Annotated in this window: 54 protein-coding genes and 1 riboswitch (1 of these 55 only partly in view); of the genes, 26 read left to right on the top strand and 28 right to left on the bottom strand. The window is 74.0% G+C overall.

The window, feature by feature from the left end; genetic code table 11:
- The 9 genes from ABZ493_RS15895 to ABZ493_RS15855 form a co-directional block, all read right to left on the bottom strand.
- Window positions 1-163, bottom strand: the start of a protein-coding gene (locus ABZ493_RS15895; protein ID WP_430583115.1) for a nucleobase:cation symporter-2 family protein. 1,175 nt of this gene lie to the left of the window's left edge; the window shows 163 of its 1,338 coding nt (coding positions 1-163); it begins with the start codon at window positions 161-163; its stop codon lies beyond the left edge, outside the window.
- Window positions 164-342: 179 nt separating this feature from the next.
- Complete coding sequence (locus ABZ493_RS15890; RefSeq protein WP_430583114.1) at window positions 343-2,415, bottom strand: beta-galactosidase; 2,073 nt, start codon at window positions 2,413-2,415, stop codon at window positions 343-345.
- A 122-nt stretch (window positions 2,416-2,537) separates the two neighbouring features.
- Window positions 2,538-3,455 (bottom strand): oxygenase MpaB family protein, encoded by a 918-nt coding sequence (locus ABZ493_RS15885; RefSeq protein WP_430583113.1) that lies wholly within the window; start codon window positions 3,453-3,455, stop codon window positions 2,538-2,540.
- A gap of 15 nt (window positions 3,456-3,470) precedes the next feature.
- Window positions 3,471-3,854, bottom strand: coding sequence for a DUF4440 domain-containing protein (locus ABZ493_RS15880; protein ID WP_430583112.1), 384 nt, complete (start codon window positions 3,852-3,854; stop codon window positions 3,471-3,473).
- Between the two features lie 71 nt (window positions 3,855-3,925).
- Window positions 3,926-5,137, bottom strand: a complete 1,212-nt coding sequence (locus ABZ493_RS15875; protein ID WP_430583111.1) for an acyl-CoA dehydrogenase family protein — start codon at window positions 5,135-5,137, stop codon at window positions 3,926-3,928.
- Entirely contained in the window at window positions 5,130-5,582 is a 453-nt protein-coding gene (locus tag ABZ493_RS15870) for a MaoC family dehydratase (protein WP_430583110.1), read from the bottom strand. Before ABZ493_RS15870 ends, ABZ493_RS15875 begins: the two co-directional genes overlap by 8 nt.
- On the bottom strand, window positions 5,579-7,114 hold the full coding sequence (locus ABZ493_RS15865; RefSeq protein WP_430583109.1) for a long-chain fatty acid--CoA ligase: 1,536 nt from the start codon (window positions 7,112-7,114) through the stop codon (window positions 5,579-5,581). Before ABZ493_RS15865 ends, ABZ493_RS15870 begins: the two co-directional genes overlap by 4 nt.
- On the bottom strand, window positions 7,107-8,039 hold the full coding sequence (locus ABZ493_RS15860) for an amidohydrolase family protein (protein WP_430583108.1): 933 nt from the start codon (window positions 8,037-8,039) through the stop codon (window positions 7,107-7,109). The genes ABZ493_RS15865 and ABZ493_RS15860 overlap by 8 nt, the downstream gene beginning before the upstream one ends.
- 2 nt (window positions 8,040-8,041) lie before the next feature.
- Window positions 8,042-8,974, bottom strand: coding sequence for an SDR family oxidoreductase (locus tag ABZ493_RS15855; RefSeq protein ID WP_430583107.1), 933 nt, complete (start codon window positions 8,972-8,974; stop codon window positions 8,042-8,044).
- Window positions 8,975-9,069: 95 nt separating this feature from the next.
- Between ABZ493_RS15855 and ABZ493_RS15850 the strand changes: the two genes are divergently transcribed.
- From ABZ493_RS15850 to ABZ493_RS15830, 5 genes are all read left to right on the top strand, one after another.
- A complete protein-coding gene (locus tag ABZ493_RS15850; RefSeq protein ID WP_430583106.1) occupies window positions 9,070-9,540 on the top strand; it encodes a MarR family winged helix-turn-helix transcriptional regulator in 471 nt (156 codons plus the stop codon).
- A gap of 55 nt (window positions 9,541-9,595) precedes the next feature.
- Window positions 9,596-10,546, top strand: coding sequence for an ABC transporter substrate-binding protein (locus ABZ493_RS15845; RefSeq protein WP_430583105.1), 951 nt, complete (start codon window positions 9,596-9,598; stop codon window positions 10,544-10,546).
- Window positions 10,547-10,594: 48 nt separating this feature from the next.
- Window positions 10,595-11,032 carry a helix-turn-helix domain-containing protein gene (locus ABZ493_RS15840; protein ID WP_430583104.1) on the top strand — a complete coding sequence of 146 codons (438 nt, stop codon included), beginning with the start codon at window positions 10,595-10,597 and terminating at the stop codon, window positions 11,030-11,032.
- A complete protein-coding gene (locus ABZ493_RS15835; protein ID WP_430583103.1) occupies window positions 11,029-11,367 on the top strand; it encodes a HepT-like ribonuclease domain-containing protein in 339 nt (112 codons plus the stop codon). The genes ABZ493_RS15840 and ABZ493_RS15835 overlap by 4 nt, the downstream gene beginning before the upstream one ends.
- Window positions 11,368-11,459: 92 nt before the next feature.
- Window positions 11,460-12,377 carry an HNH endonuclease gene (locus ABZ493_RS15830; protein WP_430583102.1) on the top strand — a complete coding sequence of 306 codons (918 nt, stop codon included), beginning with the start codon at window positions 11,460-11,462 and terminating at the stop codon, window positions 12,375-12,377.
- Here ABZ493_RS15830 and ABZ493_RS15825 read toward each other — a convergent pair.
- Together ABZ493_RS15825 and ABZ493_RS15820 are read right to left on the bottom strand one after the other, a co-directional pair.
- Window positions 12,323-13,462, bottom strand: coding sequence for an NAD(P)-binding domain-containing protein (locus ABZ493_RS15825; RefSeq protein WP_430583101.1), 1,140 nt, complete (start codon window positions 13,460-13,462; stop codon window positions 12,323-12,325). The two genes, ABZ493_RS15830 and ABZ493_RS15825, sit on opposite strands and share 55 nt — an antisense overlap.
- A gap of 55 nt (window positions 13,463-13,517) precedes the next feature.
- A complete protein-coding gene (locus tag ABZ493_RS15820; protein WP_430583100.1) occupies window positions 13,518-13,805 on the bottom strand; it encodes a hypothetical protein in 288 nt (95 codons plus the stop codon).
- A 59-nt stretch (window positions 13,806-13,864) separates the two neighbouring features.
- Window positions 13,865-13,981: riboswitch (SAM riboswitch) on the bottom strand.
- Between the two features lie 92 nt (window positions 13,982-14,073).
- Between ABZ493_RS15820 and ABZ493_RS15815 the strand changes: the two genes are divergently transcribed.
- Window positions 14,074-14,376, top strand: coding sequence for a putative quinol monooxygenase (locus ABZ493_RS15815; protein WP_430583099.1), 303 nt, complete (start codon window positions 14,074-14,076; stop codon window positions 14,374-14,376).
- Between the two features lie 4 nt (window positions 14,377-14,380).
- Window positions 14,381-15,568, top strand: coding sequence for an FAD-dependent monooxygenase (locus tag ABZ493_RS15810; RefSeq protein WP_430583098.1), 1,188 nt, complete (start codon window positions 14,381-14,383; stop codon window positions 15,566-15,568).
- Window positions 15,569-15,642: 74 nt separating this feature from the next.
- On the opposite strand, the gene ABZ493_RS15805 is transcribed toward ABZ493_RS15810, so the two are convergent.
- On the bottom strand, window positions 15,643-17,028 hold the full coding sequence (locus tag ABZ493_RS15805; RefSeq protein ID WP_430583097.1) for a right-handed parallel beta-helix repeat-containing protein: 1,386 nt from the start codon (window positions 17,026-17,028) through the stop codon (window positions 15,643-15,645).
- Between the two features lie 312 nt (window positions 17,029-17,340).
- Between ABZ493_RS15805 and ABZ493_RS15800 the strand changes: the two genes are divergently transcribed.
- From ABZ493_RS15800 to ABZ493_RS15780, 5 genes are all read left to right on the top strand, one after another.
- The gene (locus tag ABZ493_RS15800) at window positions 17,341-18,795 is read left to right on the top strand and encodes a polysaccharide lyase family 1 protein (RefSeq protein ID WP_430583096.1); all 1,455 of its coding nucleotides are present in this window, start codon (window positions 17,341-17,343) and stop codon (window positions 18,793-18,795) included.
- Window positions 18,796-18,953: 158 nt separating this feature from the next.
- Window positions 18,954-20,270 (top strand): APC family permease, encoded by a 1,317-nt coding sequence (locus tag ABZ493_RS15795; RefSeq protein ID WP_430583120.1) that lies wholly within the window; start codon window positions 18,954-18,956, stop codon window positions 20,268-20,270.
- A 160-nt stretch (window positions 20,271-20,430) separates the two neighbouring features.
- A complete protein-coding gene (locus tag ABZ493_RS15790; RefSeq protein ID WP_430583095.1) occupies window positions 20,431-20,982 on the top strand; it encodes a hypothetical protein in 552 nt (183 codons plus the stop codon).
- Between the two features lie 82 nt (window positions 20,983-21,064).
- The gene (locus tag ABZ493_RS15785) at window positions 21,065-21,490 is read left to right on the top strand and encodes an Hsp20/alpha crystallin family protein (RefSeq protein ID WP_430583094.1); all 426 of its coding nucleotides are present in this window, start codon (window positions 21,065-21,067) and stop codon (window positions 21,488-21,490) included.
- A gap of 145 nt (window positions 21,491-21,635) precedes the next feature.
- On the top strand, window positions 21,636-22,862 hold the full coding sequence (locus ABZ493_RS15780) for an FAD-dependent oxidoreductase (protein WP_430583093.1): 1,227 nt from the start codon (window positions 21,636-21,638) through the stop codon (window positions 22,860-22,862).
- Window positions 22,863-22,942: 80 nt separating this feature from the next.
- Here ABZ493_RS15780 and ABZ493_RS15775 read toward each other — a convergent pair whose 3' ends face one another.
- From ABZ493_RS15775 to ABZ493_RS15755, 5 genes are all read right to left on the bottom strand, one after another.
- On the bottom strand, window positions 22,943-23,707 hold the full coding sequence (locus ABZ493_RS15775; RefSeq protein ID WP_430583092.1) for an ABC transporter permease: 765 nt from the start codon (window positions 23,705-23,707) through the stop codon (window positions 22,943-22,945).
- Entirely contained in the window at window positions 23,707-24,492 is a 786-nt protein-coding gene (locus ABZ493_RS15770) for an ATP-binding cassette domain-containing protein (RefSeq protein WP_430583091.1), read from the bottom strand. The genes ABZ493_RS15775 and ABZ493_RS15770 overlap by 1 nt, the downstream gene beginning before the upstream one ends.
- A gap of 26 nt (window positions 24,493-24,518) precedes the next feature.
- Window positions 24,519-25,358, bottom strand: a complete 840-nt coding sequence (locus ABZ493_RS15765) for a DUF4097 family beta strand repeat-containing protein (RefSeq protein WP_430583090.1) — start codon at window positions 25,356-25,358, stop codon at window positions 24,519-24,521.
- A gap of 76 nt (window positions 25,359-25,434) precedes the next feature.
- Complete coding sequence (locus tag ABZ493_RS15760; RefSeq protein ID WP_430583089.1) at window positions 25,435-25,965, bottom strand: histidine kinase; 531 nt, start codon at window positions 25,963-25,965, stop codon at window positions 25,435-25,437.
- A 111-nt stretch (window positions 25,966-26,076) separates the two neighbouring features.
- The gene (locus ABZ493_RS15755; protein ID WP_430583088.1) at window positions 26,077-26,220 is read right to left on the bottom strand and encodes a hypothetical protein; all 144 of its coding nucleotides are present in this window, start codon (window positions 26,218-26,220) and stop codon (window positions 26,077-26,079) included.
- A gap of 33 nt (window positions 26,221-26,253) precedes the next feature.
- Between ABZ493_RS15755 and ABZ493_RS15750 the strand changes: the two genes are divergently transcribed.
- A complete protein-coding gene (locus tag ABZ493_RS15750) occupies window positions 26,254-27,030 on the top strand; it encodes a class I SAM-dependent methyltransferase (RefSeq protein ID WP_430583087.1) in 777 nt (258 codons plus the stop codon).
- Between the two features lie 21 nt (window positions 27,031-27,051).
- Here ABZ493_RS15750 and ABZ493_RS15745 read toward each other — a convergent pair whose 3' ends face one another.
- The gene (locus ABZ493_RS15745) at window positions 27,052-27,930 is read right to left on the bottom strand and encodes a VOC family protein (RefSeq protein WP_430583086.1); all 879 of its coding nucleotides are present in this window, start codon (window positions 27,928-27,930) and stop codon (window positions 27,052-27,054) included.
- Window positions 27,931-28,041: 111 nt separating this feature from the next.
- On the opposite strand from ABZ493_RS15745, the gene ABZ493_RS15740 reads away from it, so the two are divergent.
- Both ABZ493_RS15740 and ABZ493_RS15735 read left to right on the top strand, forming a co-directional pair.
- Window positions 28,042-29,346, top strand: a complete 1,305-nt coding sequence (locus tag ABZ493_RS15740; protein ID WP_430583085.1) for an endonuclease/exonuclease/phosphatase family protein — start codon at window positions 28,042-28,044, stop codon at window positions 29,344-29,346.
- 155 nt (window positions 29,347-29,501) lie between these two features.
- Window positions 29,502-30,659, top strand: coding sequence for a ScyD/ScyE family protein (locus ABZ493_RS15735; RefSeq protein ID WP_430583084.1), 1,158 nt, complete (start codon window positions 29,502-29,504; stop codon window positions 30,657-30,659).
- Between the two features lie 61 nt (window positions 30,660-30,720).
- On the opposite strand, the gene ABZ493_RS15730 is transcribed toward ABZ493_RS15735, so the two are convergent.
- Together ABZ493_RS15730 and ABZ493_RS15725 are read right to left on the bottom strand one after the other, a co-directional pair.
- Window positions 30,721-31,806, bottom strand: a complete 1,086-nt coding sequence (locus ABZ493_RS15730; protein WP_430583083.1) for a Gfo/Idh/MocA family oxidoreductase — start codon at window positions 31,804-31,806, stop codon at window positions 30,721-30,723.
- Complete coding sequence (locus tag ABZ493_RS15725) at window positions 31,803-32,957, bottom strand: Gfo/Idh/MocA family oxidoreductase (RefSeq protein WP_430583082.1); 1,155 nt, start codon at window positions 32,955-32,957, stop codon at window positions 31,803-31,805. The genes ABZ493_RS15730 and ABZ493_RS15725 overlap by 4 nt, the downstream gene beginning before the upstream one ends.
- A gap of 124 nt (window positions 32,958-33,081) precedes the next feature.
- Here ABZ493_RS15725 and ABZ493_RS15720 point away from each other — a divergent pair, with 124 nt between their 5' ends.
- Together ABZ493_RS15720 and ABZ493_RS15715 are read left to right on the top strand one after the other, a co-directional pair.
- Window positions 33,082-34,131, top strand: coding sequence for a LacI family DNA-binding transcriptional regulator (locus ABZ493_RS15720; RefSeq protein ID WP_430583081.1), 1,050 nt, complete (start codon window positions 33,082-33,084; stop codon window positions 34,129-34,131).
- Between the two features lie 84 nt (window positions 34,132-34,215).
- A complete protein-coding gene (locus ABZ493_RS15715; RefSeq protein ID WP_430583080.1) occupies window positions 34,216-35,340 on the top strand; it encodes a beta-eliminating lyase-related protein in 1,125 nt (374 codons plus the stop codon).
- A gap of 9 nt (window positions 35,341-35,349) precedes the next feature.
- Here the strand turns inward: ABZ493_RS15715 and ABZ493_RS15710 are convergent, their stop codons facing one another.
- Complete coding sequence (locus ABZ493_RS15710; RefSeq protein ID WP_430583079.1) at window positions 35,350-36,618, bottom strand: MFS transporter; 1,269 nt, start codon at window positions 36,616-36,618, stop codon at window positions 35,350-35,352.
- 143 nt (window positions 36,619-36,761) lie between these two features.
- Here ABZ493_RS15710 and ABZ493_RS15705 point away from each other — a divergent pair, with 143 nt between their 5' ends.
- The 5 genes from ABZ493_RS15705 (at window position 36,762) to ABZ493_RS15685 (ending at window position 41,026) form a co-directional block, all read left to right on the top strand.
- A complete protein-coding gene (locus ABZ493_RS15705) occupies window positions 36,762-37,688 on the top strand; it encodes a winged helix-turn-helix transcriptional regulator (RefSeq protein WP_430583078.1) in 927 nt (308 codons plus the stop codon).
- A 39-nt stretch (window positions 37,689-37,727) separates the two neighbouring features.
- Entirely contained in the window at window positions 37,728-38,201 is a 474-nt protein-coding gene (locus tag ABZ493_RS15700) for an SRPBCC family protein (protein ID WP_430583077.1), read from the top strand.
- Window positions 38,198-39,466 (top strand): glycoside hydrolase family 3 N-terminal domain-containing protein, encoded by a 1,269-nt coding sequence (locus tag ABZ493_RS15695; RefSeq protein ID WP_430583076.1) that lies wholly within the window; start codon window positions 38,198-38,200, stop codon window positions 39,464-39,466. Before ABZ493_RS15700 ends, ABZ493_RS15695 begins: the two co-directional genes overlap by 4 nt.
- A gap of 253 nt (window positions 39,467-39,719) precedes the next feature.
- The gene (locus tag ABZ493_RS15690) at window positions 39,720-39,989 is read left to right on the top strand and encodes a hypothetical protein (protein WP_430583075.1); all 270 of its coding nucleotides are present in this window, start codon (window positions 39,720-39,722) and stop codon (window positions 39,987-39,989) included.
- 38 nt (window positions 39,990-40,027) lie between these two features.
- Complete coding sequence (locus ABZ493_RS15685; RefSeq protein ID WP_430583074.1) at window positions 40,028-41,026, top strand: CHAD domain-containing protein; 999 nt, start codon at window positions 40,028-40,030, stop codon at window positions 41,024-41,026.
- A gap of 82 nt (window positions 41,027-41,108) precedes the next feature.
- Here ABZ493_RS15685 and ABZ493_RS15680 read toward each other — a convergent pair whose 3' ends face one another.
- The 6 genes from ABZ493_RS15680 to ABZ493_RS15655 all read right to left on the bottom strand — a co-directional run bounded on the left by ABZ493_RS15680 (window position 41,109) and on the right by ABZ493_RS15655 (window position 49,936).
- A complete protein-coding gene (locus tag ABZ493_RS15680; protein WP_430583073.1) occupies window positions 41,109-41,411 on the bottom strand; it encodes a hypothetical protein in 303 nt (100 codons plus the stop codon).
- Window positions 41,408-42,679 (bottom strand): inorganic phosphate transporter, encoded by a 1,272-nt coding sequence (locus ABZ493_RS15675; protein WP_430583072.1) that lies wholly within the window; start codon window positions 42,677-42,679, stop codon window positions 41,408-41,410. Before ABZ493_RS15675 ends, ABZ493_RS15680 begins: the two co-directional genes overlap by 4 nt.
- A 140-nt stretch (window positions 42,680-42,819) precedes the next feature.
- Complete coding sequence (locus ABZ493_RS15670; RefSeq protein ID WP_430583071.1) at window positions 42,820-43,827, bottom strand: NAD-dependent epimerase/dehydratase family protein; 1,008 nt, start codon at window positions 43,825-43,827, stop codon at window positions 42,820-42,822.
- Complete coding sequence (locus tag ABZ493_RS15665) at window positions 43,824-46,484, bottom strand: alpha/beta fold hydrolase (RefSeq protein WP_430583070.1); 2,661 nt, start codon at window positions 46,482-46,484, stop codon at window positions 43,824-43,826. Before ABZ493_RS15665 ends, ABZ493_RS15670 begins: the two co-directional genes overlap by 4 nt.
- Complete coding sequence (locus ABZ493_RS15660; protein ID WP_430583069.1) at window positions 46,481-47,455, bottom strand: 3-oxoacyl-ACP synthase III; 975 nt, start codon at window positions 47,453-47,455, stop codon at window positions 46,481-46,483. The genes ABZ493_RS15665 and ABZ493_RS15660 overlap by 4 nt, the downstream gene beginning before the upstream one ends.
- A gap of 234 nt (window positions 47,456-47,689) precedes the next feature.
- The gene (locus tag ABZ493_RS15655; RefSeq protein ID WP_430583068.1) at window positions 47,690-49,936 is read right to left on the bottom strand and encodes a S9 family peptidase; all 2,247 of its coding nucleotides are present in this window, start codon (window positions 49,934-49,936) and stop codon (window positions 47,690-47,692) included.
- Between the two features lie 228 nt (window positions 49,937-50,164).
- Here ABZ493_RS15655 and ABZ493_RS15650 point away from each other — a divergent pair, with 228 nt between their 5' ends.
- From ABZ493_RS15650 to ABZ493_RS15635, 4 genes are read left to right on the top strand one after another with little or no spacing between them, the layout of a single operon-like run.
- Window positions 50,165-51,679, top strand: a complete 1,515-nt coding sequence (locus ABZ493_RS15650; RefSeq protein ID WP_430583067.1) for a branched-chain amino acid ABC transporter permease — start codon at window positions 50,165-50,167, stop codon at window positions 51,677-51,679.
- Window positions 51,680-51,692: 13 nt separating this feature from the next.
- A complete protein-coding gene (locus tag ABZ493_RS15645; RefSeq protein ID WP_430583066.1) occupies window positions 51,693-52,694 on the top strand; it encodes a branched-chain amino acid ABC transporter permease in 1,002 nt (333 codons plus the stop codon).
- A gap of 1 nt (window position 52,695) precedes the next feature.
- Window positions 52,696-53,694: an ABC transporter ATP-binding protein gene (locus tag ABZ493_RS15640; protein WP_430583065.1), complete on the top strand. Its 999-nt coding sequence runs from the start codon at window positions 52,696-52,698 to the stop codon at window positions 53,692-53,694.
- Complete coding sequence (locus tag ABZ493_RS15635; RefSeq protein ID WP_430583064.1) at window positions 53,691-54,470, top strand: ABC transporter ATP-binding protein; 780 nt, start codon at window positions 53,691-53,693, stop codon at window positions 54,468-54,470. The genes ABZ493_RS15640 and ABZ493_RS15635 overlap by 4 nt, the downstream gene beginning before the upstream one ends.
- A gap of 168 nt (window positions 54,471-54,638) precedes the next feature.
- Here ABZ493_RS15635 and ABZ493_RS15630 read toward each other — a convergent pair whose 3' ends face one another.
- A complete protein-coding gene (locus ABZ493_RS15630; RefSeq protein WP_430583063.1) occupies window positions 54,639-55,583 on the bottom strand; it encodes a hypothetical protein in 945 nt (314 codons plus the stop codon).
- Window positions 55,584-55,866: the final 283 nt, after the last annotated feature.

Here is a 55,866-nt window from a genome sequence, read left to right as displayed (position 1 = left end):
CGGCGACGAACAGGTCGGCGCTGATGAGGAACGCCAGGTCCTGAGCCGAGTAGCCGAGGGCGCCGCCCACGATGAGCGGCACCGCCACCGCCCCGGCGTACATGGCGAGCACGTGCTGCAGCCCGAGCGGGAACAGCCGCGCGAGGCGCGGTACCTGGTCCACGGGATGCCTGCTGCTGGGAGGTGCCGTGCTGGGTGAAGCCTCGGACATCGGTCGTCCCCTTCCGTCACCGGGCGCCTGGGCGGCGCGTCGGGACGACGGTAGGGAGCGCGCGTTTCCGTGGAGTCAAACAGAGTTTCCGGGAAGTGACATCTTCCCGGATGAACCTTTTCGACCGCCCGTCACCCGGCCGCGAGGACGACGACGTCGTGCGGCGCGAGCGGAAGGGGCGCGGAGACGTCGTGCCGTGCACCGCTGCGCACGTCGGTGAGCGCCGTCGCGTCGCGCACGCCGGCGGGGCCCGCCCTGAGCGCCGCGCCGATGGCGAGCGGCACGGGCCGGTCCGTGTGGTTGATCGCGACCAGGGTGCCGCCGCGCCACACCGTCTCGACCCCCGGCACCTGCCCGCCACGGGGCACGCCCGCGCCGTCGAGCGCGGCGCGCAGCACGGCGGCGAGCCCGCCGCCCGGCGTCGAGAGGTCTGCCCCGACGTACCAGGCCCGCCCCGCGCCGTGCGCGTGCCGCGCGACGGCGACGCAGCCGGCCAGCGGCCCGTCGCCGTACGTCGCGAGCACGTCGGCGCCGTCGGACCGGGTGCGCTCGCCGAGCGTCGCGGCGGTGCCGGGGCCTTCGCCCAGCCCCTCGTCGACCCCCTCCTCGGCCCGCACGACCGTGCTGCCGCCGTCGGGCAGCGGCACCCACTCCTCCGCGGAGACGCCGAGCACGTGCCGCAGCGGCGCGGGCGAGCGCCCGGCGTGCAGGTGGGACAGCCCGTCCGCGACGCCGCCGAACGGCCCCCACACGAGGCGGCCGCCGCCCGCGACGTACGCGTCGAGCCGCGCCGCGGCGGCCTCGTCGAGGACGTACTGAGCGGGGGCGAGCACAAGGTCGTACCCGTCCAGGGCGACGTCGTCGCGGTCCGCGGGCACGACGTCGACCACCACCCCCAGCCGCCACAGCTCCCGGTGCCAGGCCTGCAGCGTGGCGAGCGGGTCGAGGCGGGCGGTCGGGAGCGCGACCTGGGTGGCGGCCCACCACGACGTCCAGTCCCACAGCAACGCGACGCGGCGGTGGACGGGCCCGCCGACGAGACCGCGCAGGGCGCGCAGCTCGGCGCCCAGGGCGCGGATCCCCCGGTGCACGGCCGTGTCCGCGCCGGCGACGGGCAGCATCGCCGAGTGGAAGCGCTCGGGCCCGGAGCGGGCCTGGCGCCACTGGAAGAACAGCGCGCCGTCGCAGCCGTGCGCGAGCGCCTGGAGCACCTCGGCGCGCAGCCGCGCGGGCGACTTGGTGAGGTTGTGCTCGCGCCAGCTCACCGCGCTCGCCGCCTGCTCCATCCGCAGCCACGACCCGCCGCCCGCGAGCCCGCGCGCGAGATGGTTGACGAGCGCCGCGTCGGCGGGGGCGTCGGGGGACGCCGGGTCGGGGTAGGCGTCGTCGGCGACGACGTCGAGGTCGGCGCGCCAGGTGTGCGGGTCGATGCCGCCGAAGAACCCCATGAGGTTGGTCGTGACGGGGCGGTCGGGGTCGTGGCGGCGGACGATCGCCCTCTGCTCGCGGTAGAGGTCGAGCAGCAGGTCGGAACCGAAGCGCCGGAAGTCGAGCTCCTGCGACGGGTTGCGGTGGTACGGCGCGACGCGCGGCGGCAGGATCTCGGCCCAGTCGCCGTACTCCTGCGACCAGACGGTCGTGGCCCAGGCCGCGTTCAGCGCGTCGACGGAGCCGTACCGGGACCGCAGCCAGTCGCGGAAGCGCTCGGCGCAACGGTCGCAGAAGCAGACCTGGCCGTACTCGTTGCCCGCGTGCCACATCCGGACGGCGGGATGCCCGGCGTACCGGGCGGCCAGCTGCTCGGCGATCGCCGCGGCAGCCGCCCGGTAGGCGTCGGACGACGGGCAGAACTGGTTGCGCGACCCGTAGCTCAGCACGGTGCCGTCCGCCGTCGTGGGCAGCGACTCCGGGTGCCGGTGGCCCAGCCACGGCGGTGGGGAGGCGACGGGCGTGGCGAGGTCGACGGCGATGCCGGCGCCGTGCAGCAGGTCGAGCACCTCGTCCAGCCAGCCGAAGCGGTACTCGCCCGGGCGCGGCTCGAGGTGCGACCAGCTGAACACGCCGACCGTGACGAGGTTGACGCCCGCCTCCTGCATCAGCACGACGTCCTCGCGCCAGACGGCGGGGTCCCACTGCTCCGGGTTGTAGTCCCCGCCGTACAGCATGCCCAGCTCGTCCGTGAGCCGTGCGAGACCGGTCGTCATGAGTCCCCCGCGAATGTCGAAGCGCTTCGATGCGCGCCAGCCTACCGACCCGCGAGTTGTCAGGACCAGAGCGAGGCATACCGCGCGCTGGCCCTGACAACTCGCGAATCAGCCGCGGGGCGTCAGCCGGGCGCGGTCTCGGGCGCGGCCTCGGGCACGCCCGCGCGCGGGTATGCGCGCCTCCGCTCCGAGGTGCCCATCCCCCACCGCACGGCGCGGGTGGCGAGCGCCCCGGCCGGGCCGCCGAGCGCGCGGCGGAACCAGGTGTCGACGTCGAGCTGCTCGCGCGCCCACGCCGGCAGGGACGACACGGCGCCCGCGGCGAGCAACGCGTAGGGCGGGCGGGCCGGGCCAGGCAGCGGGGGCTCGCGCAGCAGGAACCGCACGGTGTCCGCCGCCGCGGCCGACAGCTCGAGCTCCGGCCGGTACGCCTCGATCGTCTCGCGCAGCTCGGCCACCGTCTCCGGCACGACGACGGCGCCCAGCGCCCGCGCGACACGCGCGGCCTGCGCCACGTACTCGTCCGCCTCCGAGACGGTGAGCGGCCGCTCGCCGAAGCGCTGGTGCGCGGTGAGGAACGAGTCCGCCTCCGCCGCGTGCACCCAGGTGAGCAGGTGCGGATCGCCCGCGCGGTAGGGGCGGCCGTCCGGTGCCTTGCCGCGCACCCGGTCGTGCACCGCCCGGACGCGGTCGATCGCGGCCTGCGCGTCGTCGGCGGTCGCGAACGTGGTCGTCGCGATGAACGTCGCCGTGCGCTCCAGCCGCCCCCACGGGTCGCCGCGGTAGCCCGAGTGACCGGCCACGCCCGCCATCGCCAGCGGGTGCAGCGACTGCAGCAGCAGTGCCCGCAGCCCGCCCACGAACATCGACGCGTCAGCGTGCACCCGCCCGACCGGGCTGTCGGGCGCGAACCACCGCGGGCCCGGCGTCAGGTGGATCCGGTCCCGGACCGCGACGCCGTCGGCGCCCGACACCTTCTCGAACAGCATGTCGCCCAGCCGCAGCCGCAGCCGTTCGACCGGGTTCGTCGCCGTCGTCATGCCGCCAGTATCCGCTCACACGTCCATCGGCGTGAGCACGGCGATGCGCCAGCCGTGGTCCGTGCGCACCAGCTGGTAGACGAACCGTTCGGTACCCTCGCCCGGCCCGTCGTGGTGCCACGTCACGTCGGCCCACACGCTGTGCGCGGTGGCGGCCACGACCCGCACGTCCGCCGTCATACCGGTGACGCCCTCGTACTGGCTCCACGACGACCCGAAGAACTGCTCCGTCTGCGCGCGGCTCGTCACCGGCAGCGACTGCCCGGGGAACAGGATCAGCGCCGGCACGGCGTACAGGTCCGCGACCGCGGCCTCGTCGCGGGCCAGCAAGGCGTCCCGGTAGCGGTCGAAGAACTGAGCGGAAACGTCGTCCGGGGCGTCCGTGCGGTCGGTGGTCATGGCGTCCGCCTCCTCGCGGTGGTGCTGCGTCGATCCGTCGACGGTACGCGCACCGCCCGACGGCGAGCGGCTCAGACGAAGGCCGAGATCCCGGTGACCGCCCGGCCCACGACGAGGGCGGTGATCTCGTCGGTGCCCTCGAAGGTGTAGATCGCCTCGGCGTCGGCGAAGAACCGCGCGACCCCGGCGTCGAGCGTGATGCCGTTGCCGCCGCAGACCTCGCGGGCCAGGGCGACGGTCTCGCGCGTGCGGCGCGCCACCCACCCCATGGCGAGCGCGGCGTCCGCGTCGGTGAACCCGGCACCCGACGACGCGTCGTCCGCGAGCTGCGACAGCCGCACCGCCATCCCCAGCGACGCGGTGAGGTTGCCGAGCATCGTCGCCAGCTTGGCCTGCACGAGCTGGAACGACGCGATCGGCCGCCCGAACTGCTCGCGCCGCCGCGCGTACGCGAGCGCCGCCCGGTAGGCGCCGGCCTGCGCCCCTGCGGCGAGCCACGCGACGTCGGTACGCATCGGGCGCAGCAGCCGGTTCACGTCGCGGAACGACGCGACGCGCTGCAGCCGCATCGGCTCCGGCACGCGCACCCGGTCGAGCGTCACGTGCCCGCTCTCGACGATCCGCACCGCCGTCTTGCGGGCGATGGCCTCGACCGTCACGCCGGGCGCGCGCCGGTCGACGAGGAACGCCAGCACCGGGCCGTCGGGGCGGTCGGTGACGTCCCGGGCGAACACGGCGAGCAGGTCGGCGAGCCCGGCGCCGCCGATCCAGCGCTTCGCCCCGGCGAGGACCCAGGTGTCGCCGTCGCGCACGGCGGTGGTCTCGAGCCCCCGCGCGACGTCGCTGCCGTGGTCGGGCTCGGTGAGCGCGAACGCTCCCCAGGTGGTCCAGTCCCGGACGACCGGGTCCCAGCGCGCGACCTGCTCGGGCGACCCGCCGTGCCGTACCGCGCCCCGGAACAGCCACCCGTGGCCGCCGAACAGCACCGCCGTCGACACGTCGGTCCGTGCCAGCTCGAACGTGCGGAAGCCGGCGAGCAGGGCCGACGCCTCCCGCCCGTCGACGGGGTCCAGCAGCCGCGCCGCGGCCAGCGCGTCGCGGAGGGCGGGTGGGCACTCCGCGCGCTCCCACCACTCGTCGACGTACGGCGCGACGTCGTGGTCGAGCACCCCGCGCAGCCGCCGCAGCACGGCGCGCTCCGGCTCGGTGAGCAGCAGCTCGTAGCCGTACGGGTCGACGTCGGCGTAGAGCCGGTCCTCCCCCGTACCCGGCGGCTCAGGCATAGAACCGCGCCAGCCACGCGGCGACGACGGCCGGCTTGGCGCCGTCCTCGACCTCGATCGTCGCGTCGAGCGCGAGCTGGTGACCGCCCGCGACGGCGACGACGTCACGCACCGTCGCGGACATGCGCACGCGCGAGCCGACGCGCACGGGCGCCGGGAACCGCACCCGGTCGAGGCCGTAGTTGACCTTCGTGCCCACCCCCTCGACCTGCAGCAGCTCCTCCGAGAACGGCACCACGAGCGAGAGCGTCAGGTAGCCGTGCGCGATCGGGCCGCCGAACGGTCCGGCCGCCGCCCGCAGGGGGTCGGTGTGGATCCACTGGTGGTCGTCGGTGGCGTCGGCGAACTGGTCGACCTGCCGCTGCGTGACCTCGCGCCAGGCGGTGACGCCGAGGTCGGCGCCCGCGAGGGTCTCGATCTCGGCGTAGGGGACGTTCGTGGTCATGGGGCCTCCTCGAACCTCTGACGGAGCACGTGCTTGCGGAGCTTTCCGGTGGCGGTGCGCGGCAGCTCGGGGCGCACCACCACGTGCCGGGGGATCTTGTAGCGGGCGAGCCGGTCGGCCAGGGCGTCCCGGACGTGGGCCTCGACGTCCTCCGGAGCGAGGCCGGCGTCGTCGGAGAGGACGACGAACGCGCACCCCACCTCGCCCCAGCGCTCGTCGGGCACGCCCACGACGGCGGCCTCCGCGACGCCCGGCACCTCGAGCAGGGCGTTCTCCACCTCGGCCGGGTACACGTTCTCGCCGCCGGAGATGTACATGTCCTTGAGGCGGTCGCGGACGTACACGTACCCGTCGTCGTCGACCGTGGCCAGGTCGCCGGTGCGGTACCAGCCGTCGACCAGCGCGGCGTCGGTCGCCCCGGGGTCCTCCCAGTACCCGGCCATGACGTTCGGCCCCTGCGCGACCACCTCGCCGATCTCGCCCGGGGCGACGTCGCCGCCGTCGGCGCGCACGACCCTGCCCTCGACCCAGAAGTGCGGACGGCCGGCCGACCCGTGCTTGCGCTCCGCGTCGGCCGCCGTGAGCAGGAAGACGCCGGGCGCCGTCTCGGTCATGCCGTAGCCCTGCTCGATCGGGACGCCCCGGTCGGCCCACGCGCGCAGCGTGCGGTCGGGCAGCGGCGAGCCGCCGACGACGACGTTCCGCAGGGACGACACGTCCGTCGCGGGGAACAGCTCGTGCCGGGCGAGCAGGTCGAGCATGGTCGGGACCGCGAACATGCTGGTCGCCCGCTCGCCCGCGATCGCGCGCAGCACCGCCTCGGGGCGGAACTGCTGCTGGAGCACGATCCGGCCGCCCTTGAGGAACGTGGGCATGACGAGCATGTTGAGCCCTGCCACGTGGAACAGGGGCGCGAAGGCGAGCGCGACGTCGTCGTGCGCCACGTCGGTGTCCACCAGCACGGAGAAGTACTGGAAGCTCAGCGAACCGTGGGTGTGGACGGCGCCCTTCGGGCGGCCGGTGGTGCCGGAGGTGTACATGATCAGGGCGGGGTCGTCCCAGGTGACGGGCTCGTCGACCTCCTCCTCGCCCGCGGCCGCGATCAGCTCCTCGTACGGCCCGGCGGTGCCCGGCGGGCCGACGCCCACCCAGGCACGCACGGCCGGCAGGCCGGGGGCGATGCGCCGCACCAGCTCGTCGTGCTCGGGCCCGTGCACGACGACGCCCGCGCCGCAGTCGCCCAGCACGTACGCGACCTCCTCGGCCGCGAGGCGGGCGTTGACCACCACCCAGATCGCGCCGAGCTGCGCCGTCGCGAAGAAGGTCTCCAGCAGGCTCGGGTGGTTGAAGCCCACGTACGCCACGCGGTCTCCCCGCCCCACGCCCGCCGCGCGGAGCGCGTTCGCGAGCCGTCGGGTCCGCCGCTCCACGTCCGCGTAGCTCAGCGCGGTGTCCCCGAAGCTGATCGCCGTCCGGTCCGCGCCGTTCTTCAGCCGCCGGCGCGGCCACGAGCCGACGCCGAGGTCACGCACGGCCCCTCCCGGTCGACGTCCCGGCCGAGGTCCCGGCCGAGGTCCCGGCGAGGCCCAGCACGCGCACCGCGTTCTCCTTGAGGATCTTCGGCAGGACGTCGTCCTTGAGCCCGAGCTCCGCGACGTCGCGCCGCCAGCGGTCGGGCGTGAGCAGCGGGTAGTCGGAGCCGAAGAGCACCTTGTCCTGGAGCGGGCCGTTCGCCTGCCGCACCAGCGCCTCGGGGAAGTACTTCGGCGACCAGCCGGACAGGTCGATGTACGCGTTGCCCTTGTGCGTCGCGACGGCGATCGCCTCGTCCTGCCACGGCACGGACGGGTGCGCCATGATCACCGTGAGCCGCGGGAACGCCGCCGCGACGACGTCGAGCAGCACGGGGTTCGACAGGCCGAGCCGCAGCCCGTGGCCGCCGGGCATCCCCGCCCCGATGCCCGTCTGACCGGTGTGGAACAGCGCCGGCATGCCCGCGGCCTCGACGAGCTCGTAGAGCGGGAACCAGCGCTCGTCGGACGGATCGAAGCCCTGCAGGGTGGGGTGGAACTTCATGCCGCGCACGCCGAGGTCGTCGAGCTGGCGGCGGGCCTCGTCCAGGGCGTCGGGGCGGCGCGGGTCCACCGAGCCGAACGGGATCAGCACGTCGGCGTTCGCGGCCGCGCCCGCGACGAGGTCGTCCACGCTGTTGGGCGGGTGCCCGAGCTGGGTCGTGGCGTCCACCGTGAAGACGACGGCCGCCGTGGCGCGCTCGCGGTAGTAGGCGGCCGTCTCGTCGACGCTGGGGCGCTCGGTCGGGGCGCGGAAGTAGCGCGCGGCGGCCTCGATCACCTCGGTCGGCAGGGAGTGGTGGCCGGCGTGGTCTTTCTCGACGTGCACGTGCGCGTCGACGGCGTCCAGGGCGGCGACGTCGACGGCGCACTCGTACCGGGCCACGGTCAGTCCCCTGCCGGGGGCTCGGGCAGCTCCTGGCCGACCGTCTGCAGGTGCGCCCCGAGCACGGACGCGAAGTCCTGGGCGAGCTCGTCCGCCGACCACCCGCCTTCGGCGAGCGCCACCGCGACCTCCTGGGGGTGGGACCACACGGCGAGGCGGTCGCCACCGACGCCGATCGCCTGGCCGGTGATCCCGGCCGCGGCGTCCGAGGCGAGGAACGCGACCAGGCCGGCGACGTCGTCCGGACCGCCGAAGCCGAGGACCCGGCGCGCGAACGGCGGCATCGGCTCTCCCCGCCGCGCGGCCTCGACGAACGGACGGAAGAACGGGACCGTCTCGGTCATCGCGGTGGCCGCGACGGGCACGACCGCGTTCACGGTGACCTCGGCCCGCGCGAGCTCCATCGCCCACGTGCGGACCATGCCGACGATGCCGGCCTTGGCGGCGGCATAGTTGGTCTGCCCGAAGTTCCCGCGCTGCCCCGTCGGCGAGCCGACGCAGACGATGCGCCCGCCCTCGCCCTGCGCGCGCAGCTGGGTGGCCGCCTCGCGGACGCAGGTGAACGTGCCGCGCAGGTGCACGTCGACCACCGTGTCGAAGTCGTCGTCCGTCATCTTCCACAGCACCGTGTCGCGCAGCACGCCCGCGTTGGTGACCAGCACGTCGAGGCGGCCGAACGTCTCGACCGCCGTCGCGACGAGCTGCCGCGCGGTCGCCGTCGGCCCGACGGGGGCGACCACCGCGGTGGCGCGACCGCCCGCGTCCGCGACCCGGGCGGCCGCGGCCTGCGCGACGTCGTCGTCGACGTCGTTCACCACCACGGCGGCGCCCCGCCGCGCGAGCTCCGTGGCGTAGGCGAGGCCGAGGCCCCGGCCGCTGCCCGTGACGATCGCGACCTTGCCGTCCAGGCTGACGTCCCCGCTGGCCATGCGCATCCCCCGGTCCTCGTCGACTGTGCCGCCAGCCTGGCGCCGAATCGTGATGTTGTCAATCATTGTGATTCTCAACGAGTGCGCGTAGCGTCGGCCCCGTGAACCGGATCCACAGGCTCGGGCCCTTCAGCGCGCACGGCGAGAACATCGGCCTCCTGCTGGCCATCTCCAGCGGGCGTGCCGTCGCCGCGGCGCGCGAGTCGCTCGCGCCGTACTCCCTCAGCGCCCGCTCCTACTCCCTGCTCGAGCAGCTCGTCCTGACCGGCGCCCCCACCCAGCGCCAGCTCGCCGACGCGCTCGCGCTGGACCCGAGCCAGATCGTCGCCCTGGTCGACTCGCTCGAGGACCGCGGCCTCGCCGAGCGGCGACCGCACCCGGACGACCGCCGGCAGAAGACGGTCGTGGCCACGGTGGCCGGCGAGACCGTGTACATGGAGGCCAAGGAACAGATCAAGGCGTCGCTCGACACGCTGCTGACCGGTCTCGACCCCGACGAGCGCGTCGTGCTCGCCGACCTGCTGCACCGCATCGCGCGCCCGGCGTCGGGCGCGCTGGAGGACGCCGGCTGACGCCCTCCGCACCACCTCGACGAAGGGAAGCAACATGCGCACAAAGGTGTGTGCCATGGCCGTGGGGGCTGCCGCGGCACTCGTGCTGTCGAGCTGCTCGGGCAGCGGGCAGGGGGCCGACGGCGACGAGGCGACAGGCCCCACGGCGGTCACCGTGGGCGTGCTGCCCATCGTGCCGAGCGCGGCCATGCAGCTCGGCATCGACCAGGGCATCTTCGCGGACCACGGGTTCGACGTGACCCTAGAGACCGGGCAGGGCGGCGCGGCGCTGCTGCCCGCCGTCGTGTCGCAGGAGATGGACTTCGCGCTGTCCAACCCGTTGAGCGTCATGCTGGCGCAGGGCCAGGGCCTCGACGTCCAGCTCATCACCGGCTACTCCCACTCGAAGGCCGAGGGCGACGACGTCACGAGCGTGTGGGCGGCGCCCGGGTCCGGGATCGAGTCGCCCGCCGACCTCGCCGGGAAGACCGTCGCCGTCAACACGCTCAAGACCATGGGCGAGGTGTCGATCCGCGAGATCGTGGAGCAGGACGGCGGCGACCCTGCGAGCGTGCAGTTCGTCGAGATGGGGTTCCCGGACATGCCGGCCGCGCTGGACGGGGGCGACGTCGACGCCGTCTGGGTGCCGGAGCCGTTCCAGACCCAGCTCGCGGAGGGCGGCAACACCCGGGTGTCGTACAACTACCAAGAGGTGTTCCCCGGCGTCATGACCATGGGCGTCATCACCTCCGGCTCGCTCGCGGAGGAGTCTCCCGAGATGGTCGACGAGTTCACCGCCGCCGTGGACGAGGTCACCGCCTACGCCCAGGAGCACCCGGAGGAGGTGGCCACGGCGCTGTCCGGGTTCCTCGAGATGCCCGAGGACGTCGCCGGCGCCCTCGTCATGGAGGACTTCCGCGCCGACATCGACGCCGACGCCATGCAGACCCTCGCCGACCTGTCCGTGGAGGACGGCATCCTGTCCGAGCCCGTGGACATGGGGACGTTCCTGCCGTCCGGAGGGTGAGGCCGGTCCGGACACGTCGGGCGGGTTATCACTGATAACGTCGGTGTCATGGTCGACCTTCGAGCCGAACGCGAGCGAGCGGGCCTCACCCAGGCCCGCCTCGCCGAGCTCGCCAGGATCGCGCCGTCCAACCTCTCGGCGTACGAGTCCGGCCGACGGCCGGCGTCCCCGGCGATGGTCGAACGGATCCGGCGAGCGATGGTCCGGCCGTCCGACCGCCTCCGCGAGAAGCGCGAGCAGGTCCTCACGATCATCGCCCGCAACGGCGGCACGAACCCGCGTGTCTTCGGTTCGGTCGCACGCGGCGACGACACCCCCGCGAGCGACCTCGACATCGTCGTCGACGTGCGCCCGGAGGACGCGTGGCGCTTCGTCTCCACCCCGCGGGAGCTGTCCGAGCTGCTCGGCGTCCACGTCGACGTCGTCACCGAACGCGGGCTGCGTGCCAAGCACCAGGGCATCATCGACGAGGCCGTCCCGTTGTGAACGACCGCACGAGGCGCTGGCTGCACGACCTCGTCGACCACGCAGCCGCGGTCGATCGGCTCGTCGCACGCGGCAAGGAGGCCTACGACGCCGACGAGATGCTCCGCTACGCCGCCGAGGACCTGCTCATCCGCCTCGGCGAGTGCGTGAGCCGCATCGACCGCGACGACCCGGGATTCGTCGACGCCCACGCGGACCTGGAGCTCCGTCGCGTCAAGGACGCGCGCCACGTCGTCGCGCACGGGTACGACGTCGTCGACTCCGAGCTGCTGTGGTCGATCCTGTCGACCAACATCCCTCAGGTCGCCGCCCGGGTCGCGCGACTCGGCGGCTGAACCCGGACGGGTCGGGGTGAACTTCCCCGCTACCAGCAAAGTTGCCGACCCGAACCCTTGCGGTGGGGCCGGCGCGGTGGTGAGCTCCACGAGTGGAGTCGGCAGTCGAGGCGGAGCTGCGCAGGCAGATCATGGCGTGGGTCGGCGAGCGAGCGGAGGCCAACGGCGGCTTCCTCCGTCGTGACGAGCTGCTCGACTTCCACCTCGACGGCGAGAAGCTGCCCGTCATCGACTACTCACGCGGCATCCGCAACCCGGCGTCGTTCGCCTCGACGCTCTCGATCGTCAGCGCCGCGAACGGCCCCTACGACGACACCGAGTCCGAGGACGGGCTGCTGCACTACGCCTACCGCAAGGGCGATCCCTGGTCGGGCGACAACCGGAAGCTCCGGCACGCCATGGAGACCGGGATGCCGCTCATCCTGTTCCGCAAGGAGATCGCGAACGTCTACACGCCCGTGTTCCCGGTGTACGTGGTGGACGACGAGCCCCAGAACCGCCAGTTCCTCGTCGCGCTGGACGAGGCGTTCCGCTTCATCCACGACCCCGCCCACCTCAGCGAGCCGCAGCGGGAGTATGCCCGCCGGCTCGCGAAGCAGCGCCTCCACCAGCCCGCGTTCCGCACCCGCGTCCTCGTCGCGTACGAGACGCGGTGCGCGATCTGCGAGCTCAGGCACGGGTCCCTGCTCGATGCCGCGCACATCGTCCCGGACGGGCACGAGCTCGGCGCCCCGACCGTGAACAACGGCCTCGCCCTGTGCAAGATCCACCACGCCGCGTACGACCAGAACATGCTCGGCGTGACGCCGGACCACGAGGTGCGCATCGCGTTCCGGCTGCTGGAGGAGATCGACGGGCCGATGCTCAAGCACGGGCTGCAGGAGATGCACGGGCGGCACCTCACCCTGCCGCGGCGGCGGGCGGACCGCCCCGACCGCGACCACCTGGCGTGGCGCTACGAACGTTTCGCCGCCGCGTCGACCAAGGAGCCGACCGGGGCGTCGAGGTAGCGCACGATCCGCACGACGGCGTCCCGACCGGCCCGGTTGGCGCCGATGGTGGACGCGGACGGCCCGTAGCCGATGAGGTGCACACGCGGCTCGCCGTCGACCTGGGTGCCGTCCATGCGGATGCCGCCGCCGGCAGTGCGCAGGTGCAGGGGGCGCAGGTGGTCGAGGGCGGCGCGGAAGCCGGTGTTCCAGAAGATGACGTCCACGGGGACGGTCTCGCCGCCGGGCGCGACGACGCCGTCGGGCACGATGCGGGTGAACATGGGCCGCCGGTCGAGCACGCCGCGCGCCTCGGCTGCCAGCAGCGACGGCGTCCTGATGAGGCCGGTGACGGACACGACGCTCAGCGGCGGCAGCCCTTCGCGCACCCGGTCGGCGACCATCGCCACGGCGCGCGAGCCGTCCTCGGGATCGAAGGTGTCGCGCCACACGGGCTCCCGCCGTGTGAACCAGAAGGTCTGCGCCACGTGCGAGACCTCCTCCAGCAGCTGCACGGCCGAGATGCCGCCGCCGACGACGGCGATGCGCTGCCCCGCGAAGTCCTCCGCCCGCACGTAGTCGGCGGTGTGGAGCTGACGGCCGCGGAACGTCTCCTGGCCCGGATAGGCGGGCCAGAACGGCTTCGACCACGTGCCCGTCGCGTTGATGATCGCCCGCGCCACGACGGCGCCGGACCGGCCGCCGCCCTCCCACCGGACGAGCAGCCCGCCGTCCCCCGCCTCCTCGACCCGACGCACGCGCACCGGCCGGACGACGGCGAGGCGCAGCTCTCGCTCGTAGTCGCCGAAGTAGGCGGGCAGGACGTCGACGCTCGCCGCCTCCGGCTCGACGTCGGGCTGCTCGATGCCCGGCAGGTCGTGGATGCCGTTCACCGTGCTCATCCGCAGCGAGCGCCACCGGTGCCGCCACGCTCCTCCGGGGCCGTCCTCGGCGTCGAGGACGACGTACGTGCGCTCGCCGGACGTCGCACCCGCCGCGGGCACGAACCCGCGCCGCCGCAGGTGGTACGCCGCCGACAGCCCGGCCTGTCCCGCGCCGATCACGACGACGTCCGCCTCCTGCGGCAGGGCATCGGTCGTCGTCATGCCTGGCTGAACGTGGCGCGGGCCGGCGGGATTCCTCCGGTGGCCGTGGCGTCCCCTACCTGCCGGTCGGCGCGCGCACCTTGTCCGCGTCACCGTCCTGACGCGGCGCGAGGGCGAAGCCGCCCACCGACGCCGGGTCGTACGTGACGACGGCGTTGAGGTCGGCGAGCTCGAGCCGCCACTCCGTCAGCGCGCGCCACACGCGCAGCCGCATCCGAAGCCCACGTCGCGCCGCGGCGTCGAGGCACAGCATGCGTCCGTGCCGGTGCAGGAGATGCTCCTCGCGCACCTGCCACGGCAGACATCCGAGCGTGCCGTCGCCGTGCGTGTGCTGTCCGTTCATCGTTGCTCCCGCTGTCGGGGTCGACGACGGGACCTGGCGCGAGGCGCCGGCCCGTGGTCGACCTGCACTTCCCACGGCCGGTCGGCCGGGGCGGGTCTTCCTCCTGGGGCACCGTGCGCAGGGAGCGCGGTTGCCGGACCGGCACGCGGAGGGCGTCTCGCCGGTCACTCGTGACCTGGGCAGATATGTACACGATGCCGCGGCCGGCCCGCAACACCGCACGGTCTGCGGGCGGCGATGTCCCCGGGCCGGGCTACCGTCACGGCCCATGACCTACGCCAACGTCGGCACGCTGGGTGCCGCCCCCGGGAAGCGCGACGAGCTGGTCGCCCACCTCACGCAGCGCAGCACGGAGCTCGCGGACGCGGGCTGCCTGCTCTACGAGGTCGGCGTCAGCGACGACCGGCCGGACACGGTGTTCGTCGCCGAGCTGTGGTCGTCGGCCGAGGCGCACCAGGCGTCGCTGCAGCTCCCGGCCGTGCAGGCGTCCATCGCGGCGGCGCGGCCGCTGCTGTCCGGCGAGTTCGGGGGCTTGGACTTCACCGTCGTGGGCTCGCCGTTGCGAGACTGACTCCGTGACACAGGAAGAGTCCGGGGCAGCACGTACGGCCGTCGTGATCGGCGGAGGCATCGGAGGGCTCGCGTCGGGCGTCGCGCTCGCGCGGCACGGCTGGGACGTCATGGTGGTCGAGCGCGCGACGTCGCTGGACCCGGTGGGCGCGGGGATCGTCGTCGCACCGAACGCGGTGCGGTCGCTGGACGCGCTGGGCGTCGGCGACGCGACTCGCGACCTGGCCGCCCTGCAGGGCGAGTTCGGGCTGCGCCGGCCGGACGGCACGTGGCTGGTCCGCGGCCGCGCGGAGGGCGCCGAGTCGGTGTTCGGGGATCGCACGCTGATGCTGCACCGGGCGCAGCTGGTGGGCCTGCTCGCGGACGCGCTGCCCGCCGGGGCGCTGCGGCTGGGGACGTCCGCCGTCGTCGTCGACCCGGGGACGACGACGAGGGCGGCGCGCGTCGCCGTCACCGACGGTGCGGGGACGACGACGGAGGTCCGCGCGGACCTCGTGGTCGCCGCCGACGGCATCGGCTCCGCGACGCGGACTCGCTGGTGGCCGAGCGCCCCGGCGCCGGTGTCCGGCGGGTCGACGGCGTGGCGGTTCGTCACCCCGCGGGTCTCCGGCGTCGTGGGCTCGGAGATCTGGGGCCGCGGGATCGTCGCCGGAGTGATGCCGCTCGCCGACGGGCGCGTCTACATGTACGTCTCGGTGGCCGACGCCGTCGGCGTCCCACGCGACCTGGACGAGCTGCGTGCCCGCCTCGCCGACTGGCACGCCCCGGTCCCCGCCCTGCTCGCGTCGGTCGACGACGACACGGCGCTGCGGCACGAGCTGCGCCACCTGCCCGCCCCGCCCGCATCCCTGGCGACCGGCCGGGTCGCGCTCGTCGGCGACGCCGCGCACGCGATGCTGCCGAACCTCGGACAGGGCGGGTGCCAGGCGCTCGAGGACGGCGTCGTCCTCGGCGCGCGCGTCCGCCCGGGAGACGACGTCGCGTCCGCGCTGCTGCGCTGGTCCGACGAGCGGCGGCCCCGCGTGGAGAAGGTGATGCGGCTGTCGGCCCGGATCTCCGGCCCGACCCTGTGGACGTCGCCGGCCGCCACGGCAGTCCGCGACGCCGGGATGCGCGCCGTCGGGCGCTGGACGGAGGCGCTGGGCGCCCGCGCCCTCCGCCCCGTGATGGCGTGGCGCCCGCCGGAGGGATGAGCACCGACCGACGTGGCGCCCGGTGACGGTTCCGTGCGAACAACCGTCACCAGGTGCTACGTCAGCAGCTCAGGTCACCTGCCGGTGAGGTACCCGTCCCGGCCGGGACCGCGCTCGAACGCGCCGAGGTCGGGCGCGGCACCGTCGTGGTCGAAGCCGAGCTCGGCCCCGCGGTCGATCAGCGCGCTGCCCGCCGCCGGGCGGGCGTTCGGCAGCTCGGGCAGGTCGCCGTTGCCCTGGCGGGGCGCGTCCCACCCGTCGTGCGAGACGCTGAGGAAGTCGTCGGCGGTGAGCTCGAGGCCCAGGTCCCACGAGTTCGACGCCGAGTCCACGCCGTCCATGTACTCGAAGCCGCCGTCGCCGAACGCGACGTTGTTGCGCATGATCCCGAAGCTGGCCGGGGTGCCGTCCTCGTTGACGCCGCGCATGTTGTAGTTCGTGCCGTTGTCGAACGCGGTGTTGTTGTACACCTCGGTCGCCTTCGGGTGATGGTTGGCGTAGAAGCCGCGCAGCGTGTTGTCGAACGCCACGGAGAACGACACCGTGACGTCCACCGGGTTCGGGTCGTACTTCCCGCCGTAGCCGCCCATCTTGAACCCGGTGCCGTTGCCGGACGCCGCCAGCTCGTCCGTGCCGTACACGTAGCCGTTGTGCCAGGCCCACGACCGGGTCACCTCGACCGGCGACGACGAGCTGATGAAGTCGAACCCGTCGTCGGCGTTGTTCCACGCACGGTTCCCCTCGAACAGGTTCACCTTGTCGGAGGGCGTGTTCGTGTGGGAACCGAACCCGTCCGCGTTCTGCCCGGCGCCCGTCTTCGAGTACGGGTCGTAGTTGTCGTGGGCGTCGGAGTTGCGCACGACATTGCCCGCGCCGTCCTGGATGAACAGCCCGGCACCCATGTTGTGGTGCACGTCGAGACGGTCGAACACGTTGTCACTGCCGTCGACCCAGATGCCCCACGACTCGTTGTTGAGGCTGTTGTTCTGCCGCACACCCGTCACCTCGAGCCCTCTGAGCACGAGGTGGTCGGCCAGCACGCTGATGCCCTTGATCCGGCAGTCGTCGAGGATGCCGGAGAAGTCGAGCACCGGTTCCTCCTTCAGGTACGCCGCATAGGTGATCGGCGCATCCGCCGTGCCGCTCGTGGTCAGCGTCACCCCCTCGACCTGGTCGGTCTGGCTCGTGCACTCGCGCACGGCGTCGTCGTACGCGTACGTGCCCCCACGGAGGAACACCGTGTCCCCCGGCTCGGCGCTCTCCTGGGCGCGGGCGATCGTCGCCCACGGGTGCGTGCGGTCGCCCGCCGCTGCGTCGTCGCCGTCGGGGGCGACGAAGTACTGCTCCGCCTGCGGCTGCGCGGACGCCCACGGCGCCGCGCCCAGCCCTGCGGCGACGAGTGCCGCGGGGACGACGAGGCCGCCCACCACGCGACGGCGCGCGGTTCTCCGGTGCTCCATCGATTCACCTCTCTGTGAACGGATGCCGTGGCCAGGAGCGCGTCGCGCCCCGCCCCGGCGACGGCTTGGTCGCCGTCGGCGGCACACCCTACGCCGACGGGCATGCGCTTTCCAGGATTGGTGCACGAACGATCAGACCACTGGGGGCGTAGGCGCCGACCGACGTCGGACCTCGGCACCTCGCCCGGAAATGTCACCGGGCGCTCTGCTGCCGGGGTCGGCTAAGGTGTGGCCTTACCACCGCTCGGTAACCGGTTTCCCGCCGCGTTCCGACCGATGGAGCACCTTCCCGACGACGTGAAAGGTCTCCTCATGACGCAGCTCCGCCGCCAGCTCGGCACCGCTTTCGGTGCCCTTACCCTCGCCGCCGCGACCGCGGCCGGCACCCTTGTCGCCGTCCCCGCCGCCGGCGCGACGCCCGACGCCGCCCCCGGCAGCACGTTCAGCACCACCGATCGGGCACCCGGCTGGGCCTCGCAGAACGGTGGCACCGACGGCGGCGCCGGTGCCGACGCCGGCTCGACCTACGTCGTGACCGACCGCCAGGAGCTCCTCGCCGCGCTGGACAACGGCGGCGCGCGGGACGAGCCGAAGATCGTCTACGTCACGGGGACGATCCACGGCAACGAGACCGACGACGGCCGCCTGCTGGGCGAGCAGGACTTCGCCCCCGGCTACGACTTCGACAAGTTCCTCAGCTGCTTCGGACCCGAGGGGTGGAGCGACGCCCTGCACGACTACTGCGGCGACCAGCGACGGCTGCGCGTCAACGGGAGCCGGGCGATGAAGTCGCAGACCGAGCTGAAGATCCCCAGCAACACCACGATCGTCGGCCTGGGCGACGACGCCGGGTTCGACCAGGCGACGCTCATGCTCCACCTGGCGCACGACGTCGTGATCCGCAACGTCACCGTCGAGGCCCCGGTCGACTGGTTCACCTGGTGGGACCAGCCGGGCAGCACGTGGGACGCGCGGTTCGACGCCGTGTCGGCCGTCACGTCGACCAACATCTGGGTGGACCACGTCACGCTCACCGACGGCAAGTACCCCGACCGCGACGCGCCGCTGGGCCCCGACGGGGAGCCGGCGAACCGGCACGACGGCCTGTTCGACATCGAGGACGGCTCGGACTTCATCACGGTCAGCAACTCCCTGGTCACCGACCACGACAAGGCGATGATGCTGGCCTCCGGCGACGAGCACGGGGACAAGGAGCGCGGGCACCTGAACGTCAGCTACATCGGCAACTTCTTCGACGGCGTCGGCCAGCGGTCGCCGCGCGTCCGGTTCGGGCAGGTGCACGTGCTCAACAACTACTTCCTCGGCCGGGTCAACGACCCGGAGTCGCCCATGACCAGCGCGGCCGCCGTCGAGGGCGGGTACGACTACTTCATCGGGCTCGGCTACGAGTCCCAGGTGCTCTCGGAGCGCAACTCGTTCGACTACACCGGCCCCGGCGCGGACGCCACGGTCGCCGTGAGCGTGTGGAACGCGACCCGGTTCGCCGACGAGGGCTCGTGGTTCAAGCAGCGACCGGTGGACCTCGAGGCCATCGCCGCCGACCAGTACGCGGAGCGGGTGGCCGAGGAGGAGGCGGCGTCCGCCGAGACCGGTGAGCCCCTGCCGGACTGGGCCACCGCCGGCTTCACCCCGACGGTCGACTGGACCCCGCCCTACGGCTACGAGCCGCTCCGCACCGCCGCCGAGGTCGAGCGGCACGCGCGCACCGAGACGGGCGCCGGGCGCCTGTCCGTCCCCGCGCCGTAGGCGCGACGCGAGGCGTAGGACGGCGGCGCAGCGGCCGTCGTCCTACGCTGGCAGCCCGCCTACGAGCTGCCGAGGAGCTGAGTCCCGCGTCTTCCGCCCCCCGCCCCACGAAGGACGTTCCCAGTGCTGCTGCTCCCGAGGGACAGCTCCACCGGAGCCTGTCCCTGCGACACCTGGTCGTCTACGGCCTGCTGTTCATCGGGCCGACGGCGCCCATGGGCACGTTCGGCGTGCTGGACGCGCGCAGCAACGGCGCGGTCGCGCTCGTGTTCGTCGTCGCGACCGTGGCGATGGCGTTCACCGCGTGGTCGTACGCCCGCATGTCCGTCGCCGTCCCGAAGGCGGGCTCGGTCTCGGCCTATGCGACCGCGGGGCTGGGGCGGCGGCCGGGCTTCATGGCCGGGTGGATGATCGGGCTGGACTACCTGTTCATCCCGAGCCTGGCGGCGCTGTTCTGCGGGATCGCCAGCCACGCCCTGTTCCCCGCGGTGCCGGTCTGGGCGTTCACTGGCGCCGCCGTGCTCCTCATCACGGCCCTGAACCTCGGCGGGGTGCGGCTCGCGGCCACGGTGGGGTTCGTCGCCCTGGTCGTGGAGATCGTGGTGCTCGCCGCCTTCTGCGTCGGCGCGGTCGTCGTCCTGGTGCAGGAGGGGCCGGCCCGGCCCTGGCTGTCCCCCCTGACCGGGCTCGACGGGTTCACGCTCGCCGGGACGCTCGGGGCGGTCTCGGTCGCGGCGCTCGCCTTCCTGGGGTTCGACGCGATCGCCACGTTCGCCGAGGAGAGCACCGGCTCCCCGCGGCAGATCGGCCGTGCCCTGATCTTCTGCCTCGTCCTCGCCGGGGCGCTCTTCGTGCTCCAGACCTACCTGGGGGCGCTCCTGACGACGGCGACGCCCCAAGAGCTGGCCGCGAACCCGGACGAGCAGGGCACGATCTTCTACACGACGATCAGCGAGGAGATGGGGTCGTGGCTCGGCACAACCGTCACGACGGCGCGCGCGATCGGTCCCGTGCTCTCCGCGCTCGTCGCGCAGGCCGCGGTGAGCCGCCTCATGTACGGGATGGCGCGCGACGGACAGCTGCCGGCACGGCTCGGGTCCGTGAGCCGCCGGACCGGCGTGCCCCGCCTGGCGATCCTCGTCTCGGCAGTCGCGACGCTCCTCATCGCCGTGGCGGCGGCGATCAGGCCTGACGGCCTCGACCTGCTGTCCTCGATGGTCACGGTCGGCGCCCTGACCGCGTTCGTCTTCCTGCACGTCGCCGTGGTCGGCTACTACGTGGTCGGCAGGCGCACCGACCACCGCGTCCTGCACACGGTCGTCCCCGTGGTCGGCCTGGCGATCGTCGTCACCGTGCTCGCCCTGGCCAGCCATCTCGCCCTCGAGGTCGCGGCCGGGTGGCTCGTCCTGGGCCTGGTCATCATGGTCGGGCGGGGGCGGCGTGACGCGTCCGCCGTCGGCGAACCCGGAAATTGATTCTGCGCGGAACGGCGACGAGAGCACTCCCCCGCCGACTGAGCGCTCCGGCGCATCGCTCCGCGGTGGATCAGCGCTGAGCCGCATCGGGCGGCATCGGAAGTCTCGCTACAGAGGCGAGGAACGGCGGCGACCGGGAAACCGCGATAACTTCGCATCGATGAGACTGTTCCGCACTCTAGCGGTCTCGACCGCACTGCTTGTCGTAGCGACAGGATGCGCCGCCGACGGCGGCGACAGTTCCGGGCCGACGACCGGAGTGTCCCCCTCCACACCGTCCACCTCGGCGACGCCGTCCGACTCCCCGGCGCCGGAGAGCGCGAAGGAGTTAGCGAGTCAGCTCGTCGATGCGGTGGACACCGCGACGTCCTTCACGTTGATCACCGAGGACAACGATCCCAACGATCTCATCGGTCGCCCTGGCGGGTATGAGGACGCCGCAGTCATCATGGACTCCACGGTCAAGTGCTCGGACGGGCTCGGGGCAGACTGCGGCGCGACTGTCGAGATCTTCGGATCCGTCGCCGACGCGGTCGACCGCGCCGACTACATCCAAGGTCTGCTCAAGTCGTCGCCGATTCTCGGCCAGGAGTACGACTACGTGGATGACGGCGGGGCACTGCTCCGTGTCTCCGGTGAGATCAAGCCGTCGATCGCTGCTCAGTACCAGGACTCCTTCGGCGGAGAGCTGGTCAAGCCTCCGCAAGACTGAGTCCGCCGTCGGCGAACCTGGAAATTGAGTCGGGGTGGCTCAAGTTGAACCGGTCAGCAGCAACTCACCTGAGGAGGACAGCATGACCACCACCCTGACCCGCACCCCGTTCGCCGACGCCTGGCTCCGCGACCTGTGGACGCCTCGCGTCGCCGACCTCAGCCGTACCCAGGGCCCCGTGCCCGCCGCCGATGTGTACCGCGACGGCGAGGACCTCGTCGCCCGCCTCGACCTGCCGGGCGTGGACCCGGCCGAGGACGTCACCGTCGAGGTCGAGGGCCGCAAGCTCGTCGTGCGCGGCGAGCGCAAGGACCAGCGCCCGGAGGAGTCCGAGGGCCGGCGCATCTCGGAGGTCCGCTTCGGCGCCTTCCGTCGCGTCGTCACCCTGCCGAAGGCCGTGGACGGCGACGCCGTCACCGCGTCCTACGACGCGGGCGTCCTGACGGTCACCGTCGCCGGCGTCTTCGCCGGCACGACGCCGCAGCGCATCGAGGTCACCAGCGCCTGATCCCAGGCACGCCACGACGGCGCCCGGTCGCACCCGCGACCGGGCGCCGTCGTCGTCTCCGCCCGGGCCGCCGTCACACCTCGCCGTGGCGTCTCGTCGTCACCGTGAGCAACCGATGACGTACGACGGACCGAGGAGAGACGAGATGTCCGAGACGACGCAGGTCGTGGTGGTGGGCGGCGGGTACGCCGGGGTGATGGCGGCGAACCGCCTGACGGCGGGGGACGACGTGGCCGTGACGCTGGTGAACGCGCGCCCGACGTTCGTGGAGCGGATCCGCCTGCACCAGCGGGTGGCGGGCACGCACGGCGCGACGGTGGAGTTCCGGGACGTGCTGGCCGACGACGTGCGGCTGGAGGTCGCGTCCGTCGAGCGGATCGACGCCGAGGCGCGCCGGCTGGTGCTCGCCGACGGCGACGCGCTCGACTACGACTACCTCGTGTACGCCGTGGGCAGCACCAGCGCCGCGCCCGCCGTCCCCGGCGCGGCGGAGTACGCGTTCCGGCTCGCGAGCCTGGAGGAGGCCGACCTGCTGGCCCCGGAGCTGGCCGCCGCGGCGCGGGACGCCCGCGTGACGGTGGTGGGCGCGGGCCCGTCCGGCATCGAGACGGCGTCGGAGCTGGCGGAGCAGGGGCGCACGGTGACGCTCGTCGCCGGCGACCTCTTCGGCCCGTACCTGCATCCGAGGGGCCGGCGGGCCGTGGCCGCGCAGCTGGCACGCCTCGGCGTGACGATCCTGGAGGGCCCCGGTGCCACGGTCACGGCGGTGACCGACGACGCCGTGCAGCTCGCCGACGGCCGGGACCTGCCGAGCGACGTGACGATCTGGACCGCCGGCTTCGCCGTCCCCGACCTCGCCGCCCGCAGCGGCCTGAGCACCGACGCGGCGGGCCGCCTGCTGACCGACGAGACCCTGACCAGCGTGGACGACGAGCGGGTCGTCGCCGCCGGCGACGCGGGCGCGCCGTCCGACCTGCCGTACCGGATGAGCTGCCAGGCCGCCGGCCAGCTGGGCGGCGCCGCCGCGGACACCGTGCTCGCCCGGCTGGCGGGCACCACGCCCGCGCCGGCCGCGGTCGGCTTCCTGGGCCAGTGCCTCAGCCTCGGCCGCGGGGCGGGCCTGTTCCAGTTCGCGAACCGCGGCGACGTCCCGGTCCGCGCGTTCCTCGGCGGGCGGCTCGGCGCGCGGGCCGGGGCCTGGCTCAAGGAGCTCGTCTGCTGGAGCACCGTGAAACAGCTGACCTGGGAGGCGCGGCGGCCCGGCGTCCTCCGCTACCCCGCGGTCGTCGCCGACCCGCGCCGCGCGGCGGCGCTGCGGGACCGGCGGCAGGAGACCGCGGCGTCCGACGTCGTGCCGACGGCCTCGGTGTAACCCGGCCCCGAGCACGACGACGGCCGAGCCCCGGTGGACCACCGGGGCTCGGCCGTGCGTGGCGCGGTCGAGCGACGTCGTCAGCCGACGCGCCGCCGGTACGCGGCGACGGCGAGGCCGTAGCCGACCACCAGGATGCCGACGAGCCAGGCGAGGGCGACCCAGATGTCGCTGCCGACCGGCTGCTCCGCGAACAGGGCGCGGATCGTGTCGACGACGGACGTCACCGGCTGGTTCTCCGCGAACCAGGCGACCGGGCCGGGCATCGTGTCCGTGGGCACGAACGCCGAGCTGATGAACGGCAGGAAGATCAGCGGGTAGCTGAAGGCGCTCGCGCCGTCGACCGTCTTCGCCGAGAGCCCGGCGAGCACGGCGAGCCAGGTCAGGGCCAGCGTGAACATCGCCAGGATCCCGGCCACGGCCAGCCACGCCCCGAACGAGGCTCCGGTGCGGAAGCCCATGAGGAACGCGACCGCGATGACGATCGCGACCGAGACCAGGTTCGCCACGACCGACGTCAGGACGTGCGCCCACAGGACGCTCGAGCGGGCGATCGGCATGGACTGGAACCGGTCGACGATCCCGCCCTGCAGGTCGAGGAACAGCCGGTACGAGGTGTACGCGACGCCCGACGCGATGGTGATGAGCAGGATGCCGGGCAGCATGTAGTTGATGTACGACTCGTCGGACCCGGTGTCGATGGCGCCGCCGAAGACGTAGACGAAGAGCAGCATGATCGCGATCGGCGTCACCGCGGTGGTGATGATCGTGTCGGGGCTGCGCAGGATGTGCCGCAGGGACCGGCCGGTGAGGACCCGGGTGTCCGCGAGGACGTGGGTGGTCATCAGGATTCCTTCTCGGTACCGGTCGCGCCGACGAGCGAGAGGAAGACGTCCTCGAGGGAGGGCTGCTTCTCGACGTACTCGACCTGGGCGGGCGGGAGGAGCTGCTTGAGCTCGGCGAGGGTGCCGTTCTGGATGATCGTTCCCTGGTGCAGGATGGCGATCCGGTCGGCGAGCTGCTCGGCCTCGTCGAGGTACTGCGTGGTGAGCAGCACCGTGGTGCCGTTGTCGGCGAGCGTCTTGACGGTCTTCCACACGTCGATCCGCGCCTGCGGGTCGAGGCCGGTGGTGGGCTCGTCGAGGAAGACGATCGGCGGGTCGCCGATGAGGCTCATGGCGATGTCGAGCCGACGCCGCATGCCGCCGGAGTACGTCCCCGCGCGGCGGTCGCCGGCGTCGGTGAGCGAGAACCGGGCGAGCAGGTCGTCGGCGATCGCGCCGGCGTCGGGCAGGTGGCGCAGCCGGGCGACGAGCACGAGGTTCTCGCGGCCCGTGAGGACCTCGTCGACGGCGGCGAACTGGCCGGTGAGGCTGATCGACTGGCGCACGTCGCCCGGCTTCGCCGCGACGTCGTGCCCGTGCACGACGGCGGTGCCGGCGTCGGCCTTGAGCAGGGTCGACAGGATGCGCACCAGGGTGGTCTTGCCGGCGCCGTTGGAGCCGAGCAGGGCGAAGATGCTCCCCGCGGCGACGTCGAGGTCGACGCCGCGCAGCACGTGCAGCTCACCGAACGACTTCTCGACGCCCTGCACCCGGATCGCGGGCTCGGTGGTCTGAGGCGTGGTCATGTCCGTTGCTCCGTTCTTCGGTCGGTTCAGGGCCGGCGGACGACGACGTCGCCGAAGCCGGTGCTGGCGTGGATCTCTGCGGTGGCCTCGTCCTCGACGGGGCCCTCGGTGGGGGTCAGCTGGTTGCGGACGGAGCCGCTCTCGGACGAGACGTCGAGGTAGGCGGCGGTGCCCTCGGGCACCCCGACCTCGATGGTTCCGAAGGAGGTCGTGAGGGTGACGGCGCCGGACTCCAGGTTGCCCACCCGGATGCCGGCGTGCGCCGACTTGGCCGTGAGGGTGCCGCGCACGCGGCTCACCGCGATGTCGCCGTGCGCCCCGTGCACCGCGAGGGTGCCGGTGACGGAGCCGACGGTCGTGGTCCCGTTGCTGGCGCGGATCGTGCCGTCTCCGGAGACCTCGTCGACGAAGACGGAGCCTGCGCTCACCTTCACGTCGAGGGAGCCGGTGACACGGCCCGCGGTGGCGGACCCGGCCGAGAGCTTGAGGTCGAGCCGCTCGACGTCGTCCACACGGGCGTTGCCGGCGGACAGCGTCATGTCGACGGCGGCGAGCGCGCCCTCGGCGTAGAGCGAGCCGACCTTGCCGCTCAGCGACGAGCCCTCGGGGAGCTCGACGGTGATGTCGGCGGTGCCGGACGCGAACGGGAGCACGTACTGCTTCCACGAGCCGGGGTACGTGATCGAGACGGCGTCGCCGTCGCGGTCGACGCGCACCGACTCGGCGGCGCGGGCGCTGCCCGACTTGGCGTTGGTCGGGAGGACGGTGACGACGACGTCGTCACGCTCGCCGGCGACCACGTGCACGTTGGCGAACGGCACGTCGACGAGGACGGGGACGGGCTGGGGGGCAGGGAAAGTGGGCATGACGGAGCTCCAGGAGTGGTGTCAGGGTGGTGTCAGGGCGGACGGGCGAGCGGCGCGGTGCGGTGCTGCGAAGGGATCAGCGCACCCAGCCGGTGACGCGGCCGGAGCCGCGCTGCTGCGGACGAGCCTGTGCGGCCGGGCGTCCGGTGGACTGCTCGAGCGCGGCGGCGACCGCGCGGACGAGCCATGTGTTGACGGAGACGCCGTCGCGCGCGGCGGCGGTCTCGGCCTGCGTCTTGAGGTGGTCAGGCAGGCGCAGGGTGGTGCGGGTGGTGGCGCCGCCCTCGAGGTCGACGCTCACCGAGGAGCCGGGGCCGTTCACCTCCAGGGTGGGGCCGGGGGGCGGTGTGGGGTCGGCGGCCACGGTCGGCGCGCTGACGACGAACTCGGGCGAGCCGCCGCGGAGGCGGATGTCGACCGAGCCGGGGGCCAGCTCGGCGGAGATCTCCCCCGCCGCGTCGGACAGCGCCTCGAGCAGCACCAGCCGGGCGGCGGCGTCGAGCGGGGCGGTCAGGCGGGAGGCCAGCTCCCGCGCCTCGTCCCCGCCGGCGGCGGCTGCGGTGCCGAGCTGCTGCTGCAGCTCGTCGACGTATCTCGTGAGGTCCATGGCTCCACTATGACACCATTGTGGTGTCACCGCAAGAGGCTTGACGTCATTTCTGGTGTCAACCTGACGCCGGGCGGTGTCGCCCGGCCCGCGAGCCCACGTCGTCGCAGGTCAGGGACGCTGTTCGCGCAGGATGCGCACCGCCTTCGGCCCGACGCCGTGCAGGGCCAGGAGCTCCGCGTCGGTCCGTGCGGCGACGACGGCGAGCGTCGTGACACCAGCCCCGGCGAGGCGCAGCTGGGGGACCGTCGTCATCCCGTCACCCTGCCACGGCGTTAGCGTGGCGTCGTGACCAGACCCCCGCAGGGCCCCGACGACGCCGCGCACGGCGTGCGCCTGTTCGACGACGTCCGCCCCGACGAGACGGACCGCGCCTACCTGCCCGGCATGAGCAGCGCCTGGAAGATGCCCTGGTACGACGTGCAGAGCTGGTGGCGCCGAGCCGGGCGGCTGCACCGCCGCACCGTCGAGCTCGCCGGGATCGCGCCGGGCCAGCGGGTGCTCGACGTCGGCTGCGGCACCGGCAACCTGTCGCTCGCGGTGCTGCGCGCCGTGCCGGACGCCGCGGTGACCGGCCTCGACCCGGACGGCGCCGCATTGCGCCGCGCGGCCCGCAAGGCGCGGCGTAGGCGGGTGGGGCGGCGCGGCTCGCTCACGCTGGTGCGGGGCTTCGCCGACCGGCTGCCGGCCCCCGACGCGGGCGTCGACCACGTGCTCTCCTCCCCCGCCCTGCACCACGTGCCGATGGATGAGAAGCGCCGGTTCGCCGCCGAGCTCGTCCGCGTCCTGCGCCCCGGCGGCACGGCCACCGTCGCGGACCTCGACGCGCCCGGGCACGGCGGCGGGCACGGCGGTCACGGCAGTCACGGGCACGAGCAGCACGGTCACGGGCACGGCGGGCGTGGGCACCACCGGGAGATCGGGGCGAACCAGCACCGCGACGACAACGCCGACGGCGGGATCCAGCGCCTGCTGACCGACGCCGGGCTGGTGGACGCGCGGGAGGTCGGTCGTGCGACGTTCATGGACACGCCCGTCATGTGGGTGCAGGCGCGCCGGCCCTGACTCGCCGGCCGGCGCCTGGGCTCAGGACTTCCCGGCCTCGGCCTCGGCGGCGACGAACTCCGGCGGCGGGGCGAACTGGGAGAGCACGAGGTCGGCGCCGAACGGGTCGCGGATCGTCGCCTCCCGGGTCCACTCGGTGTCCTGGGTCGCGTGCACGACGGCGCCGCCCCGCTCGGCGGCCTGGGCGGCGGCGTCCCGGTCGGCCACCGCGAAGACGACCGACCAGTGCGCCGGCCCGTCGGCGGGCAGCACCCCGGCGACGACGTCGGAGAACCCGGGCGGGACGAACTCCTGCCGCTCGTGGATCTCCGGGTCCACGGTGCGGGCCAGGTGGTCGCCGTACCCGGGCAGGCGCGCCATGCCGGCGCCCAGGTCGTCGCTGCGCTCCCACCCGAGCAGCGGCCCGTAGAACCGCAGCGCGGCGTCGACGTCGGGGGTGAGCAGGTTGCTGAAGTTCCAGGTGCCGGGCTCGTTGACGCGCTGTGCCCCGGCGCGGGTGCCGGCGCGCCAGAGGCGGCTGGGCGCGCCCTCCGGGTCGACGATCCGCGCCATCCACCCCGCGGCCTGCCCGGGCGGGCCGACCTGCTGCGGGGGCGAGCTCAGCACGCCGCCCAGTTCCACCACGCGCGACGCGGCGGCCTCGACGTCGTCGACCGCGAGGTACGTGTGCCACATCGGCTCGCCGTCGTACCCCGGGTCGGGTGTCGCGACGGCCGCGATCGCCGTCGCGTCCGTGCCGTCCCACGACGCCACGACGTACCTCCCCGGCGCACCCGGCGGCAGCTTCTCGGTGAACCGCCAGCCGAACAGCGCGCCGTAGAACGCGAGGGCGGCGTCGACGTCGGCGACCTCGAGGTCGATCCAGCTCGGGACGCCGTGCGGGTACGTGTGCTGGCTCATCTCCCCAGGCTGCACCGGCCCACCGACACCTCGCCCGTCGACACCGACCGTTCATCCACAGGTCGCCCCGACCCCCTTCCGCCCGCGCCCCCGGTTCCCTACCGTGACGACATGACCGCTCCTCGCACGCCCTCCCGACGCGTCGCAGTCCGCCGTCCGACCGTCGCTCTCGCCGCCGCGCTGGCGCTCGGCGCGGGCCTGGCCGTGGCGCCGCTCGCCGCGAGCGCCCACGGGGGACAGCACGAGGGGCAGCACGAGGGGCAGCACGAGGGGCACGGGCGTCCGCACGACCGCTCGCTGCGCGTGGCGACGTACAACCTGTCGCTGAACCGGGCGGCGGAGGGCGAGCTGCAGGCGGACCTGGCCACGGGCGACGACCCGCAGGCGCGCACGGTGGCCGAGGTGATCCAGCGCGCGGACCCGGACGTCGTCCTGCTCAACGAGTTCGACTACGACACCGCCCGTGCCGGCGTGGACCTGTTCCGCGCGAACTACCTCGAGGTGTCGCAGGGCGGCGCCGAGCCCGTGCGCTACCGCTACGCGTACACCGCGCCCTCGAACACGGGGGTGCCGAGCGGCTTCGACCTCGACAACAGCGGCGCGGTGGGCGGCGGCAACGACGCCTTCGGGTTCGGCGAGTTCGAGGGCCAGTACGGGATGGTCGTGCTGTCGAAGTACCCGATCGACACCCGGAACGTGCGCACGTTCCAGCACTTCCTGTGGAAGGACATGCCGGGCGCGCTGCTGCCCGACGACCCGGCCACCCCCGAGCCCGCGGACTGGTACTCCCCCGAGGAGCTCGACGTCGTACGGCTGTCCAGCAAGTCGCACTGGGACGTGCCGGTGCGCGTGGGCGGCCGGACCGTGCACGTCCTGGCGTCGCACCCGACGCCGCCCACGTTCGACGGCGCCGAGGACCGCAACGGCCGGCGCAACCACGACGAGATCCGCTTCTGGGCCGACTACGTGACGCCAGGGAAGGCCTCGCGGTACGTGTACGACGACGAGGGCGGGCGCGGCGGGCTGAAGCCCGGCGAGCGCTTCGTGATCCTGGGCGACCAGAACGCCGACCCGCTGGACGGCGACTCCGTGGACGCGGCCATCGACCAGCTCCTGCAGCACCCGCGGATCACGGACCCGCGGCCGACGTCGGACGGCGCCGTCGAGGCGTCCGGCCTGCAGGGCGGCGCCAACGCGACGCACCGCGGCGACCCCGCGCTCGACACGGCCGACTTCGCCGACACCGCGCCGGGCAACCTGCGGGCCGACTACGTGCTGCCGTCGGCGGGCCTGCCCGTGCGTGACGCCGGCGTGTTCTGGCCGACGCAGGCGGACCCGCTGTCGCGGCTCACGGGCGTCTACCCGTTCCCGTCGAGCGACCACCGGCTGGTGTGGGTGGACCTGCGGGTCGGCTGACCGCGGGGAGAGCGCGCCGCGCAACCGGTGCCGGGGGCATCTCGAATCACCCGCGCTTCACCCCCGCCGCCGGGACCCCGCCGGTGCGAGCGCCCCCGGGCGGTCGCAGGCTCGACAGTGCTGTGCCCTCTCACCGTCGAGCCCCTGGAGATCCCATGAGACGCGCCCTCACCGCGGCGGCAGCGACAGCGACCGCGCTGCTGCTCGCCGCGACGCCCGCCGCCGCGCACGGCGGCAAGCCCTCCCCGAAGCCCCCGGCCGTCAGCGACATCGCCGACGGCCTCGTCACTCCGCTCAGCGCCGCCGTCGGCGCGCACGGCACGTCGTACGTCACCCAGAACTTCGCCGGCCTGCTCACCGAGGTCGACAAGCGGGGCCGCACCTCGGTCGTCCACGCGTCCTCGAACGGCGAGGAGGTGGGCGGCGTCTCCTACCGCGACCGGACGCTCACCTTCACCGAGACGTCGTACGACGAGATGGGCAACCCGGCCGGGTCGACCCTCCGCACGCTGCGACTGGACCGGCACGGCGACCCGGCAGGCCCCGCCCGCACGGTCGCGGACATCCGCGCGTACGAGAACGACCGGAACCCCGACGGCCGGTTCGCGTACGGCTTCCGCGACCTCCCCGCGTCCTGCGCGGCGCAGTTCCCGGAAGGGTTCCCGGCGGAGTACACCGGCATGGAGGACTCGCACCCCTACGCGACCACCAGCCTCCGGGGCACGACGCTCGTCGCCGACGCCGGCATGAACGCCATCCTGTCCGTGAGCGACCGTGGCCGGGTCCGTACCGTCGCGGTGCTGCCCCCGCAACCCGCGGTCGTCTCGGCCGAGGCCGCGGAGCAGAACGGGATGCCGCCCTGCGTCGCCGGCCGTACCTACTGGTTCGAGTCCGTCCCCACCGACGTGGAGGTCGGCCCCTGGGGTCAGCTCTACGTCACCACGCTTCCCGGCGGCCCGGAGGACGACAGCCTCGGGGCCCGCGGCGCGGTCTACCGGGTCAACCCCGTGACCGGGTCGGTGCGCGAGGTGGCGGACGGCTTCGTCAGCGCGACCAACCTCGCCGTCTCCCCGAAGGGCGACATCTACGTCGCGGAGATGTTCGGCGACCGGATCAGCACGGTGAAGCACGGCGGTCCGCGCACGGTCGTCGAGATCACCGTCCCGGGTGCCGTCGAGTGGTCCGGCAAGGGCCTGCTCGCCACGGCGAACGCCTTCGACCCGACGGCGGGGCCGACCGACCCCCCGCAGGGCCGGCTCGTCACCGTCGACCTGCACGCGAAGCACGGCCACCACGGCCACCACGGCCGCTGAGCCGCACAGCGGTCGAGCCTGCCGGGACCCGGTCCCGGCAGGCTCGACCGGCGGGGCAGGGTCAGGGCGTCAGCACCCGCGCCTGCTGCTGGGCGAGGACGCTCAGCTCGGCCGCCTTGAAGGCGTGCTCCTGCGTCATCGCGTTCTCGGTGCGCTCCAGGCAGTCGAGGATGAGCTGCCCGAAGTAGGGGAACCCGACCTGGCCGTCCGCGACCAGGTGGTGCTCACCGTCGCCGTCGACGAGGAACACGTGCCCCCCGCCCTCGCCGGTGCCGACGTTGACGTACTTGCGCAGCTCGATGTACCCCTCGGTGCCGAGGATGATCGTGCGGCCGTCGCCCCACGTGCTCAGCCCGTCCGGCGTGAACCAGTCGACCCGCACGTACCCGGTCGCCCCGTTGTCCATGACGATGCCGGCCTCGCCGAAGTCGTCCAGCTCGGGGTGGTCCGGGTGGTGGTAGTTCGCGATGGCGGCGTGGCTGATCTCCGCGTCCTTCGCGCCCGCGTAGTGCAGCATCTGGTCGAAGTTGTGGCTCCCGATGTCGCACAGGATGCCGCCGTACTTCTCCTTCTCGAAGAACCAGTCCGGTCGGCCGGTGCCGAGGCGGTGCGGTCCGAGGCCCATCACCTGCAGCACACGCCCGATCGCCCCGCGGTCGATGAGCTGCTCGGCCAGCACGGCGGCCTCGACGTGGATGCGCTCGGAGTAGTAGACGGCGTACTTCTGGCCCGTGCGGGCCGTGGCCTCGCGCGCGGCGGCGAGCTGGTCGAGCGTCGTCAGCGGCGCCTTGTCGGTGAAGTAGTCCTTGCCCGCCTCGATGACCCGCAGGCCGAGCGGCGCGCGCTCGGACGTCACCGCGGCGCCCGCGACGAGTCGCACCTCGGCGTCGTCGAGGATCTCGGCCTCGCTGCGCGCGACGCGCACGTCGGGGAACTTGCTGCGCATCGTCTCGACCTTGGCCGGGTCGGGGTCGTACACCCACTTCAGGGTGCCGCCGGCCCCGGCGAGGCCCTCGCACATGCCGAACACGTGGCCGTGGTCGAGGCTGGTCGCCGCGAAGACGAACTCCCCCGGCTCGACGACGGGCGCGGGCACGGGCTCCGGCGCGTAGGCGGCGCCGCTGGCTGCTCCGGTCGGGTTGCTCATGCCTTCGCCCCCACCGTGATCGCGCCCGGCAGCTCGCCCACCGACGCCGTCTTCTCGAAGAACCGCGGCGCCCGCTCCAGGAGGGTGCCGGTGCGGTAGAAGGGGTCGTCGGGCGACAGCGGCAGGTCCACGGTGCGGCGCTCGATGCCCGCCTCGTAGATGGCCGTGACCAGCTCGATGGCGCGGCGGCCGTCCTCGCCGTCGACGGCGGGACGACGGCGCTCGCGCACGGCGTCGAGCATGTCGGCGATCTGCCCGGCGTGGCCGGTGTGCTCCAGCGGCCGGTGCGCCGCCGCGACGGCCTCGATCTGCGCGACCCGCTCCGTGTCGTCCTCGTCTGCGGGGAAGCCGTTCGGGTTGGCCAGGTTCGCCTCGACCTTCCACGGCTGCGAGACGCGGGCGTTCCGGCCCTGCACGACGATCGCCTGCTCCTCGCCGTGGCTCACCACGGAGGCGGTGACCTCGGCGAGCGCGCGGTCGTACTGCAGCACGCTCACCGACAGGTCCTCGACCTCGGCGTTCTCGTGCGCCGCGTTGGTCAGCACGGACGTGACGGCCTTCGGGGACCCGAGCATCCACAGGGTCATGTCGAGGTGGTGGATGGCGTGGTTGAGCGTGCAGCCGCCGCCCTCGCGCTCCCAGGTGCCGCGCCACCACAGGTCGTAGTACTCGGTGCCGCGCCACCAGGCCGAGCTGACCTGGGCGTGCGTGACCGGGCCCGCGAGGCCGGAGTCCAGCACCTCCTTGAGCGTCGCGATGTCGTCGCGGAAGCGGTTCTGCGCGACGACGGACAGCAGGCGGCCGTTGTCCTTCGCGGCGGCGATCATCGCGTCGCACTCCTCGAGCGAGGGCGCCATCGGCTTCTCGACGAGCACGTCGACGCCGGCCTCCAGGGCCTGGATCGACAGGGCGGCGTGGGTGGACGGCGGCGTCGCGACGCTGACGAGGTCGAGGGACTCGGCGGCGAGCATCTCGGCGGCGTCGGTGTAGACGCGGGCGCCGTCGATCCCGAGCTCCGCGCGCAGGGCCTCGGCGCGGCCGGGGGCCGGGTCGCACAGCGCGACGATCTCGCACTGCTCCCCGAAGCGCTGGTAGCCGTCGATGTGCGCCCGGGCGATCCCGCCCGTACCGACGATCCCGATGGTGAGCATGGTTCCTCCGATGGAACGAGCTGGCTGGCGGTTCGGCATGATACGTATCATGCGACGGGGATCAGGGTGGCCGGAGGGCCGCGGCCCTGTCAAGACGAGAGGTGAGGGAGGTCATACTGTGGCGATGTCCCACCCGCCCACCAGCCGCGACGTCGCGCGCCTCGCCGGGGTGTCGCAGGCGACCGTCTCCTACGCGCTCACGGGGCGCGGCACCATCTCGGCGGCTACCCGCGCACGGGTGCTGGAGGTCGCCGAGTCGGTCGGCTACCGGCCCAACCTCGCCGCGCGGTCCATGCGCACGCGCCGGTCGGGCCGGCTGGCCGTCGTCACCGGCGCGACGCTCGACCACCAGCTCCGCCTGCTCACCGGCGCCGGGGAGGTGGCCGAGGCCGCGGGCTACGCCATGGAGACGCACACCGTCGACGGCACGGTGGAGCAGCGCACCGCGCGCGTGCGCGACCTCGCCGCGAGCCGGCAGTACGAGGGCGTCCTCACCCTGGTGCCGGTGCTCCCGGAGGTGCTGTCCGACCCGTCCGCGCCGGCCGACGACGACGCCACCCCCGTCGTCGCCGAGGCGGCCTTCGACGAGCAGATGCGCAGCCTGGGCGACCTCGCCGACGCCAGCACGGTCGAGGTGTTCGTCGCGGCGCTCGTCGCCGCGGGCTACCGCCGCTTCGTGCACGTCGGCGGGCCCGAGCACTTCGCCTCCGCGCGGGCACGCCGCGACGTCTACCTGGCCTCGGTCGCGCGCGCCGCCGCCGACCCGGCGACGAGCGACGTCGTGTCCCTCGGCGTCCTCAGCCGCTCCTGGTCCGGCGACGACGCCCGCCGCGCGGTCGCGGAGATCCCCGCCGACGCGCCGCCCCTGGCCGTGATCGCCGCGAACGACTATCTCGCCGCCGGCGTGGTCCGGGGCGCCGCCGAGCGCGGCTGGTCGGTGCCCGGCGACCTCGTCGTCACGGGCTGGGACAACTTCGAGATGGGGGCGCTGATGATGCCGTCCCTCACCACCGTCGACGTCGACTTCCCCGAGGCCGGCCGCACCGCGATGCGCCGGCTGGTCGCGACGGTGCAGGGCGAGCCCCGTCCGGGGCCCGGCGCGCCGATCCACCGCATCGTGTGGCGCGAGTCCACCGGCGGCGTCCCCGGGCCGGCCGACCCTGCCTCGACGTAGCGGCCTCGACGTAGCGGTCTCTCCTCGTCCCGCCCCGGGACGAGGAGGAACCACGACGTCGACACCCGCGCCTACCCTGGGCCCGTGACCGAGCCTCGCACCCTCCCGCCGTTCGCCTCCGACAACTACGCGCCCGTGCACCCGGACGTCCTGGCCGCCGTCGCCGCGGCGAACGACGGGTACGCCGTCGCGTACGGGGACGACCCGTGGACCGCCCGGCTGGACCTCCGCGTCCGCGAGGTCTTCGGCGCCGGGGCGCTCGCGTTCCCGGTGCTCAACGGCACGGGCGCGAACGTCGTGTCGCTCACCGCGCTCTCGCCGCGCTGGGGCGGTGTCGTCGTGTCCGACGTCGCGCACGTGAACACCGACGAGAACGGCGCACCCGAGCGGGTGGGCGGCCTCAAGCTGCTCGCCTGCCCGTCCGTGGACGGCCGGATCACGCCCGACGACGTCGCGCGCTGGGCCGGGCAGCGCGACGACGTGCACCGCGCGCACCCCGCGGTGCTGTCGCTCACGCAGTCCACCGAGCTCGGCACGGTCTACCCGCTCGAGGACCTGCGCGCGCTCACCCAGGTCGCGCACGAGCTGGGGATGGCGGTGCACGTGGACGGTTCCCGGCTGGCGAACGCCGCCGCGTCGCTCGGCTGCTCGTTGCGGGCGCTGACCACCGACGCGGGAGTCGACGTCGTCTCCCTCGGCGCCGCGAAGAACGGCGGGATGCTCGGCGAGGCCGTCCTCGTGCTGGGGCCGGACGACGCCCCGGACGCCGCGTCCGCGCGGTCCCGGGAGACGGCCGCGGCCGCCGTGCCGTTCCTGCGCAAGGCATCGATGCAGCTCGCGTCCAAGACGCGGTTCGTCTCCGCGCAGCTCCTGGCGCTGCTCGGGGACCCGGACGACGCGGCGGGCGACGACGAACCCCTGTGGCACCGCAACGCCGCGCGGTCGAACGCGATGGCGACCCGCCTGCGCGCGGGCCTCGAAGGGCTCGGCGGCGACGTCGTGCGCGTCACCCGCCCCACCGAGGCGAACGCCGTCTTCGCCACGCTCCCCCGCGCCGCCGCCGACCGGCTGCGCGCCGTCGCCCGCTTCTACGACTGGGCCGACGGCGAGACGCCCGACCGCGTCGAGGTGCGGCTCATGTGCTCCTGGGACACCGCGCCGGAGACGGTCGACGCGTTCGTCACGGCGGCCGCCGACGCGGCGGCCTGACCGAGGCGTTCAGCGCGACGCCGGGGTCGCGAGCGGCAGGTCGGGGGCCGCGGCGTCGTAGTCCTCCAGGTTCCGCAGCCTCCGCACGGGGCTGAGCCCGACGATGACGGGCCCGAGCAGCAGCACGAACGCGGACCCGAGCAGCACGGCCCGGCTGCCGATGTGCGCGGCGAGCACGCCGGCCGCGAGCGACCCGAGCGGGATCATGCTCCACGACACGAACCGCACGGTGGCCATCACCCGCGACAGCAGCTCGGGCGGGCTCGCGACCTGCCGATACGTGCGCGTCACGACGCTCCCCGGCACCACCGACGCGCCGAACACCATCGTGCCGACGGCGAAGCAGAGCCACCCCGCGGCGCCGGCGCCGAGCGGGATCAGCAGCGCGCCGGCGAACCCGAACAGCCCGTCGAGCAGCAGCACCCGCGCGGACCCGAAACGTCGCACGAGCCACGGCGTGGCGGCCGCCGCGAGCAGCGACCCGACGCCGTCGGCGGCGAGCAGCACGCCCACCATCGCGGGCGGCGCGTCGAGGTCGCGCACCAGGTAGAGCGCGAACAGCCCGGCCTGCACGCCGCACACGAGGTTGACGACGCACGCCCACCAGGTGGCCGGGGCGATCACGGGGTGCCGCACGACGAACCGCCAGCCCTCGGCGATCATCGCGCCCATGCCCGGCCGGGCCTCGTCGTCGCCCAGGGCGGGCTCGCGCCGTTCGGGCAGCCGCCGCAGCAGCAGGGCGGACACGACGTACGACGCGGCGTCGACCAGCAGCGCCGGCACGGCCCCCACGGCCTGGACCAGGAGGCCCGCCACCGACGGCCCGCCGAGCTGCGTGGCGGCCTGCGTGCCCGAGACCAGGCTGTTGCGGCTGGTCAGCTCGTGCTTCGGCACGACCGTCGGCAGGAAGGTCGTGTTGGCGGTGAAGAAGAACACCTCGGCGACGTTCACCGCGAGCGCCGCGAGCACGAGGTGGACCAACGAGAGGTCACCGAGCCACCAGACCAGCGGGACGGCGAGGATCACGGCGGCGCGCACCAGGTCGGCCGCCACCTGCGTGGCGCGCAGCGGCAGCCGGTGCACGATCGCGCCGGCGGGCAGCCCGAGCACCACCCAGGCGAGGTACGACGACGCGGCAAGCAGGCCCGTCTCGACCGGGCCGGCGTCGAGCACGGTCACCGCTGCGAGCGGCAGCGCGACGGTCGTGACGGCGGTGCCGACGCCGCTGGTGGTGCTCGCGGCCCAGTAGGTCCAGAACGGCCGTGCACTCGTGGCCACCGGGCCACCTCCTCGTCGACGAGACTCCGCGGGGCCCGCCGGGAACAGGCGGGGTCGCGTCGTCGTTGGTAAGTTCCAGATTGGAACTTACCCCATGGTTGCGGGATGGACGCGCACCCCGGCCCGGCGAGAGGATGTGCCCCATGCGCCGCGAGGACCTTGCCGACAGCTCGTGCGGCATCGCGCAGTCCCTCGGCGTCGTCGGCGACTGGCAGAGCCTGTTGATCGTGCGCGAGGCGGCCGCCGGCGTCACCCGGTTCGAGGGCTTCGACCGCGAGCTCGGGCTCTCGCGCCGCGCGCTCACCGAGAGGCTCGGCGGCCTCGTCGAGCACGGGGTCCTGGAGAAGGTGCCGTACTCCGAGCGCCCGCCGCGCCACGACTACCGGCTCACCGCCCAGGGCGAGGGCCTGCTGCCCGTGCTGCTCGCGCTGCAGGAGTGGGGCACGCGGTTCGTCATGGGCGACGGCGGGGTCAGCGGCGCGCTGGGCGACGGCGACCTCGCGCGGGCCCGCGCACTCGAGGGCACGCGGGTTCCCGACGTCGCGCTCGCGGCGCACGACGGCTCCACCGTGCGGCTCGTGTCCCCCGACCGGTGGACCGCGCTGTTCTTCTTCCCCGGCGCGTACGCGCCCGGCACCCACGGCTACCCGCCCCGCTGGGGCGACGTGCCGGGCACCGCCGGCTGCACGCTCGAGTGCGTCACCTACGGCCGCCGGCACGCCGACCTGGCGGCCGCGGGGGCGCGGGTGCTCGGCGTGAGCACGCAGCACCCGGAGCAGCAGGCCGCGTTCGCGGCCCACGCCGAGCTGCCCTACCTGCTCGCGTCGGACCAGGACGGGCTGGCCGCGTCCGCGCTCCGCCTGCCCGTGTTCCGCGCCGGCGGTTCCGACCGGCTCAAGCGCGTCACGCTGCTGGTGGACCCGACCGGCGTCGTGCGGCACGTGCAGGCGCCGGTCACGGACCCGGCACAGTCCGTCGACGACGTGCTCGACCTCGTGCGCGGGCTCGCGGTCGCGGCACCGGCGGAGACCGCGCCGGCGGGGACGGCGGCGTCGAGGGCCCGGCGTTAGGGTCGGAACCAACCGGAGCCGGCGGAAGGAACCCCCACCATGACCACCCCCACCAGCCCCACCAGCACGTCGGAGCACCGCTACCCGCACGTGGCCGAGGCGTCGATCCACGTGGCCCAGCCGCCCGAGCGGGTGTGGGCCGAGCTCATGCACCCGGGCGCGCGCTGGATGCTCGGCGCGAACATCGAGACGGACTTCCAGCCGGGCAGCCCGATCACGTTCGAGGGCCACTTCTTCGGCCGCCAGTTCTCCGACAAGGGCGTGGTGATCGCCGTCGAGCGTCCGCGCCTGCTGCACTTCACCCACTTCTCCCCCCTGGCCGAGCTCGCGGACGTCGAGGACAACTACCACGAGATTCGCATTGCGCTCGAACCGGACGAGACGGGTACGGTCGTGTCCGTGAGGCAGGAGAACATCGACACGGCCCAGCACGCGACGAACTCGCAGGCGCACTGGCAGGACGCGCTCGCGACCCTCGCCCACCGCGATGGTGCACCTGCCCGGCGCGCGTGACCCGGCGCCGGCCCGCACGGGCCGCCGTCACCGCGCTCACCGCGACGCTCGTCGTCGTCCCGCTCGCCGCGTGCTCCGGCGCGGGCAGCGAGCCGTCTCCCGGCCCGGCATCCTCCGTCTCGGAAGGCGCGCCGTCGAGCTCACCCAGCCCGTCCCCGAGCGCGACGACCGCGTCGCCGAGCCCGACGGCGTCGACCACCCCCGAGCCCGCCGGCACCCCGACGCCTGACGACGCGCTGGCGGGCTGGAGCCTCGAGCAGAAGGTGGGCCAGCTGCTCATGGTCGGGGTGTCGGTGAGCGACCCCGCCCCCGTGAGCGCCGAGGCGATCCGTGAGGAGCACGTGGGCAACGTCTTCCTGCACGGCCGCAGCACGGCGGGAGTGGACGCGACGCGCGAGCTGGTCGACGAGTACACCGCGCTCGTGTCCCCCCGCTCGACCCGCGGCACGCCGCTGCTCGTGGCCACCGACCAGGAGGGTGGCCTCGTCCAGGTGCTCCGTGGCCCGGGGTTCTCCGACGTCCCGAGGGCGACCGAGCAGGCCACCTGGAAGCCCGCCACGCTGCAGAAGCGCGCGCGGGGCTGGGGTGACGAGCTCGCCGCCGCGGGCGTGAACCTCAACCTCGCGCCCGTGATGGACCTGGTGGACGAGGACGACGCCGCGGACAACCCGCCCATCGGCTACTTCGGGCGGAACTACGGCTTCACGCCGACCTCGGTGGTCCGTTCGGCGAACGCGTTCAGCGCGGGCCAGCGGGCGGCCGGCGTCGAGACCGTCATCAAGCACTTCCCGGGCCTCGGCCGCGTCACGGAGAACACGGACACCGCGGCGCGCGTCACCGACGACGTCACCACTCGCGACGACCCGTCCGTGCGCGTCTTCGCCCGCGGGATCGACGCGGGCGCGCGCTACGTGATGATGTCGAGCGCCGTGTACGAGCGCATCGACCCCGACGCCCCCGCCCCGTTCTCCCCCGTCGTCGTGGACGACCTGCTGCGCGGCGACCTCGGGTTCGACGGCGTCGTCATGACCGACGACGTGTCCGCCGCCGCCCAGGTGCAGGACCGCTCGCCCGGCGAGCGGGCGGTGGACGCCGTCGACGCCGGCGTCGACCTGGTGCTCGCGTCGGCCGACCCGTCCGTCGTGCCCGCGATGGCGGACGCCCTGGTCGCGAAGGCCCGCAAGGACCCGGAGTTCGCGAAGAAGGTCGACGCCTCCGCCCGCCGGGTGCTGGCGGCCAAGGCCGCCACCCTCCCGCCGAGGTAGTACCAGGCCCCACGAGGTAGTTGCCGGGCTGCCGAGGTAGTACCCGGGATGCCGAGGTAGTACCCGGGCTGCCGAGGTAGTACCAGATCCCGCGAGGTAGCAGGCCTTCCGACGAGGTAGTACGAGTCTTCGCGAGATAGTACGACCCGGACGGAATCGGACCACCTCACGGAGGGGTGCACTACCTCGCCGCCCGCGGTACTACCTCGGCGGTTCCGGTACTACCTCGGCTGCTGCGCCGTCGGCGCCGCGGGTGCTCGACGTCGGCGTGGGCACCGGGATCGTCGCCCGGCAGCTGCGCGCGGCGGGCTGCGCCGAGCCGCGCGAGCGCCGCGACACCTGGGAGCGCACCTACACGCGCGACGAGTGGCTGTCCCTGGTGCCCACGACGGGCGTCGCCACCCGGCTCCCGGCCGCGCAGCTCGACGCCCTCCTGGCGGGGCTCGGCGCCGCGATCGACGCCGCGGGCGGCAGCTTCGTGCAGCAGGGGTTCACGCTGTCGGTCGGCGCCGTCCGCGTCTGACGCCCGGCGAGGCCCGCCGCGGCGGGCGAGGATCGAGCATGGCCCGCACCGCCGGTGACGTCCTCGCCGCCGCGATCCGCGCCCAGGCGGAGACGGTCCTGCGCGTCCACGCGGACGTGCGGGCGGCGACCGCGCCGGATGTCGGAGGCCCCGACCCCTCCCCGGGCGTCGGCACGAGCCCGGTCACCGGCACTGCCGCCGACGCCGTGCACGACGCCCGCGTGGCGGTGCGGCGGCTGCGCGCGGTGCTGCGGGTCTTCCCGGACTGCACGGCCGCCGAGCCGGGCACGGTCGGGGCGCTCACCTGGTGGGTGCGCGCCCTCGGCGCGGCGCGCGACGCGGAGGTGCAGCGGGACGGGCTCGCGGCGCTGGCCCGCGACCTGGTGTCCGCGCCCTCGGGCGTGCGGGCAGGGCTGATCGTGCTGGACGGCGCGCTGCGGGCGGCCCACGACGACGCGCGGACGGCGGTGAGGTCGGCGCTCGCGTCAACCCGCTGCCGTGACCTCACGGCCCGGGTGGGCGCGCTCGCGTCGGCGCCGCCGCTCGGCCCGGGCGCCGGCGGCGAGGCCGCGGTGACGCTGCGTCCCGGCGTCGAGCGCGAGCTGGCGCGGGTCGGGCGGCGCGCCGGGCCGGTCGCCGGATGGCACGGCCCCGCACCGGAGGACGGACCGTCACCGGCGTCCGCCGCGGGAGGCACCGGGTCGGCGACCTCGGCAGCACGCCCGGCGCCCGACGTCGTGCACCGGCTGCGCAAGGCCGCCCGCCGCGCCCGCTACGCCGCCGAGGTGCTCGCGGGATCCGGCGACCATGCCACCGACCGCTGGGCCGACGACGTCGTCGCGCACCACCGCGAGCTGCAGGACCTGCTCGGCACAGTGCACGACGCCGACGTGCTGCGCGCGACGCTGGCGGGGCTGCGCGGGCCGCGCACGGCGGCGGCCGTCGACGCCTGCGTGCAGCTCGGCGACGAGCGCGCGGCGCAGGCCCTCGCCGCCGCGGCCACCGCGCTGCGCCGAGGCGGACCTGTCCGCGGCTGAGCCGGAAACGCCTTCGAGCAAGCGATCCGTCGCGCCATCCCGTGGGTTGGCGCGACGGATCGCCTGCTCGAAGGCAGGTCGGTCAGTGGCCGCCGGAGACCAGGAACACCAGCCCGAAGGCGATGGCCCCGACCACGACGCCCATGCAGGCGATCGCGCCGGCGAGGCGGGCGGGCGACGGCCGCGGGATGGCGACGGCGCGCGCCGTCGGCGCCTCGTTCGCGTCGGACCCGCGCGGAGCCGACGACGGCGCTGCGGGCGCGTCGACCGGCGTCGTGCCGGCGAGCAGCCGCAGGCCGAGGGCGAAGAGGGCGGGGATGCCGGCGCCCACGATCAGCCCGGCCACGAGGACCTGGCCGAGGGCGCCCCACTCGATGAAGTTCATGCTCCCACCTTCGGGTTCGACGGGGCGCTGACGGTACCCACGGCGCCGACGGCCGGGGCGACGGACGAGGCGGTGGCCACGGCGGGCACGGGCCCGACGCGCTCGCCGCCGGCCTCGCCGGTGGTGGCGGCGACGGCCTCGAGGGACGCGCCCTTCTCCTCGTCCCACGCCTCGTTGACGTTGGTGTGGTCGACGGGCTTGCGGCGCGACGCGACCCAGATGGCCGCGGAGGCGACGATCAGCAGCAGGAAGACGGCGATGGTGCCGGCGGCGCCGCCGATGGACGACTCCAGCCAGTGGCACAGCGCGCCGACCAGGCCGGCCGCGGGGAGGGTGACCATCCAGGCCACGAACATGCGGCCCGCGACGCTCCACCGGACCTTCGCGCCCGGCATGCCGACGCCCGAGCCGAGCACGGAGCCGGTGGCGACGTGCGTCGTCGAGAGCGAGAAGCCGAAGTGGCTGGACAGCAGGATGACGGCGGCGGACGACGTCTCGGCGGCCATGCCCTGGCGGGTGTCGATCTCGACGAGGCCCTTGCCGAGGGTGCGGATGACGCGCCAGCCGCCCAGGTAGGTGCCGATCGCCATCGCGAGGGCGCACGACACGATGACCCAGAACGGGACGCCGGAGTCGGCCGGCACCGCACCGCCCGCGATGAGCGCGAGCAGGATGATGCCCATCGACTTCTGCGCGTCGTTGGTGCCGTGCGCGAGGGAGACGAGCGACGCGGAGCCGATCTGGCCCCAGCGGAAGCCGCGGTTCGTCACGTCCTGCGGCACGCCGCGGGTCAGGCGGGCCACGAGCCACGTGCCCAGGCCGGCCACCGCGATCGCGACCACGGGGGCGATGAGGGCGGGCACGAGCACCTTGGCGATCACGCCCTCCCACAGCACGCCCGACGTGCCGACGGCGGCGAGCACGGCGCCCACCATGCCGCCCACCAGGGCGTGCGAGGAGCTCGAGGGGATGCCGAACAGCCAGGTGATGAGGTTCCAGACGATGCCGCCGACCAGGCCGGCGAGCACGACGGGCAGGGTGATCACCCCGGCGTCGACGATGCCCTTGGCGATCGTGGCGGCGACGGCGAGGGAGAGGAAGGCGCCGACGAGGTTGAGGACGGCGGACAGCGCGACGGCGGTCCGGGGCTTGAGGGCTCGGGTGGCGATGGAGGTGGCCATCGCGTTGCCCGTGTCGTGGAACCCGTTCGTGAAGTCGAAAGCGAGGGCCGTCACGACGACGAGCGCGAGCAGAAGCGTCTCGGTCACGGCACCCATCGTGGGGGGTGAACCTGAGCGTTTTCGACCGTCCGTGGGCCGTTCGGTGAACTGTTCCGGGACTGTTCACCTGCTGTTCATCTGACGGCGGCGTGTCGCGGTCGCGCGTGGCGCGGCGGATCTGCCGCCGCCTACGGAAGCACGGGCCCGGTGCCCCCGTAGTGCGCCGCCAGGCGCCGCAGTCCCTCGTCCATGTTCACGGCCGGGACCCAGTCCAGGTCGCGGCGCGTGGCCCGCTGGTCGAACCAGTGCGCGGTGGACAGCTGCTCGGCGAGGAAGCGCGTCATGGGCGGCTCGTCCGCGCCGGGCCGCACCCGCCACAGGGCCTCGACGAGGCCGCCGGCCGTCCGCGCCAGGCCGGCGGGCGCCCGCCACGCGGGCGGCCGGACGCCCGCCGCGCGGCAGATGCCGGACAGCAGGTCGGCCACGGTACGCGGCTCGCCGTTGGTCAGCACGTACGCGCGGCCGCCGACGACGTCGGGCGCGTCGCGCAGGCGGTCGAGGGCCGCGAGCATCCCGTCGGCCGCGTTGTCCACGTAGAGCGTGTCGATGAGGGCCGCGCCGTGGCCCAGCAGCGGCAGGCGGCCGCGCGCGGCACGGTCGACGATGCGCTCCACGAGCTGCGTGTCCCCCGGGCCCCAGACGATGTGCGGCCGGACGGCGACGACGCGCGGCCCGCGCCCGGACCCGGCGTCGCGACCCAGCGCGAGCACCTCGGCGGCGGCCTTGGTCCGGGCGTACTCGCCGCGGGCGCCCTCGGGGTCGGCGGGCGTGGCCGGGGCGCCGACCAGCGACGTCCCCAGGTGCGCCACCGACGGCGACGACACCTGCACGAACCGGCGCACCCCCGCGCGCTCGGCGGCCCCCAGGAGGGTCCGCGTGCCCTCCACGTTCACCTCGTGGAACTCCGCCGGCGCCCCCGCCAGGGACACCTTCGCGGCCAGGTGGACGACGCCGTCGACGCCGTCCACGGCCCGAGCGACGACGTCCGGGTCGGTCACGGAGCCGAGCACGTCGGCCGCGCCGTCGACGCCGGACGGGCGACGCTGCAGCGTGCGCACGTCGTCGCCGCGGGTCACGAGGGCGCGGGCCACGGCGCCGCCGAGCAGCCCGGACGCGCCGGTCACGAGCACGGTCACGGCTTCCCCACCCGTCCGCCGGTGAGCACGCCGTCCGCCCACCTCGCCAGCCGGGTGCGGTCGATCTTGGAGTTGTGCCGGACGTCGGTCGGCATGCGGGGCACCACCAGCACGGCGGCCAGCGGCACCGGCGACGCGGCTCGCGCGGCGGCGGCGAGGTCGTCGGGCGCGAGGCCGGGGCGCCGCGTGGCGCCGGTGGTCTCGACGACGGCGACCGGCTGCTGCACCCCCACGGGCCCGACGCCGACGACGGCGGCGCGCCGCACCTCGGGCACGCGCTCCACGTGCTGCTCGGGTCCCACGGGCGCGAGCGGGCCGTCGGCCGTGCGCAGCACGTGCGCGAGGCGCCCCTCGATCCACAGGCGACCCTGGTCGTCCAGGTGCCCGACGTCGCCCGTGCGGTGCCAGCGGCCCGGCGGGGTGTCGCGCTCGGCGGCCAGGTCGGTGAGCCACAGGCGGTCGTAGCGCTCCTTGAGATGCCCGGCGCGTACCAGCACCTCGCCCAGCACGCCCGGTGCGTCCGACGGCGCGCCGGTCGCGGCGCCGTCGTCGTCGAGCGCGCTGACCAGCACCTCGCCGCCGCCGACGGGCCGGCCCACGCAGACGCCGGCGTCCGGCGCCGCGGCCGCGTCCCGGATGCCGTCGAACGTGATGTCCGTGACGAGCAGGCACTCCGTCATCCCGTACGGGGTGTGCGGGGTCGCGGACGGCATGAGCGCCGCCGCCGAGCCCAGCAGCTCGGCCGAGATCGGCGCACCCGTCGAGAGGAACGTCCGCACCCGGAACAGGGCCGCCCGGTCGGCAGCCGACTCGGGACCGTCGAGGGCGTCGGCGGTGTCGACGACATTGAGGATCGCCGCCGGCGACAGGAACACGATGCGCGCGTCGGACGCCCGCACCGCGTCGGCGACGGCCCGCGCGGTGAGCGTCGCGGGCGACGACACGTCCATCACCGGCGTCACCGACCGCGTGCCGAGCGCCGGCCCCAGCAGCGCGAACGGCGCGAACCCGGTGACGAGGCCCGTCTCGGGCCCGACGTCGAAGTGCGCCGCGAGCGCGTCGCGCAGCGCGGACAGCTCGGCGTGCCGGTAGACGACGCCCTTCGCCGGGCCCGTCGAGCCGGACGTGAACAGCACGGCGGCCTCGTCGTGCGGGCCGGGCTCCGGCGGCAGCGGGCGCCCCTCGCCCGCCCGGGCGACGTCGACCAGCTCGTGCGTCACCCCGAGCGCCCGGCGCGCCGCCGGAGCAAGCGGCTCGGCCGAGATCCGCACCCCCGGCCAGCCGAGCGCCCGCGCGGCGGCGAGCCCCTTGCGCTGCGCGACGACGAACCGCGGCCACGCGCCCCGCTGCGCCCGCGTCAGCCCGCGCACCCCCAGCCCGGCGTCGGCCACCACCACGACGGCGCCGATCCGCAGGCACGCGTACACCAGCGCCGTCAGCGTCGGTCCCGGCTCGACCAGCAGCGACACCCGGTCGCCCCGCCGCACGCCGATGCCGTGCAGCCCCGCGGCGATGCGCCGCACCTGCCGGTCCAGCGCCCGCCAGCTCGCCGTGAACGGCCGGCCGTCGCCGCCCTGGGCCGCCATGTCCAGCACCGCCGGCGCGGCGTCGTCGGCCCGCGCGTCCAGCGCCGCCCACAGGGGCACGAACGACGGCGAGGGATCCGACGAGGCGGAGGGGTCGGCAACCTCGGCCGACAGCGAGGACAACCACGACAGCACCGGAGGAGCCCAGTCGACGTCCTCGGCGATCAGGTGCCCGGCGTCCGCGAACCGGTGCACGTGCGCGTGCGGCAGCCGCCGGACCAGGTCGTCGAGGTACCGGTCGGAGAAGATCGGGTCGTGCGGCCCCCACAGCATCACGGCGGGCACGGTCAGCCCGGCGACGCCGGCGGCGATGCGGTGCAGCTCGTCCGCGCTGGGGTGGGCGTCGTCGACTGGGATGTCGGCGACGAAGCCCTCGATGCCGTCGCGCTCGTCGGCAATGAGGTACGGCAGGCGGTAGGCGGCGGCGACGTCGGCGGCCAGGCGCGGGCGGGCGAGCGCCAGGGTCGTCTCGAGGAAGGCGCGGGTGGTGCGCGTCCCGACGCGGTGCACGGGGCCGGCGAGCGCGAGGCGCAGCGGCGCGGGGATCGGCGCGTCGTCGGGCTGGTGCACGGCGGTGTTGAGCAGCGCGACGCCGGCGAGCTGCTCGGGGTGGTCGACGGCCCAGCCGAGCGAGACGACGCCGCCCCAGTCGTGGCCGAGCGTCACGACCGGCCCCGTCAGCCCGAGCGCGTCGGTGAACGCGCCGAGGTCGGCCACGCGGCGGGCGAGCGGCCGGTGCTCGCCGGTGCGCTGGGAGAGTCCCATCTCGAGCTGGTCGACGGCGACGACGCGCCAGGCGGGCGCGCCGGCGGCCGCGGCATCCAGCGCGTCGGCGACGAGTCGGCGCCACAGGTACGACCAGGTGGGGTTGCCGTGCACGGCGAGCACCGTGCCGACGGCCTCGACGCCGCGCGCGGCGAGCTCGGGCCCGGTGTCGAGGTAGTGCCACGACGCGCCGCGCGCGTCGGTCAGCACGTGGCTGTGGCGCGGGTCGAGGCCGGGCAGGCCCGGGGGCGCGGTGTCGGCGGGTCGGGGGGTCCGGGACGGCACGGTGCGGGTCGCGCCCGTCACCACGCGAGCTCCAGCATCGCCGTGTTGATGCCGGACCCGACGCCCATGAGCAGCACGCGGTCGCCGGCACTCAGCGAGTCCTGCTGCTCCACGAGGGTGATGGGCACGGACGCCGGGCCGACGTTGCCGTAGCGCTCGTAGGTGGTGGGCACCTTGGCGCGGTCCAGGCCGACGGCCTCGACGATGGCGTCGGTGTGCACGCGCGACACCTGGTGGGTGACGTACCGGTCCATGCGCGCCCAGTCCCAGTCGGCGACGGCGTCCTTCCAGGCGTCGACGACGAGCTCGAGGCCGCCGTCGAGCAGGGCCTTCGCGTCGGTGAACATGCCCTCGGTGCTGCCCACGCACAGGTCGTGGAACTGCGTGGCGGCGCGGGTGACGCCGCCGAGCACGCGGTGGCCCTCGGGGTGCTCGTCGGTGCGGCCCAGCACGGCCGCGGCGGAGCCGGAGCCGAGGGTGAGGGACGCGAACTCCTGCATGAAGTCGTCGCGGCTGCGGTCCTCCTGCAGCAGGCGCTCGATGGTGCGGTCGTGGATGACGTCGGCGTCCTCGCCGTCCACCACGACGGCGTACCGGACCTGGCCGGACTCGATCATCCCGGCGGCGAGGCTCATGCCGTTGATGAAGCCGAGGCAGGCGTTGGCGACGTCGAAGTTCACCGCGGACGACGGCAGCCCCAGCCCGTGGTGCAGGCGCACGGCGACGGACGGCTCGAGGTGGCGGCGCGTCACAGAGGTGTTGATGAGCAGGCCGACGTCGGCGGGCTCGACGCCCGCGACGGCGAGCGCCTCACGCCCGGCGGCGACGGTCGCGTCGTCCACGTCCTCGCCGGCCGTCCAGGCACGCCGCTCGCGCACGCCGGCGACGCGTTGCAGCAGCGTGGTCGGCAGCCGCAGGCGCCGCAGCGCGGGAGCGAGCCGTTGCTGCACCGCGGCGGAGGTCCGCACCCCTGCCGGGATCCTGCTGGTCACGGCCAGCAGCGAGACACCTGCGAACCTGGTGGTGGCGTTTCCTGACACACGAGCTCCAGACGACCGGTCGCGCGGGAGGAGCACGGAGCCGGCTCAGCGACGAGTTGGCGGGGCCGCACGACCCCGGCCCCGCGACGTTACGACGTCCGGGGCGCGCCCGCCGTTCCAACCCCGCGATGTGGGATCGGCCACGCAGGGTTCACCCGCGGCGCGCACCGGTCATACGGGCGTTCCTCACGCCGCGCCGAGGACGTCGAGCGTCCACGCGTGCTCGAACGCGATCTCCTCCCAGCGCGCGTACCGCCCGGAGACGCCGCCGTGCCCGGCGGACATCTCGATCTTCAGCAGCGCCGGGGCGCCCGCGGCCCGCAGGCGTGCGACCCACTTGGCGGGCTCGACGTACAGCACGCGGGTGTCGTGTAGCGACGTCGTCGCCAGGACGCGCGGGTACGCGGACGCGTCGTCGGGCACGTTCTCGTACGGCGTGTACCCCTTCATGCGGGCGTACACCGCGGCGTCGTGCAGGGGATCGCCCCACTCGTCCCACTCGACGACGGTGAGCGGCAGGGTCGGGTCGAGCATGGAGGTGAGCGCGTCGACGAACGGCACGCCCGCGAGCACCCCTTCGAACAGGTCGGGCGCCAGGTTGAGCGCCGCGCCCACGGTGAGCCCGCCCGCGCTGGCGCCGTCGGCCACCATCCGCTCCGGCGACGTCCAGCCCGACTCCACGAGGTGCCGCCCGCACGCGACGAGGTCGGTGAACGTGTGCTCCTTGGCCGCGAGCTTGCCGTCGTCGTACCAGCGGCGGCCCAGCTCGCCACCGCCGCGCACGTGCGCGACGGCGAAGACGACGCCGCGGTCGAGCAGGCTGAGGCGCGGGACGGAGAAGTACGGGTCGATGCTCGTCTCGTAGGCCCCGTACGAGTACAGGAGGAGCGGGGCGGGCTCGGCGCGCGTGCCGGAGCCGTCGAGCGTCACCGCGTCGCGCCGCCACACCAGGCTGATCGGCACGCGCGTGCCGTCCTCGGCCGTGGCCCACTCACGGTGCTGCACGTAGTCGGCCGGGTCGTAGCCGCCCAGCACGGGCTGCCGCTTGCGCACGTGCCGCTCGCCCGTGGCGAGGTCGACGTCCACCACGGTGGCGGGCGTGACGAACGACGTGTGCTGCACCCGCAGCAGCGGCTGCTCCCACGTCGGGTTCCCGTCGAGGGCGACGGAGAACAGCGGCTCGTCGACGTCGATCTCCCGCGCCGTCCACGGCTGGTCCGCCGTCGTGCGCGCCAGCTCGACGACGGCCACCCGCGGCAGCGCCTCGCGCCGCAGGCTCAGCACCACGTGGCGGGCGAAGGCGTCCACGCCCTCGAGGCGCACGTCCGGGTCGTGCGGCACGACGACGGCCGCGGCCGCCGGGTCGAGGGACCCGGCGCCGTCCTGGTCGGCGCGGGCGGGGACGTCCGTGAGGACGAGCTCGAAGTTCTCCGCGCCGTCGTTGTGCAGCACGAGGAGGGCGTCCCGCCTCGTCCCGCGCTCGCCGTCGGCGTCGAGGACGGCGTGCTCCACCGTGTACTCGACGTCGTCCCGCCGCTCCCAGACGACGCGGAACTCGCCCGTGGGGTCGTCCGCCTCGAGGACGCGCGCCTCGCTGGTCGTCTTGGACCCGGCCTCGATCACCAGGTAGCGGCGCGAGCGGGTGAGCCCGACGCCGATCCAGAACCGCTCGTCGGGCTCCTCCAGCACCAGCACGTCGTCCGACGCCGGTGTGCCGACCTCGTGCCGCCAGATCCGGTAGGGCCGCCACGCGTCGTCGACCGTCGGGTAGAAGACGTACCGGCCGTCCGGGGTGAGGACGGCGCCCGGGAACGTGTCCTCGACGACGTCGGGCAGGTCCGCGCCCGTCGTCAGGTCGCGCACGCGCAGCGTGAACCGCTCGTCGCCCTGGGTGTCGACGGCGTAGGCCAGCCGCGTGCCGTCCTCGGAGACGTCGAACGAGCCGAGGGAGAAGAAGTCGTGCCCGTCGGCCGCGACGTTCTGGTCGAGCAGCACCTGCTCGCCCGCGGGCACCGTGCCCGCCTCGATCCGCGGCGGCGCCCACTCGCCCGCCGCAGGCACGCGCGCGTGGATGGGGTACTGCCGCCCCTCCTCCGTGCGCGTGTAGTACCAGGACCCGCCCATCCGCACCGGCACCGACAGGTCCGACTCGAGGGTGCGCGCCTTGATCTCGTCGAAGACCGCCTGCCGCAGCGGGGCCAGGTGCGCCAGCTGCGCCTGCGTCCACGCGTTCTCCGCCTCCAGGTGCGCCAGCACCTCGGGCGAGGACTTGTCCCGCAGCCACTCGTAGTCGTCGACGAACGCGTCGCCGTGGTGCCGGCGGACGGTCGGACGGCGCTCCGCGACAGGAGCGCGGTCGGGGACGGCGACGGGGGCCTCCTCGGCGGCGGGGGCGGCGGCTCGGTCTGCGGCAGCGGTCAGGTCGTCAGGCACCCGGCCAGCCTAGGTCCGCACGACCGACGCCCGGATTCCGCCCGCGTGATGCCGGACTGTGACCTGGATCTGTCATCTGCGTCACATCTGGCTCGCTACACTCGCGGCACGCTCGCGAAACGCCGGGGATACATGGGGCCTTTAGTGTCCCTGCATCGACGGGGTGAGCGGGCGGAACCCCGGGCTCGCCCCCGGGGTAACGACATCGACACACGGAGGACCCGGCCGATGACGACGGACCGACCGACCAGGGCGATCGCGCTGCGCCGCACGGTGGCAGCGCTCGCGATCGCCCTCGCCCCTGCCGTGCTCGCCTCGCCACCAGCGCAGGCGACCACGGGAGCGGACACGGCGCACACCAGCAGCGCCGCCACCAGCACCAGTACCACCGGCACGAGGGTCGCGACCGCCGTCGCGACCGACTGCAAGCCAGACGACTCGACCGCCTGCGTCGCCGTCGTCGTCATGAACGACGCGGGCGACCGCATCGCCGACGCCGAGGTGACGATCACCGGGCCCGGCGGCTTCGACGAGACCGTCACCACCACGGGGGACGCCCCCGTGTCCGTGGCGGTGCCCGAGGTCGGCCGGTACACCGTGACCCTCGACCCGGCGTCGCTGCCCGCCGGCGAGCAGCTGCCCGAGGGCGCCGATACGACGCTCGAGGTCCCCGCCCAGACCGGCGGCACCGGGCGCGTGGCCTTCAAGGTCGGCGGTGAGGCGGCGGCCACGACGGCCCCCTCCGACGAGGCGACGACGGCCACGCCCGGCGACGACGCCACCGACGCCGGCACCGGGACCGGCACGACCGACGAGGGCGTGGGCACCGCGCCGGAGGGCGACGCCTCGCAGCGCGCGTTCTCCTGGGGCCAGGTGTGGCAGCAGTTCGGCTCCGGCATCCGCTTCGGCCTGCTGCTCGCGCTCGCGTCCATCGGCCTGAACCTCGTGTTCGGTACCACCGGGCTGTCGAACTTCGCCCACGGCGAGCAGTTCGCCCTCGGCGCCGCGCTCGGGTTCATCGCGATCAACCAGCTGGGCATGTCGATCTGGGTGGGCGGCCTGCTGACCATCGCGGTCTGCGCCCTCACCGGCCTCGCGCAGGACGCCGCCCTCTGGCGCCCGCTACGACGACGCGGCACGCCCGTGATGCAGCTGATGATCGTCTCGATCGGCCTGTCGATCACGCTGCAGTACGTGATCCAGCTGATGATCGGCGGCGGCTCCGAGCGGATCCTGTCGCGCAACCCGCAGCCCCTGACGATCGCCGGGATCACGCTCAGCACCGCCTCGTGGATCTCGATGGTCGTCGCCCTGGTGTGCCTGATCGGCTTCGCGCTGTTCCTCACGCGCACCCGGCTGGGCCGGGCGACGCGCGCCGTGTCCGACAACCCGGCGCTCGCCTCGGCCACCGGCATCGACCCCGACAAGGTCGTCCGCGTGGTGTGGATCCTCGCCACCGCGTTCGCGGCGCTCGCCGGGATCATGTGGGGCATCTCGTACGGGTCGTTCAACTGGCAGCTCGGCGTGCAGCTCCTGCTGCTGATGTTCGCCGCCGTGACGCTCGGCGGGCTCGGCACCGCGTTCGGCGCCCTCGTCGGGTCGATCCTCATCGGCCTCGTCGTCGAGCTGTCCAACCTCGTGATCCAGAGCGACCTGCGGTACGCGTCGGCGCTCGTGATCCTCATCCTCGTGCTCCTGATCCGGCCGCAGGGCATCCTGGGCCGCCGCGAGCGGATCGGCTGAAGGGAGACCGACCATGGACGAGTTCCTCAGAATCCTCACCCAGTCGCTCGCCGAGCTCATCGCCCCGACGACGGCGGCCTACGCGCTCGCCGCCATCGGGCTCAACCTGCACTTCGGGTACACCGGCCTGCTCAACATGGGCCAGGCGGGCTTCATGCTGCTCGGCGCCTACGGCTTCGGCATCGCGACCATCGCCGGGGCCCCGTTCTTCGTGGCGCTGCTGGTGGCGATGGCGGCCGGGCTGGTCTTCGCGCTGCTCCTCGGCATCCCGACGCTGCAGCTGCGCGGCGACTATCTCGCCATCGTCACGATCTCGGCCGCCGAGATCATCCGCTGGATCGGCCGGTCCACGTGGCTTCAGGAGTGGACGGGCGGCGCGTCCGGCCTGCAGGGCCGTGACTACAAGGGCACCTTCCAGGACCTGTCGCCGCTGCCCGACGGGCGCACGTCGATCGGCCCGCTCGAGTACATCAACACCGGCTCCGACTCCTGGTGGACGCGGATCTTCGCGTGGAGCCTCGTCGCGCTGGCGCTGCTCTTCGTCTGGCTGATCACGCGCAGCCCGTGGGGCCGCGTCCTCAAGGGCATCCGCGAGGACGAGGACGCCGTGCGCGCCCTCGGCAAGAACGTCTACTCGTACAAGCTGCAGTCCCTCGTGCTGGGCGGCGTCCTCGGCTCCCTCGGCGGCGTGCTCTACGTGCTGCCGATCACCATCGCGCCCGACGCGATGAGCCGCACGATGACGTTCTTCGTGTGGACCGTGCTGCTGCTCGGCGGGGCCGCCACCGTCTTCGGGCCGGTGCTCGGCGCGATGATCTTCTTCGGCGCGTACATGTTCATGCGCACCGGGATGCGTGCCCTGTCGGAGAACACCGCCGTGGGCGAGATCGTCAGCACCACCAACGTGGAGCAGATCGGCGGCATGCTGGTGGGTATCACGCTCATGCTCCTCGTGATCTTCAGGCCGCAGGGCATCCTCGGGAACAAGAAGGAGCTGGCCTTCAATGTCCGCTGACATGTCCGAAGAGACCACGGCCGGCCAGGCCGGCGACGCCGCCGACCAGCCCGAGTCCGTCGTCGACGCGGCCGCCGCGGCCGCCGTCGCCCCCACCTCCGCCGTCGCCGCCGAGGCGCGCGACGACCTCGCGCAGGTCGACCCCGTCGTCGGTGCGCCGAAGCCGGACGCGATCCTCGTGGCCGACGACGTCGTGCGCCGCTTCGGCGGCATGACGGCGGTCGACGTCGACCACCTCGAGGTGCAGCGGGGGGCCATCACGGCGCTCATCGGCCCCAACGGCGCCGGGAAGACGACGTTCTTCAACCTGCTCACCGGCTTCGACACCCCGCAGAGCGGGCGCTGGAGCTTCGAGGGGAACTCGCTCGCCGGCAAGAGCGGGGCACGCGTCGCCCAGGCGGGCATGGTCCGCACGTTCCAGCTGACCAAGGCCCTGTCGCGGCTCACGGTGCTGCAGAACATGCTGCTCGCGTCGCCCAAGAACCCCGGCGAGCGGTTCTGGCTCTCGTGGCTCCCGTTCACCTGGCGGGCGCACGAGAAGGCCGCCACCGAGAAGGCGATGGAGATCCTCGCCCGGTTCAAGCTCGACGCGAAGGCCGGCGACTTCGCCGGGTCGCTGTCGGGCGGGCAGCGCAAGCTGCTCGAGATGGCGCGCGCCCTCATGACCGACCCGACGATGATCATGCTCGACGAGCCGATGGCGGGCGTGAACCCCGCCCTCGTGCAGTCCCTCCTGGGGCACGTGCAGGCGCTGCGCGACGAGGGCATGACCGTGCTGTTCGTCGAGCACGACATGCACGCCGTGCGGCACATCTCCGACTGGGTGGTGGTCATGGCGGAGGGCCGGATCGTCGCCGAGGGCCCGCCCACGACGGTGATGCAGGACCAGGCCGTGGTCGACGCCTACCTCGGCGCCCACCACGACACCGACCTGGGCGACGACTCCCTGCTCGACCCCGAGATCCTGGCCCGGCTCGAGGCCGAGGAGGAGAAGCGATGACCGACACCCTGACGACCGAGGCCCACCAGGGCGGCGTCCCCGAGGGGAAGGAGCTGCTGCTGCGGGCCGACAACCTCGTCGCGGGCTACATCCCGGGGGTGCACATCCTCGACGGCTGCTCGATCGAGGTGGGCAAGGGCGAGCTCGTGGGGATCATCGGCCCCAACGGCGCCGGCAAGTCCACCCTGCTCAAGGCGCTGTTCGGGCTGGTGAAGATCCACTCCGGCACCGTGACCCTGGGCGGGGACGACATCACCGGCATGAAGGCGAACGCCCTCGTGGCGCGCGGCGTCGGGTTCGTGCCGCAGACCAACAACGTCTTCCCGTCGCTGTCGGTCGAGGAGAACATGCGGATGGGGGTGTACCTGCGCCCGAGGGTCTTCGACGAGCGCTGGTCGTTCATCCGCGACCTGTTCCCCGTGCTGCACGAGCGCCGCAGCCAGCGTGCCGGCGCCATGTCCGGTGGCGAGCGGCAGATGGTGGCCATGGCCCGGGCGCTCATGATGAACCCGTCCGTGCTGCTGCTCGACGAGCCGTCGGCCGGCCTGTCCCCGGTGCGCCAGGACGAGACGTTCCTGCGCACCCGGATGATCAACAAGGCCGGCGTGTCGATCATCATGGTGGAGCAGAACGCCCGCCGCTGCCTGCAGATCTGCGACCGCGGCTACGTGCTCGACCAGGGCAAGGACGCGTACACGGGCACCGGCCGCGAGCTGCAGTCCGACCCGAAGGTCATCTCCCTCTACCTCGGCTCGCTCGCGGAGGACACCAAGTAGCCCCGCCGAGGTAGTACCGGACCTGCCGAGGTAGTACCGGACCTGCCGAGGTAGTACCGGACCTGCCGAGGTAGTACGAGGCTCGGCGAGGTAGTACGCGCGAGACACGACGACGGCGGCCGCTCACCTGAGCGGCCGCCGTCGTCGTCGCGAACGAGCGGGAAGAGGTCAGGCGGTCAGCCCGAGCAGGGCGCGCCGTCGCGCGGCGAGGTATGCGCCCCGGATGAGGTGCTCGAGCGCCTCCGGGTCGCCCAGGGCCTCCCACCGGACGCGGACGACGATCCATCCCGCGTCTTCGAGCGCGCGCTGCCGTGCAGCCTCGGCGCGGCGGACCTCCTCGGGCTGATCCTCGTACTTGAGCTCCCCGTCGAACTCGACGGCGAGCCTGACGTCCTCCCACCCCAGGTCCACGTAGAAGGTCCCCCGCGCCGTCAGGACCTCGAGCTGACACTCGGGCCGTGGAAGCCCGGCGTCCGACGCAGCGAGCCTCACCACCGACTCTCCGGGCGAGCCGGACCGCGGGTCGCACAGGTCGAGGATCTCGCGCGCCCGCACGACACCCCGCTTTCCCCGCGACGCCGACACGATGCGCGAGACCTCTGCCGGGTCGGCGCCCAGCCGGAACATCGAGTCGCACGCGACGAGAGCACCGTCGCGCGGGAGGGTGCGGATGCAGTCGACAAGAGTGCGAGCGAGAGCCGTCACCGGCACCCCGCGCACCGAGGCGCGGTCCCGGGGAGGCATCGGGGTGTGATGGCGCCGTACCGAGGGTTCGTGGTCCTCGTCCACGTGCGGGTTGGCCTCCCGCGTCACATGCACCAGCGGTGGTGTCCGGTAGGTCCATGCACCGTGCAGCATCGCGGCAGTGTCGTGACTGAACCAGAGCGAGGTCGCCGCGCTCCCCGCGAGCCGACCCACGAGCTCCAGGAGCGCGTCGTCGTGCCCGGGCTCGTCGCCGTCGTCGACGTGCGCGGCCTCGAGAGCGTCCGGCACCCACGGCGGCCGGGCGGCGTCGGCCGAGCGCATCCCTGCCCATGGCGATCCTGGGGCGCTCATCGCCTCAAGGATCCCCGCGATGCGCCGGATCGCGGGGAGGTGCACGGCTTCTCTCATGGGTCGACCCTGGACGCTCCGGACCATCGGATCCACCGCCCACCGGAGTCCTGTGGACGGAAGCGCCCTGGGGGCAGACTCGCGGCCCCAGGGCGCGCCACGACGTCCTTCCGTCACCGAGGAAGAACTACCTCGCGCGGATTCTTGCTACCTCGGCGAGATCCCCTACTACCTCGCCGCTGCTCGTAGGCGGTCTCAACCGGTCATCGCAACATCCTGATCTGGAGGGTGTGCGTGATGGTTCGTGGTGGGGTGCGGGTGCCGAGGGCGTGGCGGCGGGTGT

The organism is Isoptericola sp. NPDC019482 (assembly GCF_040632295.1).
Lineage (GTDB): Bacteria > Actinomycetota > Actinomycetes > Actinomycetales > Cellulomonadaceae > Isoptericola.
This window is presented reverse-complemented; position numbering and strand designations above follow the sequence as displayed.

Excerpts from the sequence above, each read along its gene's own strand:
- ABZ493_RS15705 (WP_430583078.1), top strand. The coding sequence starts at position 36,762 with ATGCGCCGCGAGGACCTTGCCGACAGCTCGTGCGGCATCGCGCAGTCC.
- ABZ493_RS15725 (WP_430583082.1), bottom strand. The coding sequence starts at position 32,957 with ATGCTCACCATCGGGATCGTCGGTACGGGCGGGATCGCCCGGGCGCAC.
- ABZ493_RS15735 (WP_430583084.1), top strand. The coding sequence starts at position 29,502 with ATGAGACGCGCCCTCACCGCGGCGGCAGCGACAGCGACCGCGCTGCTG.
- ABZ493_RS15745 (WP_430583086.1), bottom strand. The coding sequence starts at position 27,930 with ATGAGCCAGCACACGTACCCGCACGGCGTCCCGAGCTGGATCGACCTC.
- ABZ493_RS15720 (WP_430583081.1), top strand. The coding sequence starts at position 33,082 with ATGTCCCACCCGCCCACCAGCCGCGACGTCGCGCGCCTCGCCGGGGTG.
- ABZ493_RS15790 (WP_430583095.1), top strand. The coding sequence starts at position 20,431 with ATGAGACTGTTCCGCACTCTAGCGGTCTCGACCGCACTGCTTGTCGTA.
- ABZ493_RS15880 (WP_430583112.1), bottom strand. The coding sequence starts at position 3,854 with ATGACCACCGACCGCACGGACGCCCCGGACGACGTTTCCGCTCAGTTC.
- ABZ493_RS15765 (WP_430583090.1), bottom strand. The coding sequence starts at position 25,358 with ATGCCCACTTTCCCTGCCCCCCAGCCCGTCCCCGTCCTCGTCGACGTG.
- ABZ493_RS15780 (WP_430583093.1), top strand. The coding sequence starts at position 21,636 with ATGTCCGAGACGACGCAGGTCGTGGTGGTGGGCGGCGGGTACGCCGGG.
- ABZ493_RS15825 (WP_430583101.1), bottom strand. The coding sequence starts at position 13,462 with ATGACGACGACCGATGCCCTGCCGCAGGAGGCGGACGTCGTCGTGATC.
- ABZ493_RS15680 (WP_430583073.1), bottom strand. The coding sequence starts at position 41,411 with ATGAACTTCATCGAGTGGGGCGCCCTCGGCCAGGTCCTCGTGGCCGGG.
- ABZ493_RS15640 (WP_430583065.1), top strand. The coding sequence starts at position 52,696 with ATGTCCGAAGAGACCACGGCCGGCCAGGCCGGCGACGCCGCCGACCAG.
- ABZ493_RS15820 (WP_430583100.1), bottom strand. The coding sequence starts at position 13,805 with ATGAACGGACAGCACACGCACGGCGACGGCACGCTCGGATGTCTGCCG.
- ABZ493_RS15805 (WP_430583097.1), bottom strand. The coding sequence starts at position 17,028 with ATGGAGCACCGGAGAACCGCGCGCCGTCGCGTGGTGGGCGGCCTCGTC.
- ABZ493_RS15740 (WP_430583085.1), top strand. The coding sequence starts at position 28,042 with ATGACCGCTCCTCGCACGCCCTCCCGACGCGTCGCAGTCCGCCGTCCG.
- ABZ493_RS15770 (WP_430583091.1), bottom strand. The coding sequence starts at position 24,492 with ATGACCACGCCTCAGACCACCGAGCCCGCGATCCGGGTGCAGGGCGTC.
- ABZ493_RS15760 (WP_430583089.1), bottom strand. The coding sequence starts at position 25,965 with ATGGACCTCACGAGATACGTCGACGAGCTGCAGCAGCAGCTCGGCACC.
- ABZ493_RS15645 (WP_430583066.1), top strand. The coding sequence starts at position 51,693 with ATGGACGAGTTCCTCAGAATCCTCACCCAGTCGCTCGCCGAGCTCATC.
- ABZ493_RS15885 (WP_430583113.1), bottom strand. The coding sequence starts at position 3,455 with ATGACGACGGCGACGAACCCGGTCGAACGGCTGCGGCTGCGGCTGGGC.
- ABZ493_RS15775 (WP_430583092.1), bottom strand. The coding sequence starts at position 23,707 with ATGACCACCCACGTCCTCGCGGACACCCGGGTCCTCACCGGCCGGTCC.
- ABZ493_RS15685 (WP_430583074.1), top strand. The coding sequence starts at position 40,028 with ATGGCCCGCACCGCCGGTGACGTCCTCGCCGCCGCGATCCGCGCCCAG.
- ABZ493_RS15870 (WP_430583110.1), bottom strand. The coding sequence starts at position 5,582 with ATGACCACGAACGTCCCCTACGCCGAGATCGAGACCCTCGCGGGCGCC.
- ABZ493_RS15815 (WP_430583099.1), top strand. The coding sequence starts at position 14,074 with ATGACCTACGCCAACGTCGGCACGCTGGGTGCCGCCCCCGGGAAGCGC.
- ABZ493_RS15630 (WP_430583063.1), bottom strand. The coding sequence starts at position 55,583 with ATGAGAGAAGCCGTGCACCTCCCCGCGATCCGGCGCATCGCGGGGATC.
- ABZ493_RS15635 (WP_430583064.1), top strand. The coding sequence starts at position 53,691 with ATGACCGACACCCTGACGACCGAGGCCCACCAGGGCGGCGTCCCCGAG.
- ABZ493_RS15785 (WP_430583094.1), top strand. The coding sequence starts at position 21,065 with ATGACCACCACCCTGACCCGCACCCCGTTCGCCGACGCCTGGCTCCGC.
- ABZ493_RS15845 (WP_430583105.1), top strand. The coding sequence starts at position 9,596 with ATGGCCGTGGGGGCTGCCGCGGCACTCGTGCTGTCGAGCTGCTCGGGC.
- ABZ493_RS15890 (WP_430583114.1), bottom strand. The coding sequence starts at position 2,415 with ATGACGACCGGTCTCGCACGGCTCACGGACGAGCTGGGCATGCTGTAC.
- ABZ493_RS15800 (WP_430583096.1), top strand. The coding sequence starts at position 17,341 with ATGACGCAGCTCCGCCGCCAGCTCGGCACCGCTTTCGGTGCCCTTACC.
- ABZ493_RS15700 (WP_430583077.1), top strand. The coding sequence starts at position 37,728 with ATGACCACCCCCACCAGCCCCACCAGCACGTCGGAGCACCGCTACCCG.
- ABZ493_RS15875 (WP_430583111.1), bottom strand. The coding sequence starts at position 5,137 with ATGCCTGAGCCGCCGGGTACGGGGGAGGACCGGCTCTACGCCGACGTC.
- ABZ493_RS15755 (WP_430583088.1), bottom strand. The coding sequence starts at position 26,220 with ATGACGACGGTCCCCCAGCTGCGCCTCGCCGGGGCTGGTGTCACGACG.
- ABZ493_RS15730 (WP_430583083.1), bottom strand. The coding sequence starts at position 31,806 with ATGAGCAACCCGACCGGAGCAGCCAGCGGCGCCGCCTACGCGCCGGAG.
- ABZ493_RS15855 (WP_430583107.1), bottom strand. The coding sequence starts at position 8,974 with ATGCGCATGGCCAGCGGGGACGTCAGCCTGGACGGCAAGGTCGCGATC.
- ABZ493_RS15840 (WP_430583104.1), top strand. The coding sequence starts at position 10,595 with ATGGTCGACCTTCGAGCCGAACGCGAGCGAGCGGGCCTCACCCAGGCC.
- ABZ493_RS15650 (WP_430583067.1), top strand. The coding sequence starts at position 50,165 with ATGACGACGGACCGACCGACCAGGGCGATCGCGCTGCGCCGCACGGTG.